51 protein-coding genes and 1 tRNA gene (1 of these 52 only partly in view) are annotated in these 57,671 nt (G+C 47.1%); 25 read left to right on the top strand and 27 right to left on the bottom strand.

The features are described 5' to 3' along the window. The first annotated feature begins 169 nt into the window (after positions 1-169). On the top strand, positions 170-2,485 hold the full coding sequence (locus tag EOO49_RS01660) for a hypothetical protein (RefSeq protein ID WP_290842147.1): 2,316 nt from the start codon (positions 170-172) through the stop codon (positions 2,483-2,485). A 1-nt stretch (position 2,486) separates the two neighbouring features. Here the strand turns inward: EOO49_RS01660 and EOO49_RS01655 are convergent, their stop codons facing one another. Beyond that, on the bottom strand, positions 2,487-2,813 hold the full coding sequence (locus EOO49_RS01655) for a hypothetical protein (protein ID WP_290842146.1): 327 nt from the start codon (positions 2,811-2,813) through the stop codon (positions 2,487-2,489). 28 nt (positions 2,814-2,841) lie between these two features. Here EOO49_RS01655 and EOO49_RS01650 point away from each other — a divergent pair, with 28 nt between their 5' ends. The 4 genes from EOO49_RS01650 (at position 2,842) to EOO49_RS01635 (ending at position 7,928) form a co-directional block, all read left to right on the top strand. Continuing rightward, positions 2,842-3,021 (top strand): DUF5522 domain-containing protein, encoded by a 180-nt coding sequence (locus EOO49_RS01650; RefSeq protein WP_290842145.1) that lies wholly within the window; start codon positions 2,842-2,844, stop codon positions 3,019-3,021. After that, on the top strand, positions 3,018-5,012 hold the full coding sequence (locus EOO49_RS01645; protein ID WP_290842144.1) for a urocanate hydratase: 1,995 nt from the start codon (positions 3,018-3,020) through the stop codon (positions 5,010-5,012). The genes EOO49_RS01650 and EOO49_RS01645 overlap by 4 nt, the downstream gene beginning before the upstream one ends. 51 nt (positions 5,013-5,063) lie before the next feature. Continuing rightward, positions 5,064-5,603 (top strand): DUF4136 domain-containing protein, encoded by a 540-nt coding sequence (locus EOO49_RS01640; RefSeq protein WP_290842143.1) that lies wholly within the window; start codon positions 5,064-5,066, stop codon positions 5,601-5,603. 564 nt (positions 5,604-6,167) lie between these two features. After that, positions 6,168-7,928 (top strand): aromatic amino acid hydroxylase, encoded by a 1,761-nt coding sequence (locus tag EOO49_RS01635; protein WP_290842142.1) that lies wholly within the window; start codon positions 6,168-6,170, stop codon positions 7,926-7,928. Positions 7,929-7,986: 58 nt separating this feature from the next. Here EOO49_RS01635 and EOO49_RS01630 read toward each other — a convergent pair whose 3' ends face one another. From EOO49_RS01630 to EOO49_RS01600, 7 genes are all read right to left on the bottom strand, one after another. Next, on the bottom strand, positions 7,987-10,608 hold the full coding sequence (locus EOO49_RS01630; RefSeq protein WP_290842141.1) for a PKD domain-containing protein: 2,622 nt from the start codon (positions 10,606-10,608) through the stop codon (positions 7,987-7,989). 69 nt (positions 10,609-10,677) lie between these two features. Further along, positions 10,678-12,126, bottom strand: a complete 1,449-nt coding sequence (locus EOO49_RS01625; protein WP_290842140.1) for an SUMF1/EgtB/PvdO family nonheme iron enzyme — start codon at positions 12,124-12,126, stop codon at positions 10,678-10,680. Positions 12,127-12,236: 110 nt separating this feature from the next. After that, complete coding sequence (locus EOO49_RS01620) at positions 12,237-12,854, bottom strand: DUF4230 domain-containing protein (protein WP_290842139.1); 618 nt, start codon at positions 12,852-12,854, stop codon at positions 12,237-12,239. Between the two features lie 220 nt (positions 12,855-13,074). After that, positions 13,075-13,728, bottom strand: a complete 654-nt coding sequence (locus EOO49_RS01615) for a response regulator transcription factor (RefSeq protein ID WP_290842138.1) — start codon at positions 13,726-13,728, stop codon at positions 13,075-13,077. Between the two features lie 295 nt (positions 13,729-14,023). Then, positions 14,024-15,787, bottom strand: a complete 1,764-nt coding sequence (locus tag EOO49_RS01610) for a sensor histidine kinase (protein WP_290842137.1) — start codon at positions 15,785-15,787, stop codon at positions 14,024-14,026. Further along, on the bottom strand, positions 15,784-17,721 hold the full coding sequence (locus tag EOO49_RS01605) for a tetratricopeptide repeat protein (protein WP_290842136.1): 1,938 nt from the start codon (positions 17,719-17,721) through the stop codon (positions 15,784-15,786). The genes EOO49_RS01610 and EOO49_RS01605 overlap by 4 nt, the downstream gene beginning before the upstream one ends. 42 nt (positions 17,722-17,763) lie before the next feature. Then, a complete protein-coding gene (locus EOO49_RS01600; RefSeq protein ID WP_290842135.1) occupies positions 17,764-18,048 on the bottom strand; it encodes a hypothetical protein in 285 nt (94 codons plus the stop codon). A gap of 192 nt (positions 18,049-18,240) precedes the next feature. Here EOO49_RS01600 and EOO49_RS01595 point away from each other — a divergent pair, with 192 nt between their 5' ends. Together EOO49_RS01595 and EOO49_RS01590 are read left to right on the top strand one after the other, a co-directional pair. Then, positions 18,241-18,483, top strand: coding sequence for a hypothetical protein (locus tag EOO49_RS01595; RefSeq protein ID WP_290842134.1), 243 nt, complete (start codon positions 18,241-18,243; stop codon positions 18,481-18,483). After that, positions 18,474-18,785 carry a type II toxin-antitoxin system RelE/ParE family toxin gene (locus tag EOO49_RS01590; RefSeq protein ID WP_290842133.1) on the top strand — a complete coding sequence of 104 codons (312 nt, stop codon included), beginning with the start codon at positions 18,474-18,476 and terminating at the stop codon, positions 18,783-18,785. Before EOO49_RS01595 ends, EOO49_RS01590 begins: the two co-directional genes overlap by 10 nt. A 253-nt stretch (positions 18,786-19,038) precedes the next feature. Here EOO49_RS01590 and EOO49_RS01585 read toward each other — a convergent pair whose 3' ends face one another. The 6 genes from EOO49_RS01585 to alaS form a co-directional block, all read right to left on the bottom strand. Continuing rightward, a complete protein-coding gene (locus EOO49_RS01585) occupies positions 19,039-19,554 on the bottom strand; it encodes a DUF6252 family protein (RefSeq protein WP_290842132.1) in 516 nt (171 codons plus the stop codon). Positions 19,555-19,651: 97 nt separating this feature from the next. Then, positions 19,652-20,602 carry a GSCFA domain-containing protein gene (locus EOO49_RS01580; protein WP_290842131.1) on the bottom strand — a complete coding sequence of 317 codons (951 nt, stop codon included), beginning with the start codon at positions 20,600-20,602 and terminating at the stop codon, positions 19,652-19,654. Between the two features lie 56 nt (positions 20,603-20,658). Continuing rightward, positions 20,659-21,387 (bottom strand): hypothetical protein, encoded by a 729-nt coding sequence (locus EOO49_RS01575; RefSeq protein ID WP_290842130.1) that lies wholly within the window; start codon positions 21,385-21,387, stop codon positions 20,659-20,661. Between the two features lie 109 nt (positions 21,388-21,496). Then, positions 21,497-22,231: a hypothetical protein gene (locus tag EOO49_RS01570; RefSeq protein WP_290842129.1), complete on the bottom strand. Its 735-nt coding sequence runs from the start codon at positions 22,229-22,231 to the stop codon at positions 21,497-21,499. A 253-nt stretch (positions 22,232-22,484) separates the two neighbouring features. Next, positions 22,485-23,231 (bottom strand): hypothetical protein, encoded by a 747-nt coding sequence (locus EOO49_RS01565; RefSeq protein ID WP_290842128.1) that lies wholly within the window; start codon positions 23,229-23,231, stop codon positions 22,485-22,487. A 204-nt stretch (positions 23,232-23,435) separates the two neighbouring features. Further along, the gene (gene alaS / locus EOO49_RS01560; RefSeq protein WP_290842127.1) at positions 23,436-26,063 is read right to left on the bottom strand and encodes an alanine--tRNA ligase; all 2,628 of its coding nucleotides are present in this window, start codon (positions 26,061-26,063) and stop codon (positions 23,436-23,438) included. Positions 26,064-26,261: 198 nt separating this feature from the next. On the opposite strand from alaS, the gene EOO49_RS01555 reads away from it, so the two are divergent. The 7 genes from EOO49_RS01555 (at position 26,262) to EOO49_RS01525 (ending at position 31,027) form a co-directional block, all read left to right on the top strand. Continuing rightward, positions 26,262-27,239 (top strand): peptidoglycan DD-metalloendopeptidase family protein, encoded by a 978-nt coding sequence (locus EOO49_RS01555; protein ID WP_290842126.1) that lies wholly within the window; start codon positions 26,262-26,264, stop codon positions 27,237-27,239. After that, positions 27,239-27,571, top strand: a complete 333-nt coding sequence (locus EOO49_RS01550) for a MerR family transcriptional regulator (RefSeq protein ID WP_290842125.1) — start codon at positions 27,239-27,241, stop codon at positions 27,569-27,571. The genes EOO49_RS01555 and EOO49_RS01550 overlap by 1 nt, the downstream gene beginning before the upstream one ends. A 91-nt stretch (positions 27,572-27,662) precedes the next feature. Further along, on the top strand, positions 27,663-28,244 hold the full coding sequence (locus EOO49_RS01545; RefSeq protein ID WP_290842124.1) for a LemA family protein: 582 nt from the start codon (positions 27,663-27,665) through the stop codon (positions 28,242-28,244). Then, the gene (locus tag EOO49_RS01540) at positions 28,244-28,681 is read left to right on the top strand and encodes a TPM domain-containing protein (protein WP_290842123.1); all 438 of its coding nucleotides are present in this window, start codon (positions 28,244-28,246) and stop codon (positions 28,679-28,681) included. Before EOO49_RS01545 ends, EOO49_RS01540 begins: the two co-directional genes overlap by 1 nt. Beyond that, positions 28,681-29,466 (top strand): YgcG family protein, encoded by a 786-nt coding sequence (locus EOO49_RS01535; RefSeq protein WP_290842122.1) that lies wholly within the window; start codon positions 28,681-28,683, stop codon positions 29,464-29,466. Before EOO49_RS01540 ends, EOO49_RS01535 begins: the two co-directional genes overlap by 1 nt. A gap of 292 nt (positions 29,467-29,758) precedes the next feature. Continuing rightward, positions 29,759-30,544: a tetratricopeptide repeat protein gene (locus EOO49_RS01530; protein ID WP_290842121.1), complete on the top strand. Its 786-nt coding sequence runs from the start codon at positions 29,759-29,761 to the stop codon at positions 30,542-30,544. An 81-nt stretch (positions 30,545-30,625) separates the two neighbouring features. Further along, positions 30,626-31,027 (top strand): hypothetical protein, encoded by a 402-nt coding sequence (locus EOO49_RS01525; RefSeq protein ID WP_290842120.1) that lies wholly within the window; start codon positions 30,626-30,628, stop codon positions 31,025-31,027. Positions 31,028-31,130: 103 nt separating this feature from the next. Here EOO49_RS01525 and EOO49_RS01520 read toward each other — a convergent pair whose 3' ends face one another. Both EOO49_RS01520 and EOO49_RS01515 read right to left on the bottom strand, forming a co-directional pair. Further along, on the bottom strand, positions 31,131-31,607 hold the full coding sequence (locus EOO49_RS01520) for a hypothetical protein (RefSeq protein WP_290842119.1): 477 nt from the start codon (positions 31,605-31,607) through the stop codon (positions 31,131-31,133). 11 nt (positions 31,608-31,618) lie between these two features. Then, positions 31,619-34,432, bottom strand: a complete 2,814-nt coding sequence (locus EOO49_RS01515; RefSeq protein WP_290842118.1) for an outer membrane beta-barrel protein — start codon at positions 34,430-34,432, stop codon at positions 31,619-31,621. A 276-nt stretch (positions 34,433-34,708) separates the two neighbouring features. Between EOO49_RS01515 and EOO49_RS01510 the strand changes: the two genes are divergently transcribed. From EOO49_RS01510 to EOO49_RS01500, 3 genes are all read left to right on the top strand, one after another. Further along, positions 34,709-35,869 carry a hypothetical protein gene (locus tag EOO49_RS01510; protein WP_290842117.1) on the top strand — a complete coding sequence of 387 codons (1,161 nt, stop codon included), beginning with the start codon at positions 34,709-34,711 and terminating at the stop codon, positions 35,867-35,869. Between the two features lie 3 nt (positions 35,870-35,872). After that, positions 35,873-37,132, top strand: a complete 1,260-nt coding sequence (locus tag EOO49_RS01505; RefSeq protein ID WP_290842116.1) for a 3-coathanger stack domain-containing protein — start codon at positions 35,873-35,875, stop codon at positions 37,130-37,132. A gap of 255 nt (positions 37,133-37,387) precedes the next feature. Beyond that, a complete protein-coding gene (locus tag EOO49_RS01500) occupies positions 37,388-40,801 on the top strand; it encodes a MopE-related protein (RefSeq protein ID WP_290842115.1) in 3,414 nt (1,137 codons plus the stop codon). A 42-nt stretch (positions 40,802-40,843) separates the two neighbouring features. Here EOO49_RS01500 and EOO49_RS01495 read toward each other — a convergent pair whose 3' ends face one another. After that, a complete protein-coding gene (locus EOO49_RS01495; RefSeq protein WP_290842114.1) occupies positions 40,844-41,626 on the bottom strand; it encodes an SDR family oxidoreductase in 783 nt (260 codons plus the stop codon). Between the two features lie 244 nt (positions 41,627-41,870). On the opposite strand from EOO49_RS01495, the gene EOO49_RS01490 reads away from it, so the two are divergent. After that, complete coding sequence (locus EOO49_RS01490; RefSeq protein WP_290842113.1) at positions 41,871-45,485, top strand: GEVED domain-containing protein; 3,615 nt, start codon at positions 41,871-41,873, stop codon at positions 45,483-45,485. Positions 45,486-45,675: 190 nt separating this feature from the next. On the opposite strand, the gene der is transcribed toward EOO49_RS01490, so the two are convergent. Beyond that, positions 45,676-46,986 carry a ribosome biogenesis GTPase Der gene (gene der, locus EOO49_RS01485; protein ID WP_290842112.1) on the bottom strand — a complete coding sequence of 437 codons (1,311 nt, stop codon included), beginning with the start codon at positions 46,984-46,986 and terminating at the stop codon, positions 45,676-45,678. A 174-nt stretch (positions 46,987-47,160) separates the two neighbouring features. Between der and EOO49_RS01480 the strand changes: the two genes are divergently transcribed. Continuing rightward, entirely contained in the window at positions 47,161-47,646 is a 486-nt protein-coding gene (locus EOO49_RS01480) for a hypothetical protein (protein ID WP_290842111.1), read from the top strand. Here EOO49_RS01480 and era read toward each other — a convergent pair. Continuing rightward, positions 47,643-48,524 carry a GTPase Era gene (era, locus tag EOO49_RS01475; protein WP_290842388.1) on the bottom strand — a complete coding sequence of 294 codons (882 nt, stop codon included), beginning with the start codon at positions 48,522-48,524 and terminating at the stop codon, positions 47,643-47,645. The two genes, EOO49_RS01480 and era, sit on opposite strands and share 4 nt — an antisense overlap. A gap of 48 nt (positions 48,525-48,572) precedes the next feature. Then, on the bottom strand, positions 48,573-49,097 hold the full coding sequence (locus EOO49_RS01470) for a DUF421 domain-containing protein (protein WP_290842110.1): 525 nt from the start codon (positions 49,095-49,097) through the stop codon (positions 48,573-48,575). Positions 49,098-49,242: 145 nt separating this feature from the next. Between EOO49_RS01470 and EOO49_RS01465 the strand changes: the two genes are divergently transcribed. Next, positions 49,243-50,025, top strand: coding sequence for a hypothetical protein (locus EOO49_RS01465; RefSeq protein WP_290842109.1), 783 nt, complete (start codon positions 49,243-49,245; stop codon positions 50,023-50,025). A 222-nt stretch (positions 50,026-50,247) separates the two neighbouring features. Here EOO49_RS01465 and EOO49_RS01460 read toward each other — a convergent pair whose 3' ends face one another. The 3 genes from EOO49_RS01460 to EOO49_RS01450 form a co-directional block, all read right to left on the bottom strand. Then, positions 50,248-50,703: a KTSC domain-containing protein gene (locus tag EOO49_RS01460; protein ID WP_290842108.1), complete on the bottom strand. Its 456-nt coding sequence runs from the start codon at positions 50,701-50,703 to the stop codon at positions 50,248-50,250. 216 nt (positions 50,704-50,919) lie between these two features. Beyond that, positions 50,920-50,992: transfer RNA gene (locus EOO49_RS01455), tRNA-Met, on the bottom strand. A gap of 101 nt (positions 50,993-51,093) precedes the next feature. Then, positions 51,094-51,279 carry a hypothetical protein gene (locus EOO49_RS01450; RefSeq protein ID WP_290842107.1) on the bottom strand — a complete coding sequence of 62 codons (186 nt, stop codon included), beginning with the start codon at positions 51,277-51,279 and terminating at the stop codon, positions 51,094-51,096. Positions 51,280-51,454: 175 nt separating this feature from the next. Here EOO49_RS01450 and EOO49_RS01445 point away from each other — a divergent pair, with 175 nt between their 5' ends. The 4 genes from EOO49_RS01445 to EOO49_RS01430 all read left to right on the top strand — a co-directional run bounded on the left by EOO49_RS01445 (position 51,455) and on the right by EOO49_RS01430 (position 53,316). Beyond that, a complete protein-coding gene (locus EOO49_RS01445) occupies positions 51,455-51,610 on the top strand; it encodes a hypothetical protein (RefSeq protein WP_290842106.1) in 156 nt (51 codons plus the stop codon). A gap of 24 nt (positions 51,611-51,634) precedes the next feature. Continuing rightward, entirely contained in the window at positions 51,635-51,769 is a 135-nt protein-coding gene (locus tag EOO49_RS01440) for a hypothetical protein (protein ID WP_290842105.1), read from the top strand. Positions 51,770-51,909: 140 nt separating this feature from the next. Then, entirely contained in the window at positions 51,910-52,443 is a 534-nt protein-coding gene (locus EOO49_RS01435) for a DUF892 family protein (RefSeq protein ID WP_290842104.1), read from the top strand. Between the two features lie 3 nt (positions 52,444-52,446). Next, positions 52,447-53,316 carry a mechanosensitive ion channel domain-containing protein gene (locus tag EOO49_RS01430; protein ID WP_290842103.1) on the top strand — a complete coding sequence of 290 codons (870 nt, stop codon included), beginning with the start codon at positions 52,447-52,449 and terminating at the stop codon, positions 53,314-53,316. A gap of 126 nt (positions 53,317-53,442) precedes the next feature. Here the strand turns inward: EOO49_RS01430 and EOO49_RS01425 are convergent, their stop codons facing one another. The 3 genes from EOO49_RS01425 to EOO49_RS01415 all read right to left on the bottom strand — a co-directional run bounded on the left by EOO49_RS01425 (position 53,443) and on the right by EOO49_RS01415 (position 54,508). Continuing rightward, the gene (locus EOO49_RS01425; RefSeq protein WP_290842102.1) at positions 53,443-53,859 is read right to left on the bottom strand and encodes a hypothetical protein; all 417 of its coding nucleotides are present in this window, start codon (positions 53,857-53,859) and stop codon (positions 53,443-53,445) included. 2 nt (positions 53,860-53,861) lie between these two features. Beyond that, on the bottom strand, positions 53,862-54,065 hold the full coding sequence (locus EOO49_RS01420; RefSeq protein WP_290842101.1) for a hypothetical protein: 204 nt from the start codon (positions 54,063-54,065) through the stop codon (positions 53,862-53,864). A 74-nt stretch (positions 54,066-54,139) separates the two neighbouring features. Then, on the bottom strand, positions 54,140-54,508 hold the full coding sequence (locus tag EOO49_RS01415) for an STAS/SEC14 domain-containing protein (RefSeq protein WP_290842100.1): 369 nt from the start codon (positions 54,506-54,508) through the stop codon (positions 54,140-54,142). Positions 54,509-54,628: 120 nt separating this feature from the next. Between EOO49_RS01415 and EOO49_RS01410 the strand changes: the two genes are divergently transcribed. Further along, complete coding sequence (locus EOO49_RS01410; RefSeq protein WP_290842099.1) at positions 54,629-55,486, top strand: hypothetical protein; 858 nt, start codon at positions 54,629-54,631, stop codon at positions 55,484-55,486. Here EOO49_RS01410 and EOO49_RS01405 read toward each other — a convergent pair. Next, positions 55,469-57,671: the 3' portion of a metallophosphoesterase gene (locus EOO49_RS01405; RefSeq protein WP_290842098.1), read on the bottom strand. The gene runs 1,487 nt beyond the window's last position; only the last 2,203 of its 3,690 coding nucleotides appear in the window; the start codon falls outside the window, past its right edge — the gene reads right to left on this strand; the stop codon is at positions 55,469-55,471. The genes EOO49_RS01410 and EOO49_RS01405 overlap by 18 nt on opposite strands.

Here is a 57,671-nt window from a genome sequence, read left to right as displayed (position 1 = left end):
TCACTAAAGTAAGTATTAGTTATTAAAAATCAGTATCTTCCACTACATTTTCTTCTGCACTGCCCCAATTTTTACCTTCATCGAATTTCGACGTCATTCGTCGGCAAATCTGATGAAAAACTTCTCGTACGACGTGCTTTTATTTTAACTCAAACAAATAAAACAGGTTATGCAGAAGATTTCTACTTTCTGGACATTGATAGTATTTATGTCCACATGCGCTTTGAGCGCCCAGATCGGGGTCGGAACCACGACGCCCCAGGCTGCTCTCGACGTTTCTTCGGGAACTAACGGCATGCTCGTACCTCGCGTGGCATTGGCGTCCAAAATCGTCGCTGCTCCGGTAGTGAATCCGCAAGGAGGCGGACTGGTCAATGGAACTTTGGTCTGGAACACGGCCACGACAGGAATTGCACCAAATAATGTAGTTCCCGGCTTTTACTATTGGAATGGCGCGGCCTGGGTCGAGATCGGAAGTTCGATTTCAAACCAATGGGCGCTTCTGGGAAATGCAGGTACGACGCCGGGAACGAATTTCGTCGGAACGACCGATGCGCAGGATTTGCGAATCCGCACACAAGGCAACGATCGTTGGAACATTTCGAACACAAATAACGGACAACTCCAATCCTATTCACTGGGAACGGCAGGAACTCCAAATTATTCCTATCAAGGCGACACAAATACAGGTCTTTTCAGTCCTGGCGCAGACGCCCTTGCCGTGACAACTGGCGGAGCCGAAAGGGTCCGCGTACAGGCGAATGGAAATGTTGGAATAGGAACAACCGCAGACGCATCCGCCATTTTGGACGTAAATGCTACAACCAAAGGAATACTTATTCCAAGAGTAGCACTCACGGCCAAAAACGCGGTCGCACCAGTAACCGGAGCAGCCGTATCGCTTCTCGTATACAATACTGCCACAGCCGGAGCGGCTCCAAACACTGTTTCTCCGGGATTCTATTACTGGAATGGAGCAGCTTGGGTAGAGATCGGAAATGGAGCGACGAACCAATGGGCGTTGCTTGGCAATTCCGGGACGACTGCGGGAACGAATTTCGTAGGAACGAACGATGCACAGGATTTGCGATTTAAAACTGCCGCTACTGATCGTTTCAATATCAGCAATACCCTGGGAACGCTGCAATCCTACGGGGCCGGATCGGTAAACGGGCCGAGTTACAGCTGGACGAACAGCACAAACACCGGAATGTTCATGCCTGTCACGTCAGCAATAGGACTGGCAACTGGCGGCCAAGAGCGGTTGAGAATCCCGAATGCCGCACAAGTTCATGCCATGACGGGCGGAACAGCGGCGCTGCCGTTTTATTCGTTCAACGGAAGCCCCGCCGCGGGTTTTTGGAGTCCGGCGGCCAATGCGCTTGGCTTTTCGACCAGCGCGGCGGAAAGAATGAGAATCCTCGCAACGGGACAAGTCGGCATAAACACGATAGCTCCGGCGGGTGTAGATTTATTCACTGTCACATCCAATGGAACATATTATTACGGGCTTAACGGCTATAATGCAATTACACAAGGAGCCGGAATTTACGGCGAAGTCTCGAATGCCGCCACTACGTATTCGGCGATCGAGGGCGCAAGCTACGGAAACGTGGGCTCCGGTGTTTACGGCATCAACTACGGAACGCCAACTGCAACAGGAACGGTCGCGGGTGTGACGGGCAATTATTCCGGAACTGGAACAAACGGCATTCGCATCGGTGTTTCCGGATATTCCGGATCAGGATTTGGAAACCGACAAATCGGTGTTCAGGGAAATTACAACGGAGCCGCATGGGGAATCGGCTTAATGGGAATCGCGTTCGGAGGAAGCGTCCCGGCAGGCAACAACGACATTGCGGTAATCGGATGGAGAGCCAACAACGGCAACTTCAGCGGCTATTTCAACGGAAATCACGCAGTTGTAAACGGAACCAAATCGGCCAGTGTCGGCACAAGCAAAGGCAATCAACTGCTTTACGTCACGGAAACTCCGGGCGTTTGGTTTGAGGATATTGGAAGAGCACGACTCGTAAATGGAACTGTCGAAGTCAAAATTGACCCGCTTTTTCTCGAAACGATCGTGATCGACGACAAACATCCAATGAGTGTCTTTTTACAGGAAGAAGGCGAATCCAATGGCTTATATGTCGTTCCCGGAAAAGATGGATTTGTCGTGAAAGAAAAGAACGGCGGAACATCGAACATTTCTTTTTCCTACAGAATCATGGCAAAAAGAGTCAATTTCCAGGATCACAGATTCGGGAATGACCCAACTTGGGGCGGAGGCGACACAAGACAATATGGCCAGTACGCACCGCCGCCGCCAATCGACTACAATGAAAACGTACAATTCCAGGAAGAAAGGAAGCGAAATTTCAAACAGACGCCACTTCCACCGGGATTCAAGACTTATGCCGAAACACAAGGCGAAAATGCAGTTCCTATGTCCAAACAAAAATCGGGAGAGAAACCAAAAAAATAAATCACAAATACTTCAAAAAACTCCAAAAAGCCCGCGACTGCAAATAGTCCGGGCTTTTTTCATTGGCATAAGCTTCGCGTTCGAAGCAAATATTCCGGTAAGCCAGTTTGCGATTTCGGAATTGCATCAAACGAAAAACGAATTCCAATCCATACCAAACAAAAAACGGAAGCACGAGCAGTTCGAGTTGTTGCTTCAGATGGATTTTCTCATGTCGAACGACCGTTTCGTCGTGTTTGAGCGCATGGGACGCCAAAATCACGAAAGGCCACAATGTGATTCCCACAAATCCTTTCGGAATTAAATAGTTCGCAACGATTACCTTCATTGTTTCAAATATCCTAAATTTGTCGCTAATGGACGGGCAAAACGAGGCAAATAAACTCATAGAAGGCGAAGACTATTATCTAACGCCCGAAGGCTGGAAGGTCTTCACCGAAAAATTTCACCTCAAGCGCGGTCATTGTTGCAGAAGCGGTTGCCGACACTGTCCGTACGGATACGACAAAAACACGAATACATTCCCAAAAAAATGACATTCCAAGAGCAGATTTCACAAGGCATTCCATCGGTTTTGCCAAATCCGAAACCTTACGAACCGCAAATCAACCACGCGCCCAAACGCAAGGACATTTTGTCTGACGAAGAGAAAAAACTCGCACTTCGCAATGCACTTCGGTATTTCGACAAAAAGGATCACGCGGTTCTCGCCAGGGAATTCCTCGAAGAACTCAACACTTACGGACGGATCTACATGTACAGGCTTCGTCCCGATTATGAGATGAAGGCGCGTCCGCTCTCGGATTATCCCGGAAAAAGCGATCAGGCCAAAGCCATCATGCTCATGATCCAGAACAATCTCGATTATGCCGTTGCGCAACATCCGCACGAGTTGATAACCTATGGCGGAAATGGTGCGGTCTTCTCGAATTGGGCGCAATATCTGCTCACGATGAAATATTTGTCCGAAATGACGAACGAGCAAACACTTGTGATGTATTCGGGCCATCCGATGGGACTTTTTCCGTCGCATTCCGAAGCGCCGAGAGTTGTCGTCACAAACGGAATGATGATTCCAAATTACTCCAAACCCGACGATTGGGAAAAATTCAACGCGCTCGGCGTCACGCAATATGGGCAAATGACCGCCGGAAGCTACATGTACATCGGCCCGCAAGGCATCGTGCATGGAACAACGATCACAGTAATGAACGCCGGACGAAAAATTGCCAAAAACGGCGAAGATCTTTCAGGAAAATTGTTCGTAACGTCCGGTCTTGGTGGCATGAGCGGTGCGCAACCCAAAGCCGGAAACATTGCCGGAGTGATTACAGTCTGCGCCGAAGTGAATCCAAAAGCTGTAGACGTGCGCCATTCCCAAGGTTGGGTCGACGAGAAAATCTCGAATATCGACGAACTCGTTTCCCGCGTCAAGTCGGCGAAAGCCAATAAAGAAACCGTTTCTATCGCTTACGAAGGAAATGTCGTCGAGGTTTGGGAAAAGTTCGATTCAGAAGATTTGTACATCGATTTGGGTTCCGATCAGACTTCGCTTCACAATCCTTGGGCCGGCGGCTATTATCCGGTCGATGTCGATTTTGAGCAGGCCAAGAAAATGATGGCCGAAAACCCTGATCTGTTCAAGGAAAAAGTGCAGGAATCGCTTCGCAGACACGCCGCTGCCGTCAACAAACACACGGCAAAAGGCACGTATTTTTTCGATTACGGAAACGCTTTTTTGCTAGAATGTTCGAGAGCCGGAGCCGATATTTTTGCCGAAAACGGAATCGATTTCAAGTATCCGAGTTACGTTCAGGATATTTTGGGTCCGATGTGTTTCGATTACGGATTCGGACCTTTCCGATGGGTTTGCACGTCTTGCAAGCCCGAAGATCTGGAGAAAACCGATGCGATTGCGTTGTCGGTTCTCGAGGAAATGGCCAAAACCGCTCCATCGGAAATCAGACAACAGATGGAGGACAACATCCGCTGGATAAAAGGCGCTCAACAAAACAAACTCGTCGTAGGATCACAGGCCAGAATCTTATACGCCGACGCCGACGGACGCACCAAAATCGCCGAAGCTTTCAACCAGGCAATCGCCAAAGCAGAAATCGGACAGATCGTTCTGGGACGCGATCACCACGACGTTTCTGGAACAGATTCGCCTTATCGCGAGACTTCGAACATTTACGACGGCTCGCGGTTCACCGCCGATATGGCCATCCAAAACGTCATCGGGGACAGCTTTCGGGGCGCGACTTGGGTAAGTATTCACAACGGCGGCGGCGTCGGTTGGGGCGAGGTCATAAACGGCGGATTCGGCATGGTTCTTGATGGTTCCGAAGCCGCGTCCAAACGCCTGAAATCCATGCTTTTCTGGGATGTCAACAACGGAATTTCCAGAAGAAGTTGGGCGAGAAACGACGAAGCGATCTTCGCCATAAAACGTGCGATGGAACACGAACCTTTGCTCAAAGTGACGCTTCCGAACTTCGTCGACGACCAATTGCTCGAGAACATTTGACGGCCGTTCATGGCGATTGTCGATGTTCGTTTGAACTGTAAATTATCTGCTATGAAAACTATAAAAATGCTTCCACTTTTGCTGGTGTTGTTTATCGCCGGCTCTTGTTCTTCGGTAAAAGTCCATACCGATTACGACAAAACCGCGAATTTCAGCCAGTACAAGACCTACGCTTTTTTCAAGCCGGGAATCGACAAGGTTGAAATTTCCGATCTCGACAAAAAACGAATCATGCGCTCGATCGAAGAAGCCATGACGGCAAAAGGCTTTACCAAAAGCGAAAATCCTGATCTGCTCGTGAATATTTTCACCAAAGCGCGCCAAAAAGTCGACGTGAACACTTTCAATTCCGGTTGGGGTTACGGCTGGGGTTGGGGCTGGAATCCTTGGATGATGGGCGGAAACACATCGGTCAACACTTACACCGAAGGAACGCTTTTCATCGACCTCATCGACGCCAAGAAGAAAGAACTTGTTTGGCAAGGTGAAGGCGAAGGTGTGCTGACAAAGGACATGGAGAAAAAGGACGAACGCGTCAAGGAGTTCGTTTCTAAGATTTTGGCCAAATATCCACCAGAAGCGAAAAAGTAACTTGCGAAAATTCAAATTCAAAATCCGGAACCGAGCGTTTCGGATTTTTTTTCGTTTACGGTCAAACTTCCGCCCAAATATTTTTAAAACGAAATTGTCTCTCATCCATTGGTCTTAAGTCTGCCATCCAGGATCCAAATCGATTGCTTCAAAATGACACTTTATCGATGAATTCTACATTTTTAGGAGTTCTTACCTCATAAAATATTCCATTTACCTCAAAAATTTTTACCGCTGATTGCAATGCCGTTACATTTGCTTCAACAAAGGAATCGAACACCAGTCGAGAACAAGTTTAACCCGTAAGAACCTACAAACATTTTTACATACAAAGCGAGAGGCCAAGTACTTTCGCTTTTTAAGAGACGAGTTTAGGATGTCCGGAAATGCCACCGAATTGAGACGGCCAGCCTAAAAAAAGCATTGATTGAATTTTGATTTATTTGTTGTTGTTGTTTTTTTAAAAAACCGTGGTCGCCCTAACGTCCGCGGTTTTTTTATGACTTCATTTGAATGGCGCTGTTGCGGATTTCGTATTTTTACCGCAACCCAAGTGAACATTTTATGAGCACCGATTTTGAAAGCAATCCTTTGATCGACCGACTTCCGAAGCATTTGAAGCAATTCATCAAGCCTCAGGATTACGACGATTACACGCCGGTAAACCAAGCCGTTTGGCGTTACGTCATGCGCAAGAACGTCGACTATCTTTCGAAAGTTGCCCACGAATCTTACCTTGACGGACTGCAAAAAACCGGACTCGAGATCGACAACATCCCGAATATGTACGGTATGAACCGCATCCTCAAGGAAATCGGTTGGGCTGCCGTGGCCGTTGACGGATTCATTCCGCCAAACGCGTTCATGGAATTCCAGGCTTACAACGTTTTGGTGATCGCATCCGATATCAGACAACTCGAACACATCGAATATACGCCAGCTCCGGACATCATCCACGAAGGTGCAGGCCACGCTCCTATCATCGCAAATCCTGAGTATGCCGAATATCTGCGTCGTTTTGGGGAAATCGGATGCAAGGCGATCTCGTCGGGAAAGGATTATGAATTGTACGAAGCCATCAGACTTTTGTCGATTCTCAAAGAAGCCGAAGGAACGCCAAAAGACGAAATCGAATCGGCGGAAAAAGCGGTGGAAGGTTTGCAGAACAACATGGGCGAACCGTCAGAAATGGCGAGAATCCGCAATTTGCATTGGTGGACAGTCGAATACGGATTGATCGGAGAAGTCGAAAACCCGAAAATCTACGGCGCCGGACTTTTGTCGTCTATCGGCGAAAGCGCTTGGTGCATGACCGATGAAGTCAGGAAAATCCCATACGACATCTCGGCCGCCGACCAAAGTTTCGACATCACAAAACCGCAACCGCAGCTTTATGTCACGCCAGACTTCGCCTATCTGAGCCAGGTTCTCGAAGAATTCGCGAACGGAATGGCCTTGAGAACCGGCGGACTTTCGAGCATCCAAAAACTCATCGACTCACAAGCGATGGGAACGATAGAATTGAGCACAGGTTTGCAGGTTTCGGGTGTTTTCACCAACGTCATCGAAAATTCGGGCAAACCGGTTTACATACAAACGACCGGAAAAACCGCACTTTCTTACCGCGAAAAAGAATTGGTAGGGCATTCGACGCATACGCATAAAGACGGTTTCGGTTCGCCAATCGGGAAACTCATCGGTATAAACCTCGCCATCGAAGATATGAGTCCGCGTGATTTGCGGGCTTACAACATTTACGAAGCCGAAATGGTGACACTGGAATTCGAAGGCGACATTACGGTAACAGGTGAAATCATTACAGGTTCTCGCAATCTGCAAGGCGAAATCATCCTGATCAGTTTCAGGAATTGCACGGTGACTCACGGCGAAAACGTTTTGTTCCAGCCTGAATGGGGAATTTACGATATGGCTGTAGGGAAGAAAGTCGTCTCGGCATTTTCGGGTCCGGCCGACGTCAGGAGTTTTGACCTGATCACGCACGTGCCTTCGTCGAAAACGATAAAAGCCAAAGAATCGGAACAAAGATCGGAACTCGAAGGCTTGTACAAAACCGTTAGAGACATCCGATTGGGCAAAGATTCCGATAAAAAACTGGCCGAGGTCTTCGAAACACTTCGCACCAAACATCCAAAAGATTGGTTGCTTTCGGTAGAAATCGTCGAATTGCTGCACAATTTACACCAATCCGATCTGGAACAACAAGTTTTGCTTCATCTGGAAAATCTCAAAGTGGAAAGACCCCAAATCGCCCATTTGATCACCAACGGACTCGAACTTATTTTCGAGAAAGAAAGCGCGATTTAATACCGATATAAAACAAAAAAGCCACCCAAATCAGGTGGCTTTTTCTATGCTTTAAAATTTATCGCTTGATGATCTTGACGGTTCTCGTGCCTTGTTGCGTATCGACGAAAATCAAATACGTTCCGGCGGCGTAACCCGAAAGATTCACCTTGGATTCACTTGCATTGACATCGAGTTTCTGCAATTCCTGACCGAGCATGTTCACGACGCGGATCGATTGGATCACATCAGTGTAACTCACCGTCAGAAAATCGTTTACCGGATTCGGATAAACCTGCAACTCGTTTTTCACGATGTCCCGGATGCCAAGACAAGCGCCTTGGGAAACCGTCACGGCCAGTCGCGTCTCGCTTTCGCAGGAACCGACGGTTTGCGTGGCGAAGTACGTGTTTCCAGCAACCAAAATCGTATTGTCAGGCACGACATTCCCGTTTGTCGCGGCGTCATACCAAATCACGTTTGTTCCGTTCACGACAAGCATTCCGACAGTTTCGTTGGTACAAAATGTCTGGTTTGCGATTCCCGTCGGGGCGGCTATTGGCGAAATCGTAGCCGTAACAGCAATGCGTGGCGAGGTACAAATTCCGTTTGTCGTTTCTACGTAATAAGTTGCCGATGCGGTCAATTCCTGAGTTGTAAAACTCGAACCTGTCGCAATCGCGCTTCCGCCAATGGCGACATCGAACCAGCTGATCGTTCCCGAACTCGCCGACGCAGTCAAAGTCAGCGCACCAAAATCGCATCGGGAAGTCGGAATCGTGTTGGTGATCGTCGGCTGATCGTTGATCGTGGCGATTACTGCCGTTCTTGGAGACGTGCATCCGTTGCTCGAGGCTTCGACATAATAAGTGGTCGTGGCCGAAATATTGCCCGTTGCCAAACTCGTCCCGCTTCCGAGGAAAATTCCGCCGCTCGGCAAACTGAACCATGAAAGCGTTCCCGCCGAAGCCGTTGCTTGTAAAGTCACCGAGCCTGTTCCGCAGCGCGATGCCGGCGTCGTAGAAGTTACCGTTGGCGTTGTGTTCACGGTTGCGACGACTTCGGTTCTGACCGAAATACAATCGCCGTTTACCGATTCGACAAAATAAGAAGTCGTATTTATCAAAGATGGCGTCGTGAAAGTCGTTCCCGAACCCAAAATCGTTCCGCCCGTTGCGACGTTGTACCAATTCAAGGTTCCGACGTTGGTCGCCGCCGACAAAGTAACCGAACCGGAATCACATCTTTGTCCCGAAACGGTAGAAGTGATAGACGGAATCGTGTTGATTGTCGCTGTCACGGCCGTTCTCGGTGACGAACAATTCGCGTTCGCCGCTTCGACGTAATAAGTCGTTGTCACGGATAAGTTTCCGGTTACGAACGAATTTCCGGTGAAAATTACGCTTCCGCCAATTTGTTGTCCGTACCAATTCAAGGTTGCCGTTCCGGAAGCTGTCAAAGTAACCGAACCGCTTCCGCATCTCGAGGCCGAAGTCACCGAAGAAATTTCCGGAACCGGGTTTACCGTTGCAATTACCGATGTCCTGGGAGAAACGCATCCACCGTTGGAAACCTCAACGTAATAAGTCGTCGTGGCCGCTATCGATGGCGTGGCAAAACTCGCTCCCGAACCTAAAGATGTTCCGCCCGAAGGTTGTGAATACCAGGAAATCGCTCCCGCCGATGCCGTCGCCGACAAGGTTACGCTTCCCGTTCCGCAGCGCGAGTTTGGAGTCGTGGCAGTGATCGTCGGGATTGGTTTGATCGTCGCTGTGACTGCCGTTCTTGGCGAAGCACAACTTCCAGAAGACGATCCGACGTAATAGGTTGTCGTGGCCGAAAGCGATGGCGTCGTGAACGAACTTCCCGTGGCCAAAACCGTCGTGGTTGTCGCATCGGCATACCAATTGATCGTGCCCGCGTTGGCCGTCGCCGATAAAGTGACCGTTCCGCTTCCGCATCTTTCGCTTGGAGTCGTCGTTTGTATAGCCGGAATTACCGTTACAGTTATGAAATTTGATTTCACTTCGGTGTTCGATCCGTTGTAATTCGTGGCGACTAACGTCACGCTGTAAGTTCCGGGCGTGTTGTAAACCACTGTCGGATTCTGGATTGTAGAAACCGATGGTGTTCCGCCGGGAAAACTCCAGCTCCAGGCCGCGGGCACGTTTGTCGAAGTATCGGTAAAAATAACCGAACTTCCCTGACACAACGTCGTCGTGCTTGCGGTGAACTCGGCATCTGGTGGCGTGACCGGGCAAATCGCCTGGATTCCCATCGAGAAACCTTGACCGCTTCCGCCAAAATAGGCGTAAAATTGTGGTGGAAAGGCGCAAGTGTTGGCTTCGAGCGTGTGTACGTCGGCACCGTCGGAAGTTCCTCCCATGTAGGCGAAGAACGATGGCGGAATGCCGCAACTTGTCGCGCTGAGTTCGTCTACGGCCGATCCGTCGGAAAAACCTCCGAAGTAAGCGTAAAACGATCCCGGACTCGAACAGGTCGTCGCGAGCAGCTCGTTTACCGAAGCGCCGTCACTGCTGCCGCCAAAATAGGCGTAATAGAACGAAGGCATACCACAGCTCGTAGCCGAAATCACCGAAGTCGATGCGCCCGAAGCCACGCCACCGTTGTACTGCGCCATCGCCGGAATTCCCGCCAAGAGCAGCCAAAAGGCGCAAAAATGCTTGAGTATTTGTTTCATCTGTCTGATTTTATATTAGAATTCATCTTCGGGAAAACCTGGATTTTCCGTCACAATCAAATCAGATGATCATCTCACGCCACGTCCGCCGTAAGTTGGATAACGGGCTGCGTCTACGCCAGTGTTTCTTTGGGAAAGTCTTCCTGCGGCCACACCGTCGATCCATCCGCCTCCGCGTTGTCCGCTTCCGGTTGCAGCTGCCGCCGTTGGCCATGTATTTTGATTGGCATCGCCGTTTGCCGTGATCGTACCGTCGCCCAAAGTGCCGTTAAAAGCCGAACCTGCTGCCGAAGCCAGACAAACCACGCGTTCCCAAACATTTCCGGTCATTTCCATGGCACCATAATAAGCAGCTCCAGATGAAGCGCGACCCGAAGTTCCGGTGGCGAAAGCTCCGACGCGAACCGATCCGTAGATCGTGCTGGTCGTTCCTACACCAAGCGTACAACGTCCATTTGCGGCTGGTGTCATGTACTCGTTTTCGAGATATTGGTTTGCCAATGCGTTACTGGCTACGTTGGCCAAATCTGTCGAGCCCCAAGCGTATTCTCCTGCGATGCGCTGCATTGTTCCGCGGGTGACTTTTTCGTATTCCATTTCGGTCATCGGACGCAAAGCCGCCCAGTCGAGATAAGCGGCCAAATCGCCCCAGTTGAGTCCGTTCATGGCCGTTCCTTGTCCGTCGTCTGAATTGTTTTCTACACCTGAAGTCGCGTCGCAAGCGAAAACAGCCGGAATAGCCGCGTTATTTCCCGGCGTTTGGATTCTGACGCCATTTCTGTAAGCGAAACCGCCATACATGGCGTAAGTGCCGGCAGGAGAAATTGGGTCGTTTACCGTGTGGGCTTTTTGCTGGTCGTAAGTCAAGGCGTTCAAAAACTCCACGTATTGAAGTTGTGAAATCTCATATTTCATGCAATAGAACGAATTGTATCCCATTGGGAAAGTGGCCGGTGCAGCGACCGCGCCTCCGCCCAAAACGCTCGATGTCAAACCTGTCGACTGAGACGAGGCATTGATCGTGATGCTGTTGAAAGTGCCCGAACTTTGTCCGTCGCCCAATTCGAAAGCGGCTTGTGGCACGTTTACCATCTCGATCCCGAAGACTTTGTAGTTGAAAGTTCCGGCCGGAAGGTTCATTTTGAGTGTGACTTGTGTCGCTCCCACGTTTCCGCCGCCGAGCGCACTTCTTCTGATAAAAACACCTTTTCCGTCCGTAACGGTTTCAACCATCAAAGGCGAAGCAGCCGAATGATCGCCGGCAACCGTACTCAAAGTCGTGTGAGCCCAAAGACGCGTGTTGCAATCCTGGTATTTTACGAAAACCCAAACCGCGTCCCAATTTGCCGGGGCGACGTTGGCGTTCCAGGAATTGTCCCAGGCGATGTTGAATGTGATGTTGGTTCCCGAAACCGACGTTCCTGTGATTTGCAAATTGTTCGCAGCCGCTTTGTTCACGCTGAAAATCGAAAGCAATCCGATAAAGAAAAAGCTAAAAAATAAAGTTCTGGTTTTCATTCCTAAAGATTTGAAAGTTTATGCGACAAATCTATTCGGAAGGTTTTGCGGAGGAAATACGACACTTGCCGTATTCGGCTTAAAATGAGAAAAATACGACAAATGCCGTACTAGAGTTTTTTGGAGAAGTCAGATTCCGAGCCGACCGAATCGCCGTGGTAAACGACTGTCCAACCCAATGAATGCGTGGCAATCAGCACTTTGCCAAGTTCGCTTACAAGCCTGTTTTTGGCATTCGATTTCAAGGTCGAAGCCTCGATTTTCTTCTGCAGATTCGCTTTGACCGTCTTGTTGATCTTGTTGTAATCGTCTCCGGTAAAAGGATTCATAGAACTTTGGTCGACGTCGTAGAATTTGATGTCAGGCGAGATCTTGATTTCTTCTTTGGGAATGTTCAGAATCGTCACGGTTTTGGTCTTTTTGTCGATTTCGTATTGGATCTGACGCAAATCATAGGAAACAGTGACATCGGCATTCACGACCAAAAGCGCCTTTTTCTGGAAGGAGAGCATGTTCATGAAGTAACTTTGCTGGTCTTTGTACGTGAGCACTTCGGAGAAATGACCTTCGGTTACTACCAATTTCCCGACACTCACGATTTGTTGCTGGATCAGGTTCGTATCCGATTCCAAAGTGGAAGAATCGCCCTTTTTGAACTCGCAATAACGATACGCCAAAAGGAATCCGATAAGGCAACAACTGATGAAAAGTATTCGGCGAATGGTCATATCTCGGTTTTTATTAAAGATACGACGCATCCGCGGAAGCGATTTTTCAAGATTTGGGGAAAAAGTTTTTTTTTTAGATAATAGATAATAAACGGATAGATAATAGACCGAGAGACAATAGACTGAGAGACAATAGACTGAGAGACAATAGACTGAGAGACGACGTACAATGTCGTCCAAAAGAGAAACTCAGGAACTTCGCACTCAGGAACTCAGGTACTTAAATCAAATTATTGCTCTTCGCCTTCTGGATCGCCTCGAGTTTGTTGTGCACCTGAAGTTTGGTGTAAATGTTCTCGATGTGCTTGCGAACGGTACTTGGCGAAAGAAAAAGATTTTGGGCGATGTTATTGTAGTTCAAGCCTTTGCTGAGTTGTTCCAAAACTTCTATTTCGCGGGACGACAATTTGATGTCTTCGGCTTCCGGCCTATTTCCGAAGTCGACAACCGGATTCCTTAGCAATTTCAGTGTCTTCAACGCAATCGACGGATTCATCGCCGCTCCGCCGTTCAGGGTTTCGAGAATGCCCTGGTGCAGATCTTTGGGATTGACTTCCTTGAGCAGGTAACCGTCGGCGCCGGCTTTGATCGAATTGAAGATATTCTCGTCGTTGTCAAAAACCGTAAGCATGATGATTTTTATGTGCGGATATCTCGATTTTACCGACGAGGTCGCTTCAACCCCGTTCATTTTCGGCATCTCGATATCCATCAGAATCAAGTCGATGTTGTGGTTGCTTTCGAGTTTCTCCAACAGATCACGTCCGTTTACCGCCGTGAACTTGACTTGAAGTTCGTCAAAAAACGAAAGCTTTTCCTGGATGGCGCGGGTCAGGAAATTGTTGTCGTCTACGATGGCGATTTTTATATTCATTAGTTAGTGGAGATAATAGACGAAAAGATAATAGATGATAGACAAAAGAGGTTAGACGGACTTACGATTGCGCATCGTCCGCGAAAGACAAAGCTGAAATGGACACGAAATGCGTCCGATAAATGATCAATAAAAGAAAACGTACGCCAAATTTAGCACAAGTACCGCAACGACTACGATTACGAAGCTCCAAAAGCGAAATCCAACAACAAGGTCATGTGTTTTCATAATTCACCTGATTTAGTACAAAAGTGCGCAAACCCAAACTACTCCACAATACGCCATTTGACGTATTTTAGGATTTATTTAAGACTTTTTCAGGAATAGAGATCGCGATCGTCGTGCCTTGGTTTACCACAGATTCAAGTTCGAAAGCACCGCCGATGTCGCGAATCCGTTTTTTGATATTGGCGATTCCGTTACCCAAATTCACCTTTGACATTTCAAAACCTTTTCCATTGTCGCTTACGCGGATGTCGATCTTGCCGCGGTCGCTCCTCACGCTGATGTTGATTTGAGACGCTTGCGAATACTTGATCGCGTTGTTCACGGCTTCCTGAACGCTTCTGTAAATGTTCATGCCATTTACGGACGAAAGTTCCAACCGGTTTAGCTCATCGTCGATAAAAATCACGAATTCGGTAGTTTCTTTCGCCGATTTTGCCTTCTCGATAAAATTGGAAATCCTTGTCAGGACGTCCTCGAAAGTGATGTCGTTCGAATTCATCGCCCAAATCGTGTCGCGCAGTTCTACGATCGTGTCTTTCGTGAAATCGCTGATGTGGTCGAGTTTTGTCCCGAGTTTGCTGTCTTTGAGATCGAACGCATATTTGAGATTGTCAACCGAAGAAATGATGAACGTGAGCTGGCTTCCGATGTTGTCGTGCAGATCGCGCGAAATCCCGAGCCTTTGTTCCTGCAATTGATTCTGGGTCTCGATTTGCGCAATCGCCGTCTTGAGTTCGTGCTGTTGCGCCATCTGACGGTTTTTGAGTCGCTGTTGCCGCCAAATCAGGAATCCCGTCACGGCAACGAACAAGACCAAAATCGACAGGATCAGCAGTAGATTCGATTTGCGTTGTGACTCGGCCTTTTGCTCCACAAGCTGCTTTTCCTTCTCGTTCGATTCGAATTGGATCTCGAGTTCGGCAATCCTTGAATTCGTCTCCTTGTTGAGCAAACTGTCCTTGAACTGCACATATTTCTTGTAATCGAGAAAAGCGCCGTTCCTGTCGCCGGACGCCTCTTTCATTTCGCTCATCGCCTGATAATTGTGCGACAAAAGCTGGAAGTATTTGTTCCTATTCGCGATTTCGTTCGACTTTGCAAAGTTGTCCAAAGCCTTTTTGGGAAGCTTCATCATCGCATACAAATCGCCAAAATACGAGTAATTTTCGGCTATTCCGGCAGCGTCTTTCTTAAGTTGCCGCAGTTGCATCGCGCGTGTAAAAAGTTGTTCGGCCTCGAAGAATTTGCCTTTCATCGCATAAACCATAGCGATGTTGTTCAAACTGAACGGAATTCCCGTGGAATCGCGAATCGCTTCTTTGATGACAAGGCCTTTTCTGTAAAAATACAAAGCGCTGTCGAGGTCGTTCTGCATTTCCTTGATCACGCCATAATTGTTGTAGATGCTCAAAAGTGCAGTTGTGTCTTGGATCGCTTCCGCCAACTTCTTGCCTTTCAGCATGTAAAATTGCGCTTTCCGGAGATTCCGCCTTTTCATCGCATAACCCAGTTCACCGTATTCTCGCGCGACTTTGCTTTTGTCGCCAATTTTCTCGAAAAGCCGGATCGCCTTGAAAGCATTTTCGACACTTAAGTTGTGTTCGCCCTTGAAGTTGTAAACCAGCGCAAGATTGCTGTAGGACATCGCTTCCCCGGCTTCATATTTTATTTTTTTGGCCGATTCGGCGTTCTTCAGGTAAGCTTTGTCCAAAGTTGCGGCTTTGGCGATTCGCGTTTCGAACGGGATTTCGTTCAACGAATCGATCTGCTTTTTGGTTTGTGCCGAAACCAAAGCCGTAATCAAACTCACTATCAGCAAAAAGAACTTCATGATTTTCGCTTGCAGATTTCCGGAATCCGAACCAAGATATGCGTGCCGTTTCCATGGGATGCTTTGAGGTCGAAACTGCCGCCGAGCGCTTCCACACGTTTTTTCATATTGTGCAGGCCGTTTCCTTTTTCTACAGATTCAGGTTCGAAACCGCGTCCGTCGTCTTCGATTCTCAGCGAAAGATCGTCTTTTTCACATTCGATGAAAATCCCAATCCGCGAAGCGTCTGAATACTTGATGGCATTGTTCACGGCTTCCTGGATCGTCCGGTACAAATTCATGCCGGCCACCGACGAAAACCGCATCGAATCGAGTTCCTTGTCGATATGGAACTTGAAATCGATGTTCTCCTTGACGTCTTTGGCTTTTTCGATGAAGTTGAAAACCCTGACGCGCAAATCTTCCAAAGAAATCTCAGAATGGTTCATCGCCCAAATCGTATCCCGAAGCTCGATGATCGTGGCTTTCGTGAAATTGTTGATGCTGTCGAGCTTGCGTTCGAGTTTGGTGTCTTTCAAATCGAAAGCATAACGCAAATTGTCTACCGACGAAATGATGAAAGTGAGTTGTGCGCCAATATTGTCGTGCAGATCTCGCGAAATATCAAGCCTTTGTTCCTGCAATTTATTCTGCGTCTCGATTTGCGCGATCGCCGTCTTGAGTTCGTGTTCCTGCGCCAATTGGCGGTTGCGAAGTCTTTGTTGTCGGTAGATCAAAAGTCCTATAAGCGCGATCGAAACGGCCACAAGCGAGATGAATATGATAAGGTTGTTGCGATCGCGGACCTCGTTTTCTTTTTGCAGCAATTCGATGTGGTTTTGGGCGATGATCTTCTCCTTTTTCTCGGTTTCGTGCACGATCTTGAATTCGGCCATCGCTTCCTCTCGTTTTTCGTTCATGAGCACGCGGTAAAGCTCAACGTACTTTTTCTCGGCTTCAAGCGCTTTCACGGGTTTTCCCCAAGCTTCGTACAATTCTGACAAAACACTGTAAACCTTGACCAGATTATTGTTGTTGTGGACGCGTTTGAGAATATCGACACTTTGCAACGCATACTTTTCCGAAGCCACAAAATTCCCTTTCATGCGTTCGAGTCGCGCGAGATTGCTATAACTGTCGGCGATTTGCTTTTCGTCTCCTATCACCATATCGAGTTTTAGCGTCTCCCGAAAGTAATGATCGGCGCTGTCGAGACGGTTCGAATATAGGTAACACATCGCTTTGTTGTCGAGAAACGAAACTTTCATTTTAGGCAGATTTGCGCTGTCGCAGATGCGGATTCCGTCGTTGTCGATCGCGAGCGCTTCGTCGAACTCGTTGTTCATCCCGTGGATGTTGGCCAAAGTGTGTGCCGACGAAAGGTACGAATGTTGCCATTTCTGGTTTCGATACACGTCCATCGCTTTCTTGAGATGTTCCTTGGCCACCTTCGGATCATCCTTTTGCATGTAAACCTGACCGATGCAACTGTTTCCGAATGCGATGCCGCGGCGCTCTTTCTTCGCCTCGAAAATCTTGAGTCCGGACAGTAGATATTGCAGCGCTTTCGGGTTGTCGCCCGCATTCTTGTAGTAATTCCCGATTCCCGTCAAAGCTCGTGCATAAAGCGTGTCGGCTTTCGAATTTTTGGTAAGGCGCAAAGCCGACTCAAAGCTTTTTTTCCCAAGTTCGTATTGGCCTTTGTTCATGCTGAAATCGCCTCTCGCGATAGCGGACATCGCCAGGAAATCATCGGGTTGGCCTTTGGTGAGTTGCTCCATTTTCACGGCGTAGATTTCCATGGAATCGACCGGAAGTTTCGCTACTTTGCCCATGCGCCCGAATTCGGCGATGATCTCGAGTTGTTTTGGCGAAAACGAGCGTTTCTCAAGTGTCGGTTCGGGTTTGCATCCGATAAGGAAAAGCGCGAAAAAGAAAGGTAAAAGTCTATTCATCCTGACGGAATTTACCGCAATATAGAGATTTCGGAACACGCTTTACCTGAGCAGGTTATTGGACGCGAGCGTTTCGACGAATTCATTGACCAAACCGGAAATATCCTGGCTCAAAACCGCGTTCGCCGACCGCAATTTATCCATCAGATCTTGCGAAAGCTGCAGTTGTTGCGACTTCTCGGCCGAATTCGACGCCAGTTGTACGATAACTTGGCGCATGACTTCCATTTTCTGGTCGTGCTCGATTCTCGCGCGTTTTATCTGCAACATCTGCATGACGATGACTGCCGCGAGAATTGTGATCGTGAAAAGTAGCAGGTAAAACATTGTCCTTTGTTCGATTTACGAAAGTCGGGAATGGTTTTGCTTTTTGGAATACGGCAAATGCCTGATTTTTTTTCAGATGATGGAAGGAATTTTTCGAGAGAAGATTGATACTTCGGAAGCAATTGCTGACGATAGTTAAAATAACCTCAAACCGACTGGAAAACTAAAAATTCGTTATTTTTGAAATAAAAAATGAATCTGGAAGCACGAAAAATATCTTTCATCCAAGAGTTTCTCAGAATTCAAAATGAGGAACTGATTACCAAACTCGAAACTTTTCTGCAAAAAGGGAAGGCTGACCTCGCAAATAATGAGATCAGACCAATGACAAACGAGCAATTGCATAAAGATATCGAACAATCTGAGGATGATTTTGCAAACGGGCGATTTATTTCCGCAACAGATCTCAAAGCTAAAATCAGGAAGTGGAGTTAACCGTTTACTGGCTTGAATTTGCCCAGGACAGAATAACCGCCATTTTCGATTACTATAAGTCAAACGTCGGCGTGCAAGTGGCCGAAAACATAGTTGCCGGAATTGTCGACGCTTCTTTCGAGATTGGAAAAAATCCGTTTGGCGGACAACGCGAAAACGCACTTGTTGACAGGATTCGAGAATATCGATACTCCATTTACAAAAGCTACAAGATAATTTACTGGATCGATGAACCAAACAAAATGGTTTTTATCTCTACGGTTTTTGACTCGCGACGCAATCCGAAGGAGTTAGATTTTTGATAGGCTAAATCTGCTTTTGTTTGTGCTAATTCACCTTGCTCGGGTCATCGCTAAAAATTTAACGCTGCCCTTGGAATCAAAAGCAACGTTTTAAAACCGCAAATTCGCGAATTTCCATCGACACCGAAAATGAAATTCCCAAATTCGCGGTCAAAAATTTTGGCAAAGAACGCACGAATAAGTAAACAGCTAAAAATCATGGCAAAAAAAAGCCGGAAAAAAATCCCGGCTCTCAAAAAATATACTCCAAAAATTAATTCTGAATAAAAACGCCACGGAATTTCCCTTGCGTGATCGACTTCGCACCGCAAGCATTCTCCTCAGATTTTCCCGTGAATTCGAAAGTTCCTTCCACTTTGTCGTCCGTCAAGGCTGTTACTGTAACGGTTCCGGTTGCGCCGTCGCATTCGCCCGTGTCGTAACTTGCGCTTGAACTCGTCGTGTAGGCCAAAACGCTGTCAGAATCTGGTCCGACGTTGTATGTTCCCGTTCCGGTTACGCCAAAAAGGATTACGTTCATTCCGTTTACGGATGCGTTCGCGCCCGAAATCTGGATCAACGTGGTAGCGCCACTTCCTTGACGGATGGCCGTTACGGTCGGTTGTCCCATCACTTCGGCCTTGAACGTGTCCCCGTCAACTTTGGCTTGTAGGAATGAACCTGAACCGCCGCCGGTTCCGCTTCCGCCGTCGTCGCTTCCGCATGAGATCGCCATTGAGAAAGCCATCAAAAGGACAGCCGATTTACCAAACATTTGTAGTTTTTTCATGATATTGGATTGGATTAGTTTACTTACAGATTCGCTGTAAAATTTTTACAAAACTGCGATTGTAGGCCAATCCAATCAATACGACATTTGCCGTATTTTAATCGAAAGTCAGGAATGACAAGCGGTTGCGAAGTTGCAAAATGCGATTTTGGGTGTTTTGGACGAACTTTAGATGTTGTTCCGATTCCAAATTGAATGGCCTGTGAGCCAAAGCTTTGCGGATCGAATCGACTTCTGCCATATCCGCGAAAGCGCTTTCCGAAACCCAGGCCGATGCGAATTTTTCCCAGATATAATCGATCGCGATCTGGTTCGGATGCAACATATCGGAAGCATAGAAACGATAGTCGCGAAGTTCGTCCATGACGATTTCGTAAGACGGAAAATAACGGCAATTTTCGAAGTTTCCGATAGCCGAATGCAGGCCGGAAATCAGGTTGGCTTTGCTTCGTTGGTTTTCGACGAATCCGTCCTTGAGATGTCGCACGGGTGAAATCGTGAATATGATCTGTGCTTTCGGATTGACTTCAGACACCGATTTGACCATGTTTTTCACCGATGCTGAAATGGCGTCGACCGACAAAATTTCCTTCGAAAACTCGCGCTGCGGCACTTTGTGGCAATTGGCGACCAGATTTCCCGAAGCATTTTCGCGATAAACCCAAGCCGTTCCCAGAGTGATGATGACGTGAGTCGCGTTCTTGAGCTTTTCGGATGCGCCTGAAGTGACTTCAGTGAGTTGGGAAATGAGTTTTCCCTTATCGGAATGCGACAGGTCGGAATGCGCGTCGAAGCAATGCCAGCGCTCGTTGTGGAAGAAAACATCCGATTCGTCGAAAACCTTTCCATCGGATAAAAATCCCAAAAACTTCCCGAGTGCCAAAGGATGAAACAAAATCCCGAAAGGATTCACCGTGTTCCGGAACCCAAAATGATCGAATTTTCGCGAAATGTTCTCGGCGAAACACGAACCTATGGAAAAGACCTGCGACTCGTAAGAAATCGCGAAGTCACTTTTTGAGATCGGAACCGGCGTGGTGAATTGCATCTGACAAAAATAAACACAATAGGCCAATAAAAAACCCGGAAAAATCCGGGCTGAAATTATTGATAAGTGTAAGTTGTGACGATTGGTGTGCTTCCCGTCGAGGTTCGCGTCGAAACCGAAGGGTAATCGTCCTGGTTGTATTGGTAGACGATTTCTTCCGAACCGCTCGGACTCACGGAAGTCAGAATGTTGTGGTTCACGCCTTGCAACAAAAGCAGATCAGACCATCCGACGACATTCTTGAACGGATTGTTTTTGGCGTCGTACGTGTAAGAATAAATCGTAGTCGTTCCGTTTGCGGTGTTTGCGACTGTCGAAACCTCTCCGTCCTGGCCTATCGTATAAACTTGGTCATACAACAATTGGGTTTGCGAAGTTGCGTTTCCGAGGAAAGTTTGTCCGGTGATCGAAGTCGCATTCGGATAGGAAAACGTCTGGCGCATCACGATTCCCGTTCCCGTTTGTGTGCGTTTGGCTTCGGCAAGACGTCCGTTGGAATACGTGAAATCGAATTCATAAGATGTGCTTCCGGCCGAATTCTGCACTTCGATTCCCGTGATCGCGTTTCCGGAATACGTGTACAAAGTCGTGTCGCCTCCAACGTTGACCGAGCTTGCGATCTTGTTTCCGTTGTAGGAATAATTGGTTGTGTAAGAATCTGAACCCGCTGTTTGGATCGTGCTCGCGAGCAACGTTCCGCCTTGCGTAGGTTGGTTTCCGGAATCGTCCGAAGAACAAGAATTCATGGCCACCGCCAAAAGCGTAAAAAGCAATATCTTTTTCATGTGTCAGTTTTTATCGGCCGAAATATAGAACATTTTGGCCAAAAAAAAACCCAGACGAATCCGGGCCTTATTTGTTGCAAACGCGATTCGCATCCGCGCAAGCGAAATCTTAATTGTACTGAAACTGCGTCACGTAAACATCGCCGTCATACGTTTCTGTAGATTGTGTTGGATAATTTGCCGAGTTGTATTGATACGTATAAACCGTATCGTCTCCGTTGCTTGAAGTTTCGGTCAACATATTGTGCATGGTGCCTGACGCGCCTAGATCAACATAAGAAATCTTGGCATAACCCGTAACGTTCTTGAAAGGACTGTTTTTGTCGTCATAAGTGAATGTCGTAGTTCCGAAAGCCGATACGATCTGGGAAACCTCGCCATTCGCGAAAGTGATCGTGTAAGGATCGCCTTCTTGCGTCTGTGAAGTCAGATCTCCGGAAAATCTTTGCACGGAAACCACGTTGTCGCTGTTGTAAGTAAAAACTTCTCTCGATCCGTCGTTGAAATCGAAATCAAGCGAGACGTGAGTAGCCAATCTTCCTTGCGAGTCGTAAGTGTATCGCTCTTCCTGATCGATTTCGCCGTCGAGTTTGTAAACCATTTTGGTGATGTTGTCGCCCGTGTAAGTGAACTCGATCGTTTCGCCATCGTTTGTGGTAATCTTGTCCAATTTTGTGCCGTTGTAAGTCGCCGTTGAAATGTAGACGTCTCCGTCAGGTCCGGTTTCAATGGTTTTCTTCAAAAGGACGACACCGCCATTGTTGTTTGATCCTTCGTCGTCATTTCCTGTACACGAAGCGAAAAGCAGAACGAGCGCACTCATTCCGAAAAGCATTTTTTTCATTTAATTATGGATTATGGTTTTATTACGAACGCAAATATATCGGTATTGGTATGCGCGATTCGAAAAACGCAATTTGTTTATCAACACCTTTTTAGCAGACGCGTTCTAATTGGCAAAAGTTGCGTCGCCACGGATTTATTTTTTGTGATGATTTACCGTTCGGATGCAGATTTGGCCGATACAAAAAAATCCGACATCTGTCGAAATCGGATTCTGTATTCGTTTGGATCCCAAAAATCCGATCCTTAAAAAACTATTGCCCTTCGTAAAAATAAGTGTAACTCAGTCCGTGATAAACGCCGTCCTGATCCACGACCTGCGTAGAAATGATGTGACCGGCCTGATTGTAAATATGTTCGTACCAGGCAGAATTCGGCACCGCGACATTTGGAGTAGTCTCGACCAACGCCACCACGTTATGGTGAATGCCGTATTGGAAAGTCTTCAAGGCGAAAGTGTGGGCAATCTTATCAAATCCTTGCCATTCCGACCTGTAATTGGGCTTGTCGTCATATTCGAGTTCGTAACTCGATTGTTTCCATATGCCATTTTCGAGATCGTTGTTTTCCACGCGCACGATCTCGCCGCCTTCATAGTACAACATTTGTGTACTGACCAATTGGCCGTTGTCGAGGCGTTCCACAAAAATCGTGTTGTCCGCATTGTGGGTATACACTTCTTCGTAATCGTAACCTGTCACCGTTTTCCCTATCACGCGATTCTGGCTGTCATACGCAAGAACATGCTCAGAACCGCCCGTGATCATTTTCTTGACGAGATTACCCTCATAAACATACTTGGTGGTCGATCCCAAAGTGGTCGTAAATTTGACCATTTTGCTTCCGTCGTAGTGAAATTTCTCGACCGAAGTTCCTCCGTTGAGCGTGGTGATGCGCTTTCTTACCTTCGTCCCTTCTTGAGATAGCGATGTTCCCGATCCATCCGAAGAACAGGATTGCAAAAACAATAAAGGCAAAAGGACAAACAGTAATCGTTTCATATAATTGATTTTTGCCGAAAATACTTATTTCGGAATAAAGGTGATCCAAATTCAAAAAACAAATACAAAAAAAACCGACCTCAGTCGAAATCGGATTTTATATGCAATTTTTGGCCTTCCGACCTTGATTCGACCCCAACGTCGTCTATTATCTATTCGTCTATTATCTATTATCTATTATCTATTCGTCTATTATCTATTCTCTTATTTTATGAACTCCACGGCCTTTTCAAGCGCCTCGGGAATTCCCAAAACATCTTTTCCACCGGCAGTCGCGAAAAACGGTTGTCCGCCGCCGCCGCCTTGGATGTATTTTCCGAGTTCGCGCACGACTTGTCCGGCGTTCAGGCCTTTTTGAGCGACCAATTCTTTGGAGATATAAACGGTCAACAACGGCTTTTCTTCGCTGGCGGTTGCCAAAACGATGAAAAGGTTCGTGTCGATGTTTCCGAGTTCGTACGCCAGATCTTTCGCGCCTTCCGCCGTCAAATCGACTTTTTTGGCGAGGAAATTCACGCCGTTGATCAGTTCGAATTCCGATGCCAATTCGCCTTTCAACGCTTTGGCCTTGTCCTTCAGAAGCGCCTCGACCTGTTTCTTCAACTTGGCATTTTCGTCCTGCAAAGACAAAACCGCTTTGATGGAATCCTGCGGATTTTTTAGAACTGTCTTAATCTCTGACAATGTCTTTTCCTGAGCCGCGAAATAAGCTTTCACTGCGTCTGAAGTAATAGCTTCGATACGCCGAATTCCCGCTGCGACCGCGCCTTCCGACACGATTTTGAAATGCCAGATCTCGGCCGTGTTCTGCACGTGGATTCCGCCGCAAAGTTCAACGCTTTCGCCAAATTTGATCGCGCGCACCGAATCGCCGTATTTCTCCCCGAACAACGCCATCGCACCTTCCTCGATCGCCTGTTGGAATGGAATGTTGCGTCTTTCGACCAACGGCAAATGTTCTTGGATTTTCTCGTTCACGAAATCTTCCACTTGTTTCAGTTCTTCGTCAGTAACTTTTGCGAAATGTGAGAAGTCGAAACGCAGGTAATTCGGGCTTACCAACGAGCCTTTTTGCTCGACGTGCGTTCCCAAAACCGCCCTCAGACCTTGGTGCAACAGGTGCGTCGCCGAGTGATTGCTGGCCGTATGTTCGCGCAGATCGCGGTCAACCTGGGCAAGAAAAGTTCCGCTCAAGTCTTCGGGCAATTTTTGCGTAAAATGTAAAATCAGGTTGTTTTCTTTTTTGGTGTCGATTACCGGAATGACTTCGCTTCCGTTGGTCAAAACGCCTTTGTCGCCCACTTGTCCGCCGCCTTCGGGATAGAATGGCGTGTGGTCGAGCACGAGTTGGTAGATTCTTCCGTCTTTCTTGGAATCGATAGTGCGATAGCGCGTAATCTTGACTTCGTTCACAAGCAAGTCATACCCGACGAAAGTCTCGACATTTCCATCGACCAAAACCTGCCAGTCGTCTTTCGAAACTTCCGAAGCCGCGCGCGAACGCATCTTTTGCTCGTACATCGCTTTCTCGAACGCCTCTTCGTCGTATGACATTCCTTTTTCCTTGAGGATCAATCCCGTCAAGTCTTTCGGAAACCCGAATGTGTCGAACAATTCGAACGCTTTTACGCCCGAAACGGTTTCGCCTTCTGTTTTTTCAATCACGTCGTCGAGCAATTGCAACCCTTGATCGAGTGTGCGCAGGAACGAATTTTCTTCTTCGCGAATCACGTTCTCGACCAATTTCTGCTGTCTGCGGATTTCCGGAAAAGCCGTTCCCATTTGCTCGGCCAAAGTTTCGACGAGTTTGTGGATGAACGCTTCTTTGGTGTTCAAAAACGTGAATCCGTAGCGGATCGCGCGTCTCAAAATTCTTCGGATCACATAACCCGCCGCCGTGTTTGACGGAAGTTGTCCGTCGGCAATCGCGAACGCAACGGCGCGAACGTGATCGGCGATTACACGGATGGCGATATTGGTTTTTTCCTCGTCTTCGGATGCGTTGTCTTTTGTGTATTTCTTGTTCGTGACCGCCTCGATCTTTTGGATCAGCGGACCGAAAACATCAGTATCATAATTCGACTGCACGCCTTGCAAAACCATGCAAAGTCGCTCGAAGCCCATTCCCGTATCGACGTGTTGCGCTGGCAATTTCTCGAGTGAACCGTCGGCTTTTCGGTTGAATTCCATAAAGACGTTGTTCCAGATTTCAACAACGTGCGGATGATCTGAATTCACCAATTCGCGTCCGGATTGTTTCGCTTTTTCTTCTGCAGAACGGATGTCGACGTGAATTTCGGAACATGGCCCGCACGGCCCTTGGTCGCCCATTTCCCAAAAGTTGTCTTTTTTGTTTCCAAGCAGGATTCGGTCTTCGGAAATCAAGCTTTTCCAGATGTCATAAGCTTCCTGGTCGAACGGCACATTTTCCTCTTTCGAACCTTCAAAAACCGTTACGTACAGGATTTCTTTGTCGATTTTGAAGACTTCGGTCAACAATTCCCACGCCCAATGGATCGCCTCTTTTTTGAAATAATCCCCGAACGACCAGTTTCCGAGCATTTCGAACATCGTGTGGTGATAAGTGTCGATCCCGACTTCTTCGAGATCGTTGTGTTTTCCGGACACGCGAAGACATTTTTGCGTATCGGCGATTCTCTTGGATTTTGGCGTTCCGTTGCCCAGGAAATATTCTTTGAACTGCGCCATTCCCGAATTGTTGAACATCAGCGTCGGATCGTCTTTGAGAACGATTGGAGCCGATGGCACGATCAGGTGGCCTTTTGATTGGAAAAAGTCGAGGAACTGTTGGCGTATTTGCTGTGAGGTCATTTTACTTTGGAAATTAGATAATTCGGGAATTTGGAAATGAGATTCGCGAAAGTGGAAAATACTGCGTTGTCCAAATAATTTCCAAATTTCATTCCGAAGCTTCGGAACCCAATTTTCAAATTCACTACATTTGTTCGGAAGGCAAAAATATGCCCGAAAACCCTGTTTTTGAACGGCAAAAATAGGATATTTTGAAACATGAAGAAGGTAAAATATTACTACGATTCCGAAAATCTGGCGTTTAGGAAAATCAAGGTCAGGAAGCGCACGAAGTTTGCGTATGCGGCTTTGTTTTTGCTGGCTTCGGCCTGTTTCGGGACGTTAGCTTTCATCGTGCTTTTGAACACACCTTATTTCGAGACTCCGAAAGATCGCCTGATGTCGCGCGAAATCGAGAATTTCAAGATCCGGTATTCGATCCTTAACAAGAAAATGGACCAGATTGACGAGGTTTTGGCCAGTGTCGAAGAACGCGACAACAACATTTACCGCACGTATTTCAACACTTCCCAAATTCCCGACGAACAGCGAAAAGCAGGCTTTGGTGGCGTTAACCGATACAAGGAACTCGAAGGTTTCGACAATTCGGAACTCGTCGTGAACACGTCCAAGAGAGTCGACATCATCTCGAAAGAACTTGCGATCCAATCTAAATCTTTGGACGAAATACTCAAATTGGCCAAGGAAAAGAACAAGTTGCTTGCTGCGATTCCGGCAATCCAACCTGTCAAAAACGAGAATCTGCGCGCCGTCGCTTCGGGTTTCGGATACAGGACGGATCCGTTTACCAAAGTCAGGAAATTCCACGCCGGAATGGACTTTTCCTCGAAATCAGGAACGCCTATTTACTCGACAGGCGACGGGGTTGTGGAACGCGCCGACAATACGGCATCGGGCTACGGAAATCACATCGTGATCCGTCACGGCTACGGCTACGAAACGCTTTACGGACATTTGAGCAAGTACAACGTTCGCGCCGGAAAACGCGTCAAACGCGGCGACCTGATAGGCTTCGTCGGAAGCACCGGACGATCCGAAGCGCCACATTTGCACTACGAAGTCCACAAAAACGGGGAAGTCGTAAACCCATTGAATTTTTACTACGGAAATATTTCGGCCGCCGAATACGTACAAATCGCCAAAGTGGCCAACCAGGAAAACCAATCACTCGATTAATGCAGATAGCACTTTCACCAGACAAACGATATTACAGCATAGGCGAAGTCGCCAAGGCATTCAACGTCAACGCTTCATTGATTCGGTTTTGGGACAAGGAATTCGACATTCTCAAACCCAAGAAGAACGCCAAGGGAAACCGGCTTTTTACACCCGAAGACGTCAAGAATCTGCAATTGATCTACCATTTGGTCAAAGAACGCGGCTTTACTTTGGACGGAGCCAAAACGCATCTCAAGGAAGGCCAAAAGAAGACGTTGGACAAATACGAGATCGTCTCGAAACTCGAAGCCATCAAAAAACAACTGACTGACATAAAGAACAGTTTGTGATTGGGCACGCGTTTTGATTGGAGTGCGACGTCCGGATAAACAGTCATCCAACAAAAAATAAATAACCAATAACAATTAAAAATCACACAAAATGAAAAGATTTCTTCCTTGGATTATCGCTGGCGGTGTCGTGCTGCTTTTGTTGCTCTATTACGTCAATGTGAAAAACACCGCTTTGGGCAAAGACCAGACGGCTCAAAAAGAATGGGGAAATGTAGAAACAGCTTACCAACGTCGCAACGACCTCATCGGAAACCTTGTGAACACGGTAAAAGGCGCGGCAGATTTCGAAAAATCGACTTTGACGGCAGTTGTCGAAGCTCGTGCAAAAGCGACTTCGGTGCAAATCGATCCGTCGAACATCACTCCGGAACAACTAAACCAATTCCAACAAGCGCAAACTGGCGTTTCATCTGCTTTGGGACGACTTTTGGTTTCGGTTGAAAAATATCCAGACTTGAAAGCGAACCAGAACTTCTTGAAACTTCAGGACGAATTGGCGAGCACAGAAAACCAGATTTTGACTGCACGTACACGTTACAATGAAACTGTTGGCGAGTTCAACACCTACATTTTGGGAACGCCAAGAAACCTTTTCCTCGGAAGTTACAAGGAAAAACCGTTCTTCAAATCTGCTGAAGGCGCCGACAAACCTGTAGAAGTGAAATTCTGATGACGGAAGTTCGGGATTTGCTGAGTCAAGACGACGAACGCGCGGTAATCGACGCGATCAAGTTGGCCGAAAAAGAAACTTCGGGCGAGATTCGCGTGCACATCGAAAAGCACACGAACGCCGACCACTTCAAGCGCGCGACCGAAGTTTTCCACGAGTTGGGAATGGACGCGACAGCATTGAGAAACGGCGTTTTGATCTACATCGCTGCCGATGACAGACATTTTGTCATTCTCGGCGACTCCGGGATTGACGCGGCTGTCGAGGATGATTTTTGGGATTGTACCAAAGACGTGATGCAAAGCCATTTCAAAAAAGGCGATTTCAAGCAAGGTCTCGTAGAAGGAATTGCCCGGGCGGGCGAGCGTTTACAGCAGTTTTTCCCTTGGGAAGAAGGCGACACGGACGAATTGTCTAACGAAATCTCAAGAAGCTGATGCGCAGATTGTTCCAAAAGGCGATTTTGCCGTTGCTCCTATTGCTGACAGCGATTGGTTTCGCCCAGTTCAAGATTCCCGAAAAACCAAGTTTCCAGACGAGCGTTTACGATGACGCCAATTTGTTGAGTCCGGATGAAAAAAACCAGCTAGAGCAAAAACTCGTTCGGTATTCCGATTCGACGACCACGCAGATCGTCGTGGTGATAACTCCGACGATAAACGGCGAAGACATTGGCATTCTGGCTCCAAAATGGGGACACGAATGGGGCGTCGGACAAGCCAAAGAAGACAACGGCGTTTTCATTTTGCTCGCGGTCAAGGAACGCCGAATCTGGATCGCTCCGGGTTATGGCGTCGAAGACAGACTAACAGCCGGAATCACGGGCGAACTTACAAGAAATGTCATCATTCCCGAGTTCAAGGCCGGAAGTTATTACCAAGGTCTGGACAAAGGTGCCGACGCGATTTTCGACGTACTCAAAGGCAAATACAAAGGCACTAGAAAAAGTGACGACGGCCCGGCCGGTTTTATTGGCATCATCATTTTCTTTATCGTCATCTTCGTCATCATCGCAATCGTGAAAGGTCGCGGAGGCGGCGGTCGCGGCGGAAGAGGCGGCGGTGTCGATTTGGCCGACATCCTGATTTTATCGAGCTTGGGAAGAGGCGGTTTTGGAGGCGGAAGTTCTTCAGGCGGCGGATTCGGAGGCGGCGGCGGAGGTTTCGGTGGCGGCTTTGGAGGCGGAGGTTTCTCCGGAGGCGGCGCCGGTGGAAGTTGGTAACCTTGGAAAATCTCAATTCCAAATTCCGAACCTCAAAATCCAAATCCAGTCACAGTAGCTATCAGTCTTGAGGAATCGAATCAGCAACTGACAATCCGAAAAATCTAAAATACTATCAATCGCGGGCGCATTTCACCCGCGATTTTTTATTTCTGCCGGCCAAACAAAATTGTGAACCGCACTTTACCGCTTCGCTTCTCGTTTCACCTATTTGGGATTTCGTCGACTATCACGCGATGAGAAAGGCCAATTGCGAAAATTTGTGTTACTTCGCACCATAATTCTGCCCTGAATGAAAACAAATCTACTACTCTGCGTGCTTGGTGCGCTGCTTTTTGGCGCGCAATCGAGTCTGGCGCAAAGCTTCTCGAAAGATCAAGTCCTGAAGAACATTGCCGAACTCGACGAAAAAATCAAGATAAACCCAAATGTCGATTATTACCAGAAACGCGGTTATTGGAAGGCCAAGATCGACGAAATGGGAACCGATGCGCTAAAGGATTACGACAAAGCGATCGAGCTCGATCCAAATTCTTATCAAGCCTTTTTCAGCCGCGGACTTTTGCACGAAAGACGCAGCGAATTCGACCAAGCCATTGCCGATTACGCGACTTGCGTAAAGCTAAACACTCGCGAATACAAAGGCCATTTCAATCTGGCTTACGTGAAGTCGCTTACCGAGGACAAGAAAGGTGCGATAAACGGCTACACGGCTTGCATCGGTTTGAATCCGATGAACTCGCAGGCTTACGTCAACCGCGGTTATCTTTATTTCCAACTCGAAATGTTCGCCGAGGCAAAATCTGATTTCGACCGAGCGCTCACGATCGATCCGAACGATGGTGATCTGTATTTGAGCCGCGCTTTGTGCAAGGAAAAACTCAAGGACAAAACCGCGCTTTCAGATTTCGACCTCGCCGTAAAATTGCGTCCGAACGATCCCGAAGCCGTTTATGACCGCGCTTTGTATCGCATCAACTTCAAAATTTCGGGCGATTATTGTTCCGATCTCAAAAAGGCGCTGGCTTTGGGTTATGCCGAAGCGGGAAGTTTGCTTTCGGAAAAAAAGTGCCCATAATCTTGCCGTTTTGCTCGATTTGCCGACATTCGCGTGAACGGCCGAATCCTTAATGGCCACAACAAGCATTTTTACTATCGGATGAAAAAAATCTTTGGCGTTTTATTGCAGTTGACCGGAGTTGCGATCCTGGTCGTTTCAGTGTTGGGTCTGTCACAATTCAATTGCGAGCGACGCATCGAAAGTATTCAGAATGCACTCAACCTCAACCGAAGCGAGGAATTCGAGTCACCTCAAATAGCGTTTTTGATCGTGGCCGCTTTCGGACTTGTGCTTTTCATAATCGGATTGATTCTTTTGGTAACCAAAACGGCGAATCAAAGAAAACTTGAAGCCGAACTGACGACCTTTCGCTATCTGATAGAAAACGGCTTTGAAGGCGAAGATCCTTTGCTATTGCTCGAACAACTTCACGAACTCAAGCGAAAAGGCGTCATTACCGATGCGGAATTTGCTGATCTTAAACGCAAGATGTTTGAGTGAATCTTCTTTGTGTGCGCATGAATCCATATCGCGACAGTCACAAAAAAAACCACGATCAAATCACCGTGGCTCTAATTATTCATTATTAACTATTCATTATTAATTAAATAATCGCCGCTCCCAAAATGGCCGAAAAAGTCTTCGAGCCAGAAGCGTATAAATGATAATAAAGCGCTGACAAAACCATCACGGGCTCGATTTTCTCAAAAACGGTAACTTCTACTGAATTCGTGGTTTCGTGCGAAACGATCGTCACGAGATCTTTGTCGTCCTGATCGATCAGTCGCGTTCCGGGCTTGAACCAACGGCCTTTGACTTCGTATCCGTTTTCGTGGCCTTGCGACTCGATTTCGGCTCCGCCCCAAAGTTTGTCGAAGCGAAAAGCAAACAAGGCCTTATCGCCTTTGGTTACGACCAAATCCTTGTCTGTTTCAGATTTCGGGCCAACGTGAAACCTGTCCGAATACACGAAAATATCGGCCTGGAAAGCTCTTTCGGCACTGAAATCAATCGATCCGTAAAGTGTCTGTCCATCAAATAATCTAACCGTATTCCTTTCAAATTTCCCTGTCAGTTTCATAAATCAAAGTGTTAGTCAAACATAAAAAAGCGTCTTCCGCCTTCTTTCTTCTTGCCTGCGAATTTATCGAGTTTATAGGTAAGAGAAAACATCGCGTACCGTTTTAGCACAATATTTTCCTCATCGCGTATATATGTGGCCGAAATACTACGCGTCGTATTTTGGTTCTGGTTGAGCATGTCGTAGACCTTTACCTTGAAAAGCAATTGGTCGCCAAAGAAATTGTAGCCCAGGCTTACGTTCCATAGATAGAAATCTTTCTTGAAACCGTCGGCGATGTTTGTGTTGTAAGTGTAAGTGAAATCGTTTCCGAAAACCACTTTTTTTGGCCAGTAGCTCGTGGTTTGAAGCGTGAATTTGTGAGTCACGTTAGATTGTTTGTCAGTCAGGAAATTCGTATAATCCGTCTCGTTGTAAGTGAAGTCGTAACGCGGCCCGATCGACAAAAGTTCGCCGTAATCGTAATTGAAAGTCACGCGAGGCGAAACCCTGACCGACTTCGCGTCGAACAATTCACCTTCCACAAAACCTTGGTTGCGGTTGAAACCACCGCTCATTCCGACGCCAAAACGGTACGAATGCGCCTCGTGCTTGATCGTGCGGCTCCAGTTTCCGCCAAACCACAAATTGTTGTTGCCCGAAACGTTGGTGTAAGTCGTCGAGGCTTTTCGGCTCGAATCGTAAGTTGTCGAGGAAACGACCTGGCTTTCGAAGAAATTCCCGCCGGCGTAAATGCTCCAGCCTGATTTGGTCGCAAAGTCGTAATCGCGCAAACTGATGTAAGTGTAATGCGATTTGTTCGGACTCAGGAACGGATTCCCCGTTTGCGTACTCAACGGATTCGAGACATCGGTCACCGGAAGAATTTGGGCTGCCGAAGGAAAATTCACGTCAAAGCTGTAATTGATCCAAAGATTGCGCGATTTGCTGAAGTTGATTCCGCCCCAAAGATTCGCCTGAGGATAAATTCTTTCCTGACTGATGGCAACCTGTTGTCCCAGATAATTCGAATTGGCATCGAATTTATAGACTGAAGTTCCGACCGTCGCACTCAGGTTGATCACTTTCTTGTTGATGCTGAAACCTGCCAATGGTGTAATTCTTCTCGTGCCCGAACGCAGATAGTTCGTGATGGAATCGTTGAAAAGCGAGTAAGTCTGTGATCCCGGATCGAAATCGAAAGTGCGTCTGTTGGAAATATCCTGATTTTTCTCAAACTCCAACTGCACTTTTATGCTTATGGAATCGCGCAAGGGTTCCGAATATTCCAGGCCGGCGTTGAAGCGATCCTGACCGTTTTTGTCGTGTCTTTTCTGGTTTCGGTTGTCGGTTTCGATTCCGTCGGTAATGCCATCTTCATCCGAATCGCGGTAGAACGTGTTCGTGGAAAGGTTTCTGTTCGTGTTGTTGTTCTTGCTGTGTTCGTCGTTGATCCACAAACTCATGAATCGGCCTTTGCGTTTGAAAGCGCGGTTTACATACACGTTTGCGCCGATGGTTTGCGTATCGCCGTCGTCGTAGTTGTCGCGCGTCGTTTCTCTGGAAATCCTGCCGTTTTCTTCGGTTGTGACCGATGCGCCTTTGTTGGAATTGAAAGAATAGCCTTTCACGATTTTCGGACTCACCGAAATTGTCGTAAGCGAATCGAGCTTGTACTCGAACTCGAAGTTGAAATTGTGCCCCGAACGGTCGCTTATCGTGCGCGAATTCGAATCGGTACGGAAACTTCCACTGTTCAAAAACGTGGTTTCCTGTGTGCGGTTCGTGTTTTCGGTTTTGGCCGCGTTGTAGAAATAACTGCCGTTGGTCGTGAAACCCTTGAACGGTTCGTCCCCGTAATTGAGTCCGACGAGTTGCGAAGTCGTGATCCCGTTTCCACCGCCGAATTGCATGTTGTTGATTCCGAAAGAGCCGTTGTCGTTCGTCCACACCGAATAACTTCGGCCGCCGCCCATCGAATCGAAAATCTCGTTCATGGTGAATCCGGTCGAGTTGATGTTGTTGGCCGATGCGAGCACGGAAACCTTGCGCTTATTATTGAAATAATTGAGCATCAGACTCGATTCATAACGGTCGTCGGTGCCGTAACCGCCGTTTATCTTTCCAAAGAAGCCTTTGTTCTTTTCCTCGTCTATCGTGAGGTTGATACTCGCGTTGTTCGAACTCGATTTTTCGCCCGACAATTCTTCTTTTTTGGTCTTCGTATCGGTGATCTGGACTTTGTTGATGATGTCGCTCGGAAGGTTTTGCAGCGCGACTTTTCCGTCCTTGTCGAAAAACGGCTTTCCGTTTACGAGAATCTGGTTGACTTCTTTTCCGTTCACGGTAATCTTGCCTTCGTTGTCGATTTCGACTCCGGGCAATTGTTTGAGTAGCGTCTCGACGTTAGCGTCCGGACGAACTTTGAACGAAGCCGCGTTGAATTCCAAAGTATCGTTCTTGATGCGGATTGGCGGCGCTTCGGACTTTACCACGACATCGTTGAGCATCGTGCCCGATTCTTCCATTTTCATGACGCCGTAATCGATGTTTTCGGACAATCCTTTGTCATACGTCTTTTCGATATTCTGGAATCCGATAAAGGAAACCTTGAAGAAAACCGGCTTGTCGGTCTTGCGGGTAGTGAACGAAAACGCGCCACTTTTGTCAGTCACCGTGTAGTCGATGACCGTTGAATCTTTAGCCGAAGCCATGTAGACCGTCACCGATTCCAACGGCAATTTGGTCTTGTCTTCGATGATTTTCCCTTTGATTGTGATTGAGTTTTGGCCATAGACGCCAAATCCGGCAAGAAGCGCCAGAACAACGAGATAGAATTTCGCCATTTGTTGATTGGTTTGGTTTTGATTGAGAACGGCAAATAACTGAAATAGTATCTCGGAGGGAAAATTTCTTACAAAATTTTTAACAACTTGATAGCAAATATCGATTATCGGCTCGCAGTTATGACAAATCGAGAATAATGCCGAATCCCGATTATCGGCGAGAAAATAGTTATAGCTTAGCCGTATTCCAAAAACACCTTTCCCCATTCATCCAACTGAAAACCAGCATTTTCACAATGGAACACCCTTGCGAATTTTTAACTTAATCAATATCTTATGAAAACAAATTTCAAATTTTGTTTGGCGGCACTATTGTTCGCCGGAATGTCCGCACAGGCGCAAACCATTGATGAATATGCGAATTGTACTGGCGGAGGAACAGACAACGGAATCCAATTTGGCGACAGTTATTTCAACACTTTCTTTGGTGTGGAAGCCGGCCGAAATATCGTGAACAAGGAAAAAGGCCGCAACAATTCGTTTTTCGGACATCAGGCGGGAAGGGCAACTGTTGGTGGAAGCACTGTGGTCGCGGGCGTTTACAGCGGAAGCGATAATTCGTTCTTCGGGAATCTTTCCGGAACCAAAACCACGACCGGTTATTACAATGTTTTCGTCGGCTCCAATGCCGGAGGATCGAACACGACGGGGTACACCAATACGTTTCTCGGCAATCAATCGGGCGCTCTAAACACGACAGGCATCGAAAACCTGTTTTTTGGACATGCTGCCGGATACAACAACACGTCTGGCGGCTGGAATATTTGCCTTGGAAACGCCAGTGGTTATAACCTGAGTTCGGGTGGCGGAAATATTTTTATAGGACACGCGGCCGGAAACGCGACAACGACAGCTTTGGGCAATACCTACATTGGCTTTGGGGCAGGACAGAATGCGACAGGCGAATACAGCGTTTTCCTTGGATCTGAAGCGGGAAAGAACGAAACGACTTCGCGAAAGCTGTACATCGACAATTCCAGCACGGCCAATCCTTTGATTTGGGGAGATTTTACCGCCGACCAATTGAAGTTTCACGGAAAAGTAGGCATTGGCGGAAATTCATCGACTGCGTTTGGAGCCTTCCCGACGACAGCCGGAGGCGTAAGCGTAAGCAACTATAATTTATTCGTCAAAGGTGGAATCCTTACCGAGGAAGTCCGTGTCAATTTGACCTCAGGCGGAACTTGGGCCGATTATGTGTTCGAGGAAGACTACGACCTGAAACCGTTATCCGAAGTAAAGAGATTCATAGACGAGAACGGACACTTGCCAAACGTGCCATCGGCAGCCGAGGTAAAACGCGACGGGATCGAACTGGGCAACATGGCGAAAATCCAACAGGAAAAAATCGAGGAACTCACGCTTTATCTGATTCAGCAGCAAAAAGAGATAGACGAATTGAAAGCTCAGGTCAAGGCATTAATCGAAAAGCGCTAAACCATGAGATACATCTATATTTTACTGGTTGCATGGTTGCTTCCCTGGAACGCATCCGCACAGGGCTCCGACATTATTTTTTGGATAGACAATTCCAATTCGATAGACGCAAATGAATATATCCAGATGCAGCAGTCCATCCCAACGTTGATCAACAATGTCCTGCAATGCAACCCGCTCAACAGGGTTGCCGTCGCACAATACGACTTGAACCGCACTTATATCGAGACGAATTTCACAAACAATACCGCCGCTGCAACTTTTCCGAGACGCTTTGTAGGCGGCGGCGGATATGCGCACCGATCCTTGGGCGCGTTGGGAAATGCTTTGGATAATGTGCCAAATCCAGATTTGGTGAATGTCACGAACCTTACCCAGACTCCGGGCAACAATCTCGTTATCTTTTTCTTTACCGATGCGACGCGAGCAGGAGATCTTTGCAATACCGGATTTGGTGTAGGAAACAATCAGGCTTTTCTGAATTACACGAGCTTTAAAGTCGCAAGAAACGCAAGGTTTATCGTGACAGCAGTATCACCAGGCATTTCGGCCGCCACGAACCTCGACGCACAGAACGCCGCCGCTGCCATTGCAAGTATCGGCGGAAACTACACGATGACGATAGAGAGTTATCCGGCAGATCCGGACGGACCAGGCACGCTGCCAAGATTTCTGTTGTATAAGATGACTTTTACCCTAAGTGCTACAGAAATCGCGCAAGTGACGCAAAACCTCTGCAATTCGGCATGCGCGCCAACGTTAACGCTAATAAATCCTACGCACAATCAAAGTTCGGGAACAGATGACAGGCAGGCCCAAAACCTGATTACCGCTTCGAACCTTTTGACGGGAACGGTAAATGCACGCTATCATGCCGGGCAATCCATTGTTTTGACCAACGGATTCAGGGCGGCGTCCGGAACAAAATTCAGGGCTTACATTGCAACTTGCGGAGCGCCTTTCGTAGGCAAGATGGATGAGCCGGAAGCCGTTAAAGCGGACAACCCTGAAAGTACGGTTACTGGAAATGAATTCCGAATCTATCCCAATCCGTTTGCCGACATCCTGAACATTGAAGTACCGGAGATTGCAACCCACGTTTTGCTATCGGACATAAAAGACGGAAGGACATTGCTGAATTTCCCACCGACACGCGACACGAAAATCACATTGGAAACCTCGCAGTTGCCAAGAGGAATCTATTTGCTTAGGGTAACCGATGCGAAAGGGAAAATCCATTCACAAAAGATCGTCAAGAACTAAAATCTGATTTCTGTTTTTAATCAAGATGCCACTGAAGCCTCCAACCCGGAGGCTTTTTTTTATCGACAAAACCAACTAGGCAAAATCCCGGTGTTTCCCCTAAAAAACCAACTACCAGAACTTCTACTTTCGCTTCAGTACAGGTATTTACCGCATATCGATTATAGCTGCATTTGGTCGATATACCCACAAATAGGGATAGGGCCGCGTTCATTCCAAAGGTAATTTTGCCGCCTCTTAAACAACAACAAGCAAATGAAAAAAGTAGTACTCTTCTTCTTATTGATGACAACCTGGGCGCATTGGTCGCAAGCACCTTTGTATTCCAACGTCATCGTTTCCACAACCGGCAATGGAACGATCGGTTTGTCAAACGCGTCGAAAAACGTGGCCGTCGCTCCCAATGGCGATATTTATGCAGTTTACACGAATACTTCCGGAGGCGGCGCCTATCTCGTAAAAAGTACTGATCGCGGTCAGTCTTACCAGTTTGTCGTCTCTTTTTCTTTGGTATCGCAGGAAGCCAATATCCACATAGCGCAAAATGGTACAATTTACGTCACCTCTCAAAGCGGCTACTTTTATCGCAGTTCTGGTTCAGATACCAATTTCACGGCTTTCAACCTGAATTACACCGCCTCGTCCCAAATAGCTTCCTATCAGGACAAAGTGTATGTTTTTTCACTTGACGGACAAAAGCTCTGGAGAAACAACGCCAACGGAGCCGGAACCTGGCAAGTCACCAACCTTTCGCCGTTCTTGGCTTTTACGGATATTTTTGTGGATTCCTCCGACGGGACGATCTACGCCATAGGCGACGACCCGAACATCTACCTGAGAAAAAGCACTGACGGAGGCGTGACTTTCGCAAACCAAACCTTGTCTCCGCCTATTCAGGTTTTCTATTCTTCTTACGCCTACTCGTCCGGAAGCCAAGGCAAATTCATTTTCGTAGGCGGCGACAGCGCAACTCCGGGCTATCGTATCAATTTGGCCACGAATACCACGACGGCAATTCCGTTGATGGCAACCACAGGTTCTTACGGACGAACTTTATTGGCCGACGAATTCGGAAATTTCGTAGACGGTTACGCCACGGCAACAGGTGTCGCATATCGCATCAGCAACAACCAGGGCGCAACCTGGCAAACGCCGATCAACCTTGGCACCGGAACCGGACTGAACATCGCAAGAAATCACGTCTATCAGGACATCATAGCGGCATTCAATTTCAACAACAGGGTTTATTCGACGGTTCACGGAAGCATTCTTCCCGGCGGAACGATCACAACCTCAAATCCATCGCTTTCGACATATTGCCAAGGTTCGACATTTTCCCTTCCTTACGCAATTACCGGAAGTTTTGCAACAGGAAATAGTTTCACGGCACAAATGAGCGACGCCTCGGGAAGTTTCGCGAGTCCGGTTGCGGTTGGAACGGCCACGGCCACGACTTCTGGTTCGATCAACGTGACTATCCCTTCAAGCACAGCTGTCGGAAACGGATACAGATTCCGCGTAATAAGCTCGAATCCGTCGATAGTCGGGACAAGCACTGCCACAAACATTTCGATCAACGCGCTTCCGACGGCGACGCAACCTGCGAATTTGCAGGCATGTGCCTCATCGACTTTCGCGACTTTTTATCTGCCGCAACAAACGCCTTTGATCTTGAACGGACAATCGGCTTCGCAGTTCACGGTGAGCTATCACACGAATTTAAATGGTGCCAACAACAATACAAATGTGATTTCGAACGCAAGTTCGTTTTCGGCTGCTAACGCCACGACGGTTTATGCAAGAGTGCGCAACAACGCCTCGGCTTCGTGTTACGCAGTTACGAGTTTCCAGCTTTTAATCGCTCCGGAACCGGCTGTAGATACGCCTGATGATGTAATTTCATGCGGTCCGTACACTTTGCCTTCGCTTACAAACGGAAATTATTTCTCGGAACTAAACGGAGAAGGAACACCTTTCTACGGCGGCGACATCCTTACTGAATCGACGACTTTGTACATTTTCAATCATCCAGATCCAAACGGATGTTCGGCCACGAGTGAGTTCGAGATTGCGATTTTGCCGGGTCAGACGTTTTATGCCGATGTGGATTCGGACGGATTCGGAGACGCCAACAACAGCGTTTTCTCGTGCTCGGGAAGTCCTCAAGGTTACGTTTCGGACAACACCGATTGCGACGACAGCCAAATCTTGTATCTCGACGCCGATGGCGATGGTTATGGAATTGGCGTAATTGCGGCTTGCGGAGCATCGGTCAACACAGATTGCGACGATTCCAATATCCATATCTGGCAAAGCGCAACACTTTATGTCGATGCCGACGGCGACGGATACTCAACGAATGCAACGGCACAAGTTTGTTATGGAGCGACGATTCCGCCAGGTTATGTATCGGCTGCGACCGAATTCGATTGCAACGACGCACTTGCCGCGGTTCATCCGAACGCTGCCGAAATCCCGTTCAACGGAATCGACGACGACTGCGATGGCGCTATCGACGAAGGAAGCCAGATTTTCTCCCAGGTTTTGCCAAATCAATGCGGAACGACGCTCTCGAGCATTTCCTCTTACGTCGGTGCGGTGAGTTTCAGCGCTCCGGTCGATGGTTACCGCTTCCGTGTAGTAAACGTGGCGACAAACGCGGTTCAGGTTATCGACAGGAATGTTCCGAATTTTCAGATTTCGCAGTTGCCGAATTTCGACTATGCCGCGACTTACAGCATTTCGGTTCAACTCAAAAGAAACGGACAATGGCTCAATTATTACGGAACGGCTTGTCAAGTCTCTACTCCGGCGATTTTGGATTTGGGCGGATCGGCCGCTGTCAGTCCATCGCAATGCGGAATCACGCTTGCCACGATCAGCACCTTGATCGCCACGACGAGTTTGCCTAACGTATCGGCTTACAAATTCCGAATCACCGACACGGCGACGAACCAACAACAGGAATTGGAGCGCTCCACGAACTGGTTTTCGCTCACGATGCTCAACTCTTACCTTTACGGAAGAACTTACGCGATCGAGGTCTCGGTAAAAACCAACGGACAATTCTCGGGTTACGGACAGCCTTGTCTGGTAAATTCGCCAGTTGTTCCGCAGATCGCGAATTGTGGCGCGACAATCGCCTCAAACGGAACTTTGGTGTCGACATCGAGTCTTAACCGCGTCACCTCTTACCGTTTCGAACTCACGAACATGTCGACTTTCCAGGTTTCGTCAATCGACAGAAGCCAGCATTATTTCTCGTTCAACAATGTTCCGGGTTTCCTTGCCGGTGCGCAATATGCGGTTCGTGTGTCGGTAATGACCGCGGGCGCCTGGTCTGATTTCAGCGAAGCTTGTTTCATCACGGCTCCGGGCGCTTCCCGAACAATTGTGAAAGGTGAAGAAACGATACCTCACGTGAATTTCACCGCCGTGGTTTATCCGAATCCTTATAACGAAAGTTTCGCATTTGACATGGATTCGCCTTCACAGGAAATCGTATCGGTTAAAATCTACGACATGATCGGCAAACTCGTTGAGCAGAAAGACGTGAATTTCGATGCTGTCGAGACACAACAATTCGGCGAAAGTTATCCTTCGGGCGTTTACAACGTGATTCTCGCTCAAGGCGGATTCGTGAAAACGCTTCGGGTCATCAAACGCTGATCGCGAATAAAATAGAAAGGCTTTCGGAAACGGAGGCCTTTTTTATTTCACCTCACTTTTCAAAACGACTTTGTGCAGCAGTTTGGGGAAGAAGCGTTTCAGTAAAACCCCGAAAGTTTCCTTGCCGCCTATGCAAACTTCGAACTTTTGTTTTTCGATGGCTCGGATGGCTTTTTTGGCGAATACTTCCGGACGCATCCCGGTTTTGGTTTTTTCGTCATCAGACAATTGCATAGAGCCGTCGTGCGTTAGCGAATTCCGTGCAATGTTCGTCTGCACGAACCCCGGACAAATCATCGTCACCTTGAGATTGTCTCTTTCGTGTTCCATCCTAAGCACGTCAAAAAAACCGTGAAGTGCGTGTTTCGAAGCGCAATAGCTCGACCTGTATGGCGATCCGAATTTGCCCATCAAACTGGTAACGACCGCAAACTGACCCGATTTTCGCGAAACAAAATGCGGAAGAAGCGCTTTCGTGAGCGCAATAGTTCCGAGGTAATTGACTTCGATGAGCTTTTTGTCTACCGAGAAATCGGTTTCGGCGATTCGTGAACGCTGGCTGATTCCGGCGTTGTTTATCAGGATGTCGATGTGTCCGAATAGCGAAATCGCTTGAAAAACGATACTTTTTGCATTTGCCGATTCCGATAAGTCAAACACTAGGATTTTGGCATTTTCCGTTCCGATGGCATCGGCCACGCGACCGAGGTCTTTTTCGTTCCGGCCCGAGAGAATGATTTTTGCTCCTTTATCGGCGAAAGCCCTAGCCAAAGCTTCGCCAATTCCCGACGAACTTCCTGTTATCCAAATGATTTTGCCGTCCATAAAATGCGTTTTTTCAAAAATAATCGAAATCACCGCCGAAGTTGCGCGCGTGACCAAAATGTTACGTAAAACCGCTCTGTGCCTTTAATCGGACGAATTTTACGCTTGGTCGGTTTTTTTCATAAAACTTTGATTTTAAAGGAATTTTATTGCAAAAACGTAAAACCCTATACCAAGTTTCTTCGTACTTTCAACATCTGCTCCTCGAAGCAGGAACGACAATTTAACAACAAATAATTAATTTATGAGGCAACTTTATTATGTTCTCCTGGCCGCGTTATTCGCATGGCAAGGACATTCGCAGTGTATTATCGGTACAGGTACTGCGACGACAAATGGGCTCACGGCAGATCCGGTCGAGCGCTATTACAATTACACCCACTCCCAGATTGTTTACACAGCGGCTGAGTTGACTGCTGGTGGAATGACCGCCGGCGCGACAATCAGCTCATTGGGCTTTTCGATTTCCCAAAGCGCTTCCTCACTGGCTAATTACACGATTAGTTTGGGACACACAAGTCAAGCTGTCGCGACGCCACACGTCACAACAGGTCTTCAGGTTGTTCGGACGTCTTTCACTTATGCGCCGACGGTGCAAAGCGCTGGTAATTTTGACATGATCGCATTTACGACCTCGTTCGTCTGGAACGGAACCTCTAACGTTGTGGTGAATATCTGTACGGGTTCCAACCCTTTCACTACACCATACGGAGGTTTGCGCGTATCTACGACAGCAACAAACCAAACCAATTATGTCAGAACCGACACTAACGCCAACTGTACTGTTGCTCCGGATTCCCCGACGACTTCCCGTCCCAACATTCGTTTTAATTTTACGAATCCGATAGCGACGAATCCTGCGACTTGCGCAACGACTTATTCACCTGCGACGGGAGCGACAAACGTTGTCCGCAACCCGACTTTGACTTGGTCCGGTGCTGGGAATGGTCCAACCGGATATGATGTTTACTTCGGAACAACTTCTACTCCGCCTTTGGTAAGTACAAACCAGACAGCAACTTCTTACACGCCTGCGGCGTTAGCTGCAAATACGCAATATTACTATCAGGTTGTTCCCAAAAACAGCGTTGGAGCGGCTATTGCCTGTTCTGCGGTGAGTTTTACTACGGGTTCGAACTTTACTTATTGTTCCACAACTTATGCAGATGGTTGCTCATTCGGAGACGAGATCAGGAACGTTTCGCTAGGAAGCCTGAACAACACTTCAACCTGCACAACAGGTTCTTACACCTTTTACAGCGCAGTTACTGCTCCCACTCTTGGACAAGGATCAACAAATACCCTGTCAATCACGATGGGTACCCACACAACGCAATATTCTGCTGCATGGATAGATTTCAACCAGAACGGTGCTTTCGAGCCTAGTGAGGGTTTTACGGCAGCAGTTGTATCGGGTGTAAATCCTGCGACTCTTTCCATTGTGGTTCCTACAGGAGCGCTACTTGGAAACACAAGAATGCGTGTAAGAGGTGGCGATGACGTTGCAATAACAACCGCAATGGCTTGTGGCGCAAGCAATTCGACTTATGGCGAAACCGAAGACTATATCGTAACCATTGTAGCGCCACTTCCTCCGGTACAGTGTGTGACTTTGACTTACCCTGGCAATGGCGCGACGAACGTTCCTGCTCCGGCGGCGGGAATCCCTTTGGCCTGGACGCCATCTGCGACAGGTCCGGCTGCGACAACTTATGATTTATATGTTGGCCTTACGGCAACAGCATTGACAAATCTTGGAAGTTTTTCAGGAACAACGGTAAATCTTACCGGAACTGCACCTGGAACGACGTATTATTGGAGAATCATTGCCAAGTCGCCAAACGGAACAGACTCTACAGGTTGCTCCACGTTCAGCTTCACAACTTCAAATCCGTTCGCACCTTATTGTAGCAACGTGAGTTATGTAGAAAATGTCGAGCCGATAACTTTGGTTCAATTTGCCGGAATCAACAACAGTTCAAGCGCTACTGTCGATGGTACGCCTGCTATTCAGGATTTTATTTCCGTGACTGGTGCCGTTACTACAGAAAGCACGTATCAGTTGACTCTTAAAGGTAACACGGCTGGAGCATTCACGACGAACTTCCGCGTTTGGTTCGACTGGAACCACAACGGTACTTTCGAGGCTTCGGAAAGATATAGTGCAGGTAGCGTAAACAACTCTACCGGTCTCGATGCCGCACAGGCTCAGACAAACATTACTGTTCCGGCATCTGCCTTGGGCGGAGCGACCCGTATGCGCGTCAAAAAACTATTCAGTGGCGACGGAGGTTCCATCGACGATCCTTGCACAGGTGGAGAGTACGGCCAAACTGAAGATTACACGGTCAACGTTACTGTTTGCACTCCGCTTACCTGGTATGCAGATACAGATAACGACGGATTCGGAAACCCAGCTGTTTCACAATCGAGCTGCAACCAACCCGTTGGTTACGTTTCGAACGGAACAGATTGCAACGACTCGAACGCTGCGGTTTACCAATCAGGAACATTTTATGTAGATGCAGATCTTGACGGATACTCCTCTGGCGTAACAGCAACAATTTGCTATGGAGCGACAGTTCCTGCCGGTTACATAGTGGATCCGACAGCTGTAGATTGTAATGATAGTGTTGCAGCTGTAAACCCAGGCGCTACGGAAGTTCCGTTCAACGGAATCGACGACGACTGCGACGGCACAATCGACGAAGGAAGCCAAATCTATTCTCAGGTATTGCCATCACAATGCGGAACTACCCTTGCGAACATCTCTTCTTACATCGGAGCAGTCAGTTACAGTGCGCCGGTGGACGGATATCGTTTCAGAGTAACCAATTTGGCAACCAACGCCGTTCAGGTTATCGATAAAAACGTACCGAACTTCCAGATCACGCAATTGGCCGCGTTCGATTATGCGTCTACTTACAGCATCGAAGTACAGTTGAGAAGAAACGGACAATGGTTGAACTATTACGGACCGGCCTGCTCTGTTTCTACACCTGCAGTTCTGGATCCGGGTGGATCGGCTGGAGTAAATCCTTCGCAGTGTAATGTAACGTTGGCCAGCATCAGCACATTGATCGCTACGACAAGCTTGCCGAACGTGACGGCCTATAAATTCCGTATCACGGACGCGGCCAACAACCAAAGCCAGGAATTGGAGCGTTCAACGAACTGGTTCGCTTTGACGATGCTCAACAGCTACCTTTACGGAAGAACATATTCAATCGAGGTTTCGGTCAAGACAAACGGACAATTCTCGGGCTACGGACAACCTTGTTTGGTTACCTCGCCTTTGGTTCCTCAAATCGCGAACTGCGGGGCGACAATCGCTGCCAACGGAACGATCATCCAAACAACGAGTTTGAACCGCGTAACATCTTACCGTTTTGAGTTGACAAACTTGTCGACATTCACGTCTGACGTAATCGTAAGAAGCCAGAACTATTTTACGTTCAACAACTTCCCGGGATTTGTCCCTGGAGCACAATATTCAGTTCGCGTGTCAGTAATGACTGTAGGCGCTTGGTCTGATTATAGTGAAGCTTGTTCGATTACCGCTCCTGGCGCTACACGTACAATCGTAAAAGGAGAAGAATTGACACCACTTGCAGATTTCCGCGCTGTTGTCTATCCTAACCCTTACAGTGAGAGCTTTGCATTCGACATGGATTCTTCTTCTGAAGAAAAAGTTTCAGTAAAGGTTTATGACATGCTAGGGAAATTGGTCGAAGAGAAAGAATTCTCTTACTCTGCGATCGAGTCACAGCAGTTTGGTGAAAGATATCCTTCGGGCGTTTATAACGTGATTCTTACTCAGGGAAGTTTAGTGAAAACTTTGAGAGTCGTGAAACGTTAACACCATCTTTTTATAACAGAAAAGGCTTCCGGTTTCGGAGGCCTTTTTTTATGTACCGGAGTCACTGGAAATCTTATTTTCAACACATATCCGTCGGAGTTGCAAACTCCGAAACGCACCTCGCGAAGTCAAAGACTTCGCGCCACCAAAAAAAAACCATAAAAAAAACCGGAACAAGTCCGGCATCAAACTATTTCTCCCGAATGTAAATATCAATCGGAATCCCTGAAAAATCCCATTTCTCACGAATCTTGTTCTCCAAAAATCGCTTATAAGGATCTTTTACATATTGTGGCAAATTCGCAAAAAACACGAATTGAGGCACGGGCGTCGGCAACTGCATGCAATATTTGATCTTAACGTATTTCCCTTTGAGTGCCGGAGGCGGCATATGCTCTATGATCTTGAGCATGTACTCGTTGAATTTCGAAGTCGGGATTCTTTGCTTGCGGCTTTCAAAAACGCCAACTGCAGTTTCCAATGCCTTTAAAAGTCGCTGTTTGGTCGTGGCCGAGGTAAAAATGATCGGAACATCAGTAAAAGGCTCGATCTCCTTGCGGATCTTAAGCTCATAATCGCGTGTCGACATCGTATCTTTTTCGACCAAATCCCATTTGTTGACGAGAATCACAACACCTTTCCGGTTTTTTTCGGCCAACCAGAAAATATTTTGATCCTGGCTTTCGAAACCGCGCGTGGCGTCGATCACAAGTATACAAACGTCTGAGTTCTCAATGGCGCGCACGGAACGCATCACCGAATAAAACTCAAGATCTTCCTTGACTTTTGCCTTGCGGCGGATTCCGGCCGTGTCGACCAGATTGAAGTCGAATCCGAAGCGGTTGAATTTTGTGTCGATCGAATCGCGCGTCGTTCCGGCGATGTCTGTCACGATATATCGGTCTTCACCGATCAAAGCATTGATGATACTCGATTTTCCGGCATTCGGACGTCCAACCACGCAAAAACGTGGCAAAGCGATTTCCTCTTTCGTCTCTTCGGGTGTTTCGGGAAACGCATCGATCAAAGCGTCGAGCAAATCACCTGTTCCGCTTCCTGAAGTCGAGGCAAAAGTCACGAATTCGCCAAGACCCAAATTGTAAAATTCGATCGCGTCCTTTTCACGCATGGAATTGTCGACCTTGTTCACGCCCAAAACCACGGGCTTGGTGACTTTGCGCAACAACTTGGCGACCTCATCGTCCATTGGAGTGATGCCTTCCTCAACGTCCACGACGAAAAGGATCACATCGGCTTCATCGATCGCAAGTTCCACCTGTTTCCGGATTTCGGCTTCGAAAACATCATCGGAACCTTTGATGTATCCGCCCGTATCGATTACCGAAAATTCCTTCCCGTTCCATTCGCTCTTGCCGTAGTTGCGGTCGCGCGTAACGCCGGCAACCGAATCGACGATGGCTTCCCTTCTTTGGATCATTCGGTTGAACAACGTAGATTTCCCTACGTTTGGCCTTCCAACAATCGCTACGATATTACCCATTGTATCAGAATTTTAACTGTATTCCTCCAAACAAAAATTGGCTTGGACGGCGCAAAGGTACGTTTTCTTTTTAGTTTCTGAACCCAAAGCCATTAGCAGATGTTGGCAAAGGTTTAACCGTCTTTAACAAATAATACATCTGCCGATTCCGTTATAACATAAATGAAGCAGACAATGAAAGCGCCCGCCACTTATCCAGATCAATTCAAGAAACCTTCGGGCAAGACTCCCGAGCAGATCAGGCAAGCCTGTGAGCAGCTCGAACTGGTCGGGAATTCCGATTATATCGTCAAACACAATGGAAAGCATATCTGGATTGAGGTGGCAGAACAAAAACAGGAAGTTTGGTCGCCGCTCTTGCATCTTGAAGTGAACGAGCAGAATGACACGACTTACGTGAAAGGTCAGTACGTAGAAAATCCTGTGCTTTGGGCGACGCTTTTGGTTGCGCGACTTGTCACTTTCGCCGTATTCTTCCTGAGCGCGGCATCTTTGGCGTTCAAGTGGTATTCCGAAAGAGATTTCGATACGGAAATACTTTTGATGGCAGCCATGACCACAGTTTGGTTCGGACTTTACCTTATCTCAAGATGGAATCGCAGGCTTTCGTCCAAACAAGCCGCGGAATTGCGGGACTTTATGGACAATATGGTCGCTTAACGGTCGTAGCCGAAACGCTTGAGCTGACGCGAATTCGAGCGCCAGTCCTTATTGACTTTCACATAAGTTTCCAAGTGGATCTGCTTGTCGAAGAATTTCTCGAGATCGGCTCTGGCTTGGATTCCGACTCGTTTGAGCGCTTCGCCTTTGTGTCCGATGATAATGCCTTTTTGCGTATCGCGTTCCACCATGATCACCGCGCGGATCCGGATGATTTTCTCGTCCTCAAAAAATTCCTCGGTCTCGATTTCCACCGAATAGGGAATTTCCTTTTTGTAATTCAGCAGTATTTTTTCACGAATGATTTCGTTGACGAAGAAACGCTCGGGTTTGTCGGTCAATTGGTCTTTCGGATAAAACGGTGGCGATTCGGGCAAGAGTTCGACGATTCGGCCAAAAACTTCGGGAACGTGAAAGTTGTTCAAAGCCGATATAGGATAAATCTCGGCATTCGGCAATTTTTCCTTCCAATACGAAATTTGCTGCTCAAGTTGCTCTTGGTTCGACGTATCAATCTTGTTCAGAAGCAACAAAACCGGAATTTCGGAATGTTCGATCTTCTTGAAAAAAGCTTCGTCCTTGAGCGCTTGCTCGCCGATTTCGACCATGTAAACCAACACATCGGCATCTTCAAAAGCCGATTTCACAAAAACCATCATCGCTTCCTGCATTTCATAAGCCGGTTTGATGATTCCAGGCGTGTCCGAAAACACGATCTGGAAATCTTCGCCGTTCACGATTCCAAGAATCCTGTGACGCGTAGTTTGTGCCTTTGAGGTGATAATCGACAACCTTTCGCCTACGAAAGCGTTCATAAGCGTTGATTTTCCTACGTTCGGGTTTCCGATGATGTTGACGAAGCCGGCCTTGTGCATGATTTGTATTTTGCGCAAAATTAGCAAAAACAAAGGGACGAGGGCTTGAAATCAAGGTTTTTCGAGCGGAAGAAATTCGTCTGTGGATGTTTTGCCGATTCCGTCGGATTTTTTTACGACCGTCAATTCGCCATTGAGCTCGAGTACGACCGATTTCACGTCAGAAATCTTATCGATGCGGAATTTCCTGATTTCGGACAAGATTTCCGCTTCCGTGATCATTTCCTTTTCCATCGCCGATTTGAGGTAAATTCCGTTGTAGAAAAGCAATGTAGGTTCTGAATTGAGCGCGGTTTCCATCTTCTTGGAACTTTGAGCCATCCGCGCAAGCGCAAACTGAAGCGCGATGATTATCAGCAACGCCACGCAACCTTCCGACAAGGTCACTTTTCCCAAAATCATCGAAGACAATGTACTTCCCATGGAAACCGAGACCACGAAATCGAAAGCGTTCAGTTTCGAAAGCGTGCGTTTTCCCGAAATTCGGATGAAAACAAAAAGCGTTACGAACGAAATGACGGCACAAACGCAAACGCGCAAAATGCTTTCCCAATCTTTGATGAACCACTCCTGCATAATCTGACTTTGCTTGAAAAATTTTGTTCGAAGTAAAGATAGACTGCGAATTGCGCGGAAACTTACAGCATTGCCAAGTTGCCTTGCAGGATTTTGTCTTTGATTTGATTTTTTTCAGAAGTAAATTCGAGAAAATTCGCAACACATGGTTTTAGGAACATATTGGTATTTTGGCTTTCCCGACGGAATCTACAACTTTGAACTTTTGGACTATCGCTACGGAATTGGCGGAAGATCTGATGTCGACGCCGAACTTTCCATCAATTTCGAATCTGGATTCGCCGATGCAATCGTAGCCGAAATAAACGATTTGTTCGAGCGATTTCCCGATGCGGCGATTTTCATGTGGAGAAACGCCAACCAAATCCAACTCGGCGTCGGCGGACGGGAATTGTTCGATTACGATTTCATGATTGGATTGGAAGTCGAAAAAATCCTCAGGAAATATTCGGTTGTACGAAAAAATAGACTTGATTGGACGGAATCTTATTTCACGCGTTGGTATGCGGAAAAACGCGGGGCCGAAGCGATTCCGGAGTTCGTGCAAATCGTCGGTTCGGAAAAGAAATTCGCCGACGCAGAAAACCTTTCGATGCGCGTAGATTGCCATATTCCGACATCCGAAAAGAAAAAGTTTGTAGACGATTTGGCTGATCTGGCCAATTTTGAAAATCTGTCGGTTTTCTACTATTTGGAGTTCGAGACAGTTTCCAATACCAACCTGATGCTGTTTTTCTCGAACGGCCGACAAGGTTTGGACTTGAAACCGATGCAATCCGTGAACATCAAATCGTTCGAAAACAAATTTTTGCGACTTCTCGAAAAACATCGGGCGATGCTGAAACACTTTGGCGGTCTCGATTTTTATCCGAAGGGAAAACCTGTTGAAATCTTGATGGTCGACCACAAATTCATCCTCTCGGACTGAATTTTCGCATTGAATCCTCGATCTCATTCCAATCGCCAATTCACTTGATCGCATTCATTCGTGCATTCGTGGCCAAAAAATAATAAGGCCACGAATGCACGAATAATTACTGAAAAAGTACTTCTCCGCTAGACGGTTTCAGTCTTCCGTGATGACCGAAAGCTATAATTTATAAGATCTTAAGAACAAATTCCGACTTCAAAATCGATGTCGGTTTTTGTATCAATCTTCCGCCGAAACGATTTTGCTCGCGCTTCTGTAAAGGAAATTGCCGTAAATGTGACGTCTGGCAAAACGCGCCGGTGATTCGGCGTTGATCATCTTGACGTAGGTGTTTTTCGGGATTCCGAAGTATTCGTAGCTGCTGCCATCGGCGAAATTAACATAAAGCGTCTGTTTCTCGAGATAAAACTCCAGAATTGCTGACGTTGCCGTGGTTTGGAGATATTCGGCTTTCGTTTTTTCAAGCGTTTCCGGCGCAACACTTACAAGAAAATGGTAGGCCTCGATTACGGCGGTACTTTTTTCTTCGGCCAAAAGGCGCTCGTTCTCATCGGTGATCAAATCAGGATGAATGTCTTTCATCGCATTGCGATAGACTTTTTTGAGATCTTTGAGCGTAGCTTCTTTCGTGACTTCAAGCAGTGCGCGGTACTCGGCAATTTTCTTCGTGTTCATGAGGCGGGAAATTCCGTTTTTGGAATTCGAGCGGCAAAAGTAAGCTTAATTTACAAGTGAAAAACCTGTTAAGAAAAAGAAATGCAATTATTTAACCTGAAGAAGCGGCTGAAATTTGGATATCCGTGCTAGGAACAACGCAATGAAACTTACGCACAAACAAAAACGGGACTATCCCAAAAACAAAAAACCCCAGTAAACACTGAGGTTTCTTAGTAGCGGGAACAGGACTCGAACCTGTGACCTTCGGGTTATGAGCCCGACGAGCTGCCTACTGCTCTATCCCGCGCTGTTTCGAGTGCAAATATACAACCATTATCGGTTGACGCAAGTAAAATTTGCCAAAAATTTAATTTTGGTCGCATATTCCTGCGATAGCACGTATTACTCCTACCACAAATAGCGGTTCATATTGTCTGTATCTTCGTAGAAATCAGGATATCCAAAGGCTTCTTCCTGCTCGTTTTCAAATTCTGATTTGTAGTTCATCGTCGAGGGCAAAGTCACGAAAAAACTTTCTGACTCTGATTGCGTCCTGTTTTGACGCTTGGCTTTTTTTGTTGCTTCGGTCTTCATGGCATCACATTTTAGCTTTCTACAAAGTTGGCAATTACAAAGCATTGAAAATTATACAATTGGCACTTCAAGTTACACAATTCGACTTGTGATTAAAATGCAATTTTCAGGCTAAACCGTATAAAACGAATTCGTGTCGGATGATACAACTTTGCAAAACACTCAAATTAGAATCATGAAAACGACTACTTATCCAAAAAGCAAAATTGATAGAAACGCGTTCGAAGATCTGCAATACGACGAATTCGACAATATGAAATGGAATCCGGGCATGATCGCAAGGGCCATTCCGAAATCGGAAAACAGAATAAAGAAAATGCGCTCCAGATAATTTCGATCGGAAAAAATCAATGCTATGAAAACACCACACAAAATCCAGGAATTATTTCATCACCAAAGCGAATTCGCAAGAGATACGATTGCTCGAAACGTTGGCCAATTCTACGTTCGCGTCTACGATTGCATGTTGGTTTTGAGAATGTTCATCTGAAATCTGTTACACGACGGGCAAAAGCGCCGATTTTATCCGAATTTGAAGTTTCTAATCCTGTAAATTTCAAAGGATTTGATGTAAGGCAATTTCCGACGAAATTCGGCAAATTTGGAGCGAATCGAAAATGTAGAGGAAACATGTCAACAACAAACAACACTTCCCTGAACCAAAACTTCTTTCAAATTCCGGTTTCACTTCCCGAAATCGCTGATCGTTTCGACGAAGAACTGCAAAAGCGCTATTGGGCTGAAAATGCCTTGGCGGAATTGCTTCCGAACCTCGAAAAAGCATCGACATCCTACGAACTTGTCTTGGCGATCCAATCGCACCTCAAAGTAACACAAAACCAAATCGACAGACTGCTGCACGTTTTCAACTTGCTCGAAGAACGAGCGCTTCCTACGAAATACGAACTCATGGAAGCTTTGATCGACGCGGCACATGCTTCGACGTTGCTCAAAATCGGGATGGAACGGGACGAGGCGATTGCAGTTGCTTGCAAACGGATCATGCAACACGAGATTTCGGTTTACGAAAAAATGCTCGGTTACGCGAAAATGCTCAAACAAGATGTTACTGCCGAATATATCCGCAAATCGATCCAGGAAGAAAAAGAATCCCAATTTGTTTTCGACAAACTCAAAATCAAGGCGATTTATTCCGATTCGTAATTTATGGAAGAGTTTTTCAACGACGTAACTACGCATCTCACCAAGTACTACAACGGTTTGGTCGACGTCACGCCAAAAATAGGATTGGCGATCGTCGCATTTCTCATCTCTTGGTTCATCGCTTCAAAAGTGCAGGTTTTTGCCGGAAAAAGATTGCGCGCCAGAATGCACGATCCTTTATTGGCGAATTTTATCTCGCGTCTGATCAAGGCCGTTTTTATCATAATCGGAGTCTTGATCGTGCTGAGAATCGTAGGACTGCGTGACATTTTTGCGTCTTTGCTCGCCGGAGCGGGAATTTCGGCTTTCGTCATAGGATTCGCGCTCAAGGACATTGGCGAAAACTTCCTCGCCGGAATCCTTTTGGCTTTCAAGCGTCCGTTCGCTATTGGTGAAGTCATCGAAAGCAATGGCACGAAAGGCAAAGTCGTGGCGCTGAACTTGCGCGATACACAAATCCGCACGGGCGGAAAAGACATTTACATTCCAAATGCACTACTGGTAAAAAGCGTTCTCATCAATTATACAAACGACGCCTATCTCGCACAAGACGTGGTTTTCAATGTGGAATTCACTTCAAACTACGAGCGCGCCATCGAGATCATCCGAGAAAAAGTCAAAGCTACCGAAGGTGTTCTCGACGAATCTGGAAAAGGAATTACGGTCGAGGTCGATGCCATAACGCCATCCGCGGTTGCGATCAAAGCAACTTATTGGGTCAGGACAGACGTCGGGCCTGGCGATAGCGCCATAAAATCGGCAATCATAATAAAAACGCTCAAGGCATTGCTCGACGATGGTTTCCGCGTTCCATCGAACACCGTGACACAAATTCGCGAACAGCAACCTTTGAACAAGACTTCCGAAAAGTAATTTTGACTTATGGATTTGCGAATTCACGGATCGATTCGACTTTACCGCCGAATTTCAACATCAACTCCAATAAAAAAGCCGCAACGTTCGACATTGCGGCTTTTTTCGTGAAATAGAAGTTGGCTTTTACAAACCATCATTGTGTTCATTCGAATCAATATCGTCCTCGGAAGAAATCGACTGCGACTGATCTTCATCCAGATCGATGTTGTCGCGAAGAATGTATTCGTCCTGGCTGAACGCTTCGGCATTGCGGCTATTGCGATTATTGTTATCGTATTCGTCCGACAATTGGCCGTGTTGACGATATTCGATGTTGTCAGGATTCGTCGACGCCGGATCAGCTTCGGGAGTGAATTGCACGCCCGGCTGTTCCATTTTCAAGTATTTATCGGGTGAAGTATACTTGAAATCGTCGCCGTCGCCGTTGTCCAAATCGGATGCCTCGATAGGCTCGTCCTTCTGTTCTTTGAGATTTCTCGCTTCGAGATTGTCGCTTTCGAGATTGTTCAGGTCGTTGTTGTAATCTTTATTTGGTGTCATAATCAGAAGAGTAATAAAGTGTTGATATTGTTGTTTTTGAGACACATTCTGTTGGTATTCATCAGATTGCGCAGATACAGTTTTCGTTTCAGGAGTACTTTTTCCTGTTCATTTTCGAATTCGCCTCCCGATATTTTGGGAGAAGCGTCGGCGAGGCTGTTAAGTAGTTTTTCAGATTTCATGGCGAGGGCTTTTTCATGTGACATTTACCAACTTTAAGGTAGCCCAAAAATCCACGCTAGACCTTACAGCATTGCCATACTTAGTTGCCCAAAAGCCATCAGATCGTCTTTTCCGAAACCCAATCTACGGCGTTGTCGAATTCGTCTTTCGAAAATCCGCGGAATTCGCCCGGCATCAATTTACTGAAAGCGTCGGTGAACGTGCGAATTTGTTCGGAATCTGTTACGATTGCCGCCCGATTCCATTTCGTAATATTCTTCACTCCCAAAAGCGCATCCTGAAGCCACGCGCCGGCGGTGAAGTCGGCCGGAGAATTATCGAGTTCGAGCAAATAGTTCAGTTTGCCCGTTCTTTCAACCAGTTCTTCGACTTTAGGAAAAACAGTGTCGAAGTCGTCTTTTGTCACTTCGCCCGAAGATCGAAAAGCCACCATATTATCCGGAACATTGTTGATTTGTTGTATCATAGTTGGTCGTTTTAGCAATTACCTAAATGTACCTATTCGATTTTCGCGCGCCTGTTAGCGATATACTAATACTTTGTGAAATCGCCTCCGGGCTTTTTAAGGTTTGTTTATTTTTATGACATGAAGAAACTCTCGTTTGCACTGTTTATTTTTTGCGCCGGATGCGCCCAGGATTCGAAACTGGAAACTTTGTCCCAATTGCCGTCAGATCTGGCAGAAAATTCCGCGTGTGAAGTCATCGACGGAAAAATCTGGACGACAGAAGATCACGGCAACAAAGCCATCATCTACCAAATTGGACGCGACGGAAAGAAACTGCACGAGACGTTCATTTCCCAAGTCAAGAACATCGATTGGGAAGAATTGACATCCGACGCGAGCGGAAATCTCTACATAGGCGATTTCGGAAACAACGACAACGAGCGCAAGGATTTGGCGATTTACAAGATTGATGCGGCAAATCTCGGTCAAGCCGAAACGGGAGTTTCCCAAAAAACCACTTTCCATTATCCGGAACAAACTGAATTTCCGCCAAAAAAAAGCCAGCGATTCTATGACTGCGAAGCGTTTTTCGAGAAAGACGGATTTTTCTATCTGTTCACCAAAAACAGAAGTTCGAACTTCGACGGAACGACGTTTTTGTACAAAGTGCCAAACAAACCCGGAAATTTCGCAGCCCAGAAGTTGGGCGAATTCCAGACTTGCGGAAAATTCAACCGATGCGCCGTAACGTCCGCAGACATAAGTCCGGACGGAAAAAAGGTCGCATTGTTAACAGGAGAAAACGTTTTTGTTTTCACCGATTTCAAGTCGGATAATTTCCTCGACGGAAAATCGAAAACCATAGAATTGCACCACTTTTCCCAAAAAGAAGGTTTGGGGTTCGCCACAGACGACGAAATCCTGATCACTGACGAAAAGACCAAGAAAATCGGAGGAAATATCTATTTGCTCAAGTTGTCAGAAACCAAACCCTAAACCGGCGAAAATACGTCCGCCGTCGCTCGAGTAGAAATACGAGACGCGCGCTGTCACAAGGTTTACGCCATTGATCCAGAATCCGCCGCCGTAAGTGTTGTGCCATTTGTCTGACGAATCGTTTTCGAGCCAGACGCGCCCGTAGTCGAATCCGCCCAAAATCCCGTAACTCATAGGAATCACGGCTGTTTTGAAACGCCCGATGTTCCAACGCAGATCTGTGCTTTGGTAAAACGCGCGCTGCCCTGAAAAACGCTGGTTTCGGAAACCTCTGATATCGCTGTCGCCGCCAACGGTTACGGCCTGGAAAAACTCATACTCATCGTTGAATAAAAACTTGGCTTTGGCCGAAGTCGCAAACACGAACCTGCCGCTTGGCGTGATTTTGTATGTGATCCCGATCCCGGTTTCGGCATAAGGCAAATTGCGGTCGGAATCGTCGAGATTGGCTTTGTATCCGCCTAAAACAGAAAACGAGAAACCCAGTGTCGGGATTGAATTGTTGTCGTAATTGTCGAATCTGTATTCGCCGTTGAAATCGACAAAATTCTTGTGTTCGAAAACATCTTGGTTCACGACTCCGGGTTGCGAGATGAAACGGCCGAAAGTATCGTCTACCGAAACCTGCTCGAAACTGCCCTGGATTTTTGCCGACGCACCTTGAACGCCTTTCCATTGCAAGCTCGGAGCCGCTTTCAAACTTCTTATTTTTACGCGATTGTAGTCCATTCCCAAATCATCGTCATCGTCGAAATTTGGTGTATCATTTCCGAATCCGAAGAAATTCTGGCTAAAATTCGGGCTCGTGAATCTACCTTCGAGCACCAGACTCCAATTGCCGATCGTCTTTGGGAAAACGCTTTTGTAATTAAGCTCGAAACCGCTCGTGGCAAAATAGTAATTCGCGCCAAAGCTGTGCTTTTGCGTAAACGGATCGCGGTCGAAACCGAAAACCGTATAATTCACGACCGCTCCTATTTTCACGCCGTCATCGGGGTTGAAACCCAACATCGGAAATCCTGCCAATACATTGTAGACCGGCTTCCGGTAATCGTAACTATTCAATTCGTAATCGTCGGAAATCGTTTTACACGCTGTTTTAGCCTGCGAGAGATCGTCGTTTTGCGACTTGAAATCGTAGATGTGAACCTTATTCCCGTGTTCAACCGAGTAGTTGTCGTTGTCGTTTCCGCCCAAAAGACGCAATTTGATTCTGCCTTTGCCTTTCACTTCAATGATGTCTTCGTCTCCGAGCGCGTAAACCCAGATTTCCTTCGTGTTCGGACAAGAATACGTTTTCTCGAAAGTCTTGTCGATTTCGCCTTCCTTTTTGAGTCGGAAAACCTCGACTTTGGTTTGCTTGCCGGAACGCGTGATCACGAATTTGTCTTTTTTCTCTGTTCCGACAATCAAAACTTTTCTCAACAAAACCTTATAGTATTCGCAAACGAATTCTTCCAGATGCGCGCGTCTTTGCTTGAGTTGCGACTTGATTTTCTCTATGGTTTCATCCTGGACCTCTTTCGGGATTGTCTTGAAGGCCGCGTCGATTTCGGCATCGGTCAAATGCTCGGCTACAAATTTCGCCTGTTCGACCCAATCGCTTTCGTCGGCCTTCGGAACAAAAGCCAGATCAAGCGGATAACCTGTCCTGTTTGTCCATTTTGGCGATCGGAAATCCTCGTCGAATTTTTTCATGTGGCGCAGCGCCGGAATGTTCATCAGGATCGACAACAAAGCGCCGTCCGGTTTTGAAAATGCTTGGTCGCGATCGCGCGGAATCGGTTTGTACACGGTTTTCTTTCCTTCCTTGTATTCGCCGAAACGCCATTGGTCCTGATGTCTGTCCCAATCGCCTATCAGCATGTCGAAAACCCTTGCGCGAATCCAGGATTTTTTGTCGACTTTGTAATCTTCGTCCGAATGGATTTTCTCGAGCACTTTATCTGTACTCACAAAATCGTCGGGCTTTCCGAAAGATTCAAGTTTGGTGAATTTCTCCATCGGACGTTCTTCGACCAAATACAATTCATCGCCGTAATCGTGGTTGTAAAGTCCTAACGCTTTTTGCTTCGGAATGTAAAACAACTCCGGATTCGAATGCGGAATTCCTATACTTTCGGACAATTCAGAAACCGCATAAGCCGAATACGGATGCGAAGTCGTGTAAAAATCCAAAAGGAAT

This window comes from Flavobacterium sp., assembly GCF_004295795.1.
GTDB lineage: Bacteria > Bacteroidota > Bacteroidia > Flavobacteriales > Flavobacteriaceae > Flavobacterium.
Note: the sequence above shows the minus strand (reverse complement) of the source record. Positions and strands in the feature narration are given on the sequence as shown.

Bases quoted from the DNA above. Each gene is read 5' to 3' on its own strand.
- EOO49_RS01435 (WP_290842104.1), top strand. From the start codon at position 51,910: ATGTCAACAACAAACAACACTTCCCTGAACCAAAACTTCTTTCAAATT.
- der (WP_290842112.1), bottom strand. From the start codon at position 46,986: ATGGGTAATATCGTAGCGATTGTTGGAAGGCCAAACGTAGGGAAATCT.
- EOO49_RS01465 (WP_290842109.1), top strand. From the start codon at position 49,243: ATGGTTTTAGGAACATATTGGTATTTTGGCTTTCCCGACGGAATCTAC.
- EOO49_RS01570 (WP_290842129.1), bottom strand. From the start codon at position 22,231: ATGAAAAAAATGCTTTTCGGAATGAGTGCGCTCGTTCTGCTTTTCGCT.
- EOO49_RS01600 (WP_290842135.1), bottom strand. From the start codon at position 18,048: ATGTTTTACCTGCTACTTTTCACGATCACAATTCTCGCGGCAGTCATC.
- EOO49_RS01430 (WP_290842103.1), top strand. From the start codon at position 52,447: ATGGAAGAGTTTTTCAACGACGTAACTACGCATCTCACCAAGTACTAC.
- EOO49_RS01500 (WP_290842115.1), top strand. From the start codon at position 37,388: ATGAAAAAAGTAGTACTCTTCTTCTTATTGATGACAACCTGGGCGCAT.
- EOO49_RS01450 (WP_290842107.1), bottom strand. From the start codon at position 51,279: ATGAAGACCGAAGCAACAAAAAAAGCCAAGCGTCAAAACAGGACGCAA.
- EOO49_RS01480 (WP_290842111.1), top strand. From the start codon at position 47,161: ATGAAAGCGCCCGCCACTTATCCAGATCAATTCAAGAAACCTTCGGGC.
- EOO49_RS01640 (WP_290842143.1), top strand. From the start codon at position 5,064: ATGAAAACTATAAAAATGCTTCCACTTTTGCTGGTGTTGTTTATCGCC.
- EOO49_RS01585 (WP_290842132.1), bottom strand. From the start codon at position 19,554: ATGAAAAAACTACAAATGTTTGGTAAATCGGCTGTCCTTTTGATGGCT.
- EOO49_RS01650 (WP_290842145.1), top strand. From the start codon at position 2,842: ATGGACGGGCAAAACGAGGCAAATAAACTCATAGAAGGCGAAGACTAT.
- EOO49_RS01505 (WP_290842116.1), top strand. From the start codon at position 35,873: ATGAGATACATCTATATTTTACTGGTTGCATGGTTGCTTCCCTGGAAC.
- EOO49_RS01625 (WP_290842140.1), bottom strand. From the start codon at position 12,126: ATGAAAACCAGAACTTTATTTTTTAGCTTTTTCTTTATCGGATTGCTT.
- EOO49_RS01535 (WP_290842122.1), top strand. From the start codon at position 28,681: ATGCGCAGATTGTTCCAAAAGGCGATTTTGCCGTTGCTCCTATTGCTG.
- EOO49_RS01495 (WP_290842114.1), bottom strand. From the start codon at position 41,626: ATGGACGGCAAAATCATTTGGATAACAGGAAGTTCGTCGGGAATTGGC.
- EOO49_RS01595 (WP_290842134.1), top strand. From the start codon at position 18,241: ATGAATCTGGAAGCACGAAAAATATCTTTCATCCAAGAGTTTCTCAGA.
- EOO49_RS01470 (WP_290842110.1), bottom strand. From the start codon at position 49,097: ATGCAGGAGTGGTTCATCAAAGATTGGGAAAGCATTTTGCGCGTTTGC.
- EOO49_RS01635 (WP_290842142.1), top strand. From the start codon at position 6,168: ATGAGCACCGATTTTGAAAGCAATCCTTTGATCGACCGACTTCCGAAG.
- EOO49_RS01420 (WP_290842101.1), bottom strand. From the start codon at position 54,065: ATGTCACATGAAAAAGCCCTCGCCATGAAATCTGAAAAACTACTTAAC.
- EOO49_RS01645 (WP_290842144.1), top strand. From the start codon at position 3,018: ATGACATTCCAAGAGCAGATTTCACAAGGCATTCCATCGGTTTTGCCA.
- EOO49_RS01565 (WP_290842128.1), bottom strand. From the start codon at position 23,231: ATGAAACGATTACTGTTTGTCCTTTTGCCTTTATTGTTTTTGCAATCC.
- EOO49_RS01545 (WP_290842124.1), top strand. From the start codon at position 27,663: ATGAAAAGATTTCTTCCTTGGATTATCGCTGGCGGTGTCGTGCTGCTT.
- EOO49_RS01525 (WP_290842120.1), top strand. From the start codon at position 30,626: ATGAAAAAAATCTTTGGCGTTTTATTGCAGTTGACCGGAGTTGCGATC.
- EOO49_RS01630 (WP_290842141.1), bottom strand. From the start codon at position 10,608: ATGAAACAAATACTCAAGCATTTTTGCGCCTTTTGGCTGCTCTTGGCG.
- EOO49_RS01620 (WP_290842139.1), bottom strand. From the start codon at position 12,854: ATGACCATTCGCCGAATACTTTTCATCAGTTGTTGCCTTATCGGATTC.
- EOO49_RS01610 (WP_290842137.1), bottom strand. From the start codon at position 15,787: ATGAAGTTCTTTTTGCTGATAGTGAGTTTGATTACGGCTTTGGTTTCG.
- EOO49_RS01655 (WP_290842146.1), bottom strand. From the start codon at position 2,813: ATGAAGGTAATCGTTGCGAACTATTTAATTCCGAAAGGATTTGTGGGA.
- EOO49_RS01425 (WP_290842102.1), bottom strand. From the start codon at position 53,859: ATGACACCAAATAAAGATTACAACAACGACCTGAACAATCTCGAAAGC.
- EOO49_RS01445 (WP_290842106.1), top strand. From the start codon at position 51,455: ATGAAAACGACTACTTATCCAAAAAGCAAAATTGATAGAAACGCGTTC.
- EOO49_RS01540 (WP_290842123.1), top strand. From the start codon at position 28,244: ATGACGGAAGTTCGGGATTTGCTGAGTCAAGACGACGAACGCGCGGTA.
- EOO49_RS01580 (WP_290842131.1), bottom strand. From the start codon at position 20,602: ATGCAATTCACCACGCCGGTTCCGATCTCAAAAAGTGACTTCGCGATT.
- EOO49_RS01605 (WP_290842136.1), bottom strand. From the start codon at position 17,721: ATGAATAGACTTTTACCTTTCTTTTTCGCGCTTTTCCTTATCGGATGC.
- EOO49_RS01490 (WP_290842113.1), top strand. From the start codon at position 41,871: ATGAGGCAACTTTATTATGTTCTCCTGGCCGCGTTATTCGCATGGCAA.
- EOO49_RS01550 (WP_290842125.1), top strand. From the start codon at position 27,239: ATGCAGATAGCACTTTCACCAGACAAACGATATTACAGCATAGGCGAA.
- EOO49_RS01530 (WP_290842121.1), top strand. From the start codon at position 29,759: ATGAAAACAAATCTACTACTCTGCGTGCTTGGTGCGCTGCTTTTTGGC.
- EOO49_RS01440 (WP_290842105.1), top strand. From the start codon at position 51,635: ATGAAAACACCACACAAAATCCAGGAATTATTTCATCACCAAAGCGAA.
- EOO49_RS01515 (WP_290842118.1), bottom strand. From the start codon at position 34,432: ATGGCGAAATTCTATCTCGTTGTTCTGGCGCTTCTTGCCGGATTTGGC.
- EOO49_RS01660 (WP_290842147.1), top strand. From the start codon at position 170: ATGCAGAAGATTTCTACTTTCTGGACATTGATAGTATTTATGTCCACA.
- EOO49_RS01575 (WP_290842130.1), bottom strand. From the start codon at position 21,387: ATGAAAAAGATATTGCTTTTTACGCTTTTGGCGGTGGCCATGAATTCT.
- EOO49_RS01615 (WP_290842138.1), bottom strand. From the start codon at position 13,728: ATGAATATAAAAATCGCCATCGTAGACGACAACAATTTCCTGACCCGC.
- alaS (WP_290842127.1), bottom strand. From the start codon at position 26,063: ATGACCTCACAGCAAATACGCCAACAGTTCCTCGACTTTTTCCAATCA.
- EOO49_RS01415 (WP_290842100.1), bottom strand. From the start codon at position 54,508: ATGATACAACAAATCAACAATGTTCCGGATAATATGGTGGCTTTTCGA.
- EOO49_RS01555 (WP_290842126.1), top strand. From the start codon at position 26,262: ATGAAGAAGGTAAAATATTACTACGATTCCGAAAATCTGGCGTTTAGG.
- EOO49_RS01520 (WP_290842119.1), bottom strand. From the start codon at position 31,607: ATGAAACTGACAGGGAAATTTGAAAGGAATACGGTTAGATTATTTGAT.
- EOO49_RS01410 (WP_290842099.1), top strand. From the start codon at position 54,629: ATGAAGAAACTCTCGTTTGCACTGTTTATTTTTTGCGCCGGATGCGCC.
- EOO49_RS01460 (WP_290842108.1), bottom strand. From the start codon at position 50,703: ATGAACACGAAGAAAATTGCCGAGTACCGCGCACTGCTTGAAGTCACG.
- EOO49_RS01510 (WP_290842117.1), top strand. From the start codon at position 34,709: ATGAAAACAAATTTCAAATTTTGTTTGGCGGCACTATTGTTCGCCGGA.